General features: G+C 42.7%; 36 protein-coding genes (2 of these 36 cut by a window edge). 22 read left to right on the top strand and 14 right to left on the bottom strand.

What is annotated here, in order from left to right; all coding sequences use genetic code 11:
- Positions 1-4,029, bottom strand: the 5' portion of a protein-coding gene (locus BUC01_RS09400) for a hybrid sensor histidine kinase/response regulator transcription factor (RefSeq protein ID WP_073313502.1). It extends 234 nt beyond the left edge of the window; the window shows 4,029 of its 4,263 coding nt (coding positions 1-4,029); the start codon lies at positions 4,027-4,029; the stop codon falls past the left edge of the window.
- Positions 4,030-4,199: 170 nt separating this feature from the next.
- On the opposite strand from BUC01_RS09400, the gene BUC01_RS09395 reads away from it, so the two are divergent.
- The 3 genes from BUC01_RS09395 to BUC01_RS09385 are packed head-to-tail and all read left to right on the top strand — an operon-like array spanning position 4,200 to position 8,681.
- Positions 4,200-5,687 (top strand): arabinan endo-1,5-alpha-L-arabinosidase, encoded by a 1,488-nt coding sequence (locus tag BUC01_RS09395; RefSeq protein ID WP_025831689.1) that lies wholly within the window; start codon positions 4,200-4,202, stop codon positions 5,685-5,687.
- A 25-nt stretch (positions 5,688-5,712) separates the two neighbouring features.
- Positions 5,713-7,695: an alpha-L-arabinofuranosidase C-terminal domain-containing protein gene (locus tag BUC01_RS09390; RefSeq protein ID WP_073313500.1), complete on the top strand. Its 1,983-nt coding sequence runs from the start codon at positions 5,713-5,715 to the stop codon at positions 7,693-7,695.
- A gap of 5 nt (positions 7,696-7,700) precedes the next feature.
- Positions 7,701-8,681 carry a glycoside hydrolase family 43 protein gene (locus BUC01_RS09385; protein WP_025831691.1) on the top strand — a complete coding sequence of 327 codons (981 nt, stop codon included), beginning with the start codon at positions 7,701-7,703 and terminating at the stop codon, positions 8,679-8,681.
- Positions 8,682-8,808: 127 nt separating this feature from the next.
- On the opposite strand, the gene galK is transcribed toward BUC01_RS09385, so the two are convergent.
- From galK to BUC01_RS09370, 3 genes are read right to left on the bottom strand one after another with little or no spacing between them, the layout of a single operon-like run.
- The gene (gene galK, locus BUC01_RS09380; RefSeq protein WP_073313499.1) at positions 8,809-9,963 is read right to left on the bottom strand and encodes a galactokinase; all 1,155 of its coding nucleotides are present in this window, start codon (positions 9,961-9,963) and stop codon (positions 8,809-8,811) included.
- Between the two features lie 54 nt (positions 9,964-10,017).
- Positions 10,018-11,364, bottom strand: a complete 1,347-nt coding sequence (locus tag BUC01_RS09375) for an MFS transporter (RefSeq protein WP_025831692.1) — start codon at positions 11,362-11,364, stop codon at positions 10,018-10,020.
- Between the two features lie 44 nt (positions 11,365-11,408).
- The gene (locus tag BUC01_RS09370) at positions 11,409-12,506 is read right to left on the bottom strand and encodes an aldose epimerase family protein (RefSeq protein WP_025831694.1); all 1,098 of its coding nucleotides are present in this window, start codon (positions 12,504-12,506) and stop codon (positions 11,409-11,411) included.
- 199 nt (positions 12,507-12,705) lie between these two features.
- Here BUC01_RS09370 and BUC01_RS09365 point away from each other — a divergent pair, with 199 nt between their 5' ends.
- A complete protein-coding gene (locus BUC01_RS09365) occupies positions 12,706-13,683 on the top strand; it encodes a type I phosphomannose isomerase catalytic subunit (RefSeq protein WP_025831696.1) in 978 nt (325 codons plus the stop codon).
- A 65-nt stretch (positions 13,684-13,748) separates the two neighbouring features.
- Here BUC01_RS09365 and BUC01_RS09360 read toward each other — a convergent pair whose 3' ends face one another.
- The 3 genes from BUC01_RS09360 to BUC01_RS09350 are packed head-to-tail and all read right to left on the bottom strand — an operon-like array spanning position 13,749 to position 14,615.
- Complete coding sequence (locus BUC01_RS09360) at positions 13,749-14,009, bottom strand: hypothetical protein (RefSeq protein ID WP_369862563.1); 261 nt, start codon at positions 14,007-14,009, stop codon at positions 13,749-13,751.
- Between the two features lie 7 nt (positions 14,010-14,016).
- Positions 14,017-14,376 carry a phage holin family protein gene (locus tag BUC01_RS09355; protein WP_025831700.1) on the bottom strand — a complete coding sequence of 120 codons (360 nt, stop codon included), beginning with the start codon at positions 14,374-14,376 and terminating at the stop codon, positions 14,017-14,019.
- Positions 14,377-14,408: 32 nt separating this feature from the next.
- On the bottom strand, positions 14,409-14,615 hold the full coding sequence (locus BUC01_RS09350; protein ID WP_073313498.1) for a YtxH domain-containing protein: 207 nt from the start codon (positions 14,613-14,615) through the stop codon (positions 14,409-14,411).
- A 770-nt stretch (positions 14,616-15,385) separates the two neighbouring features.
- Here BUC01_RS09350 and BUC01_RS09345 point away from each other — a divergent pair.
- The gene (locus BUC01_RS09345) at positions 15,386-15,796 is read left to right on the top strand and encodes a lipocalin-like domain-containing protein (protein ID WP_025831702.1); all 411 of its coding nucleotides are present in this window, start codon (positions 15,386-15,388) and stop codon (positions 15,794-15,796) included.
- Between the two features lie 52 nt (positions 15,797-15,848).
- Positions 15,849-16,355, top strand: a complete 507-nt coding sequence (locus tag BUC01_RS09340) for an SPOR domain-containing protein (RefSeq protein WP_073313536.1) — start codon at positions 15,849-15,851, stop codon at positions 16,353-16,355.
- 186 nt (positions 16,356-16,541) lie between these two features.
- Here the strand turns inward: BUC01_RS09340 and BUC01_RS09335 are convergent, their stop codons facing one another.
- The gene (locus BUC01_RS09335; protein ID WP_025831704.1) at positions 16,542-18,692 is read right to left on the bottom strand and encodes a polysaccharide lyase 8 family protein; all 2,151 of its coding nucleotides are present in this window, start codon (positions 18,690-18,692) and stop codon (positions 16,542-16,544) included.
- A gap of 45 nt (positions 18,693-18,737) precedes the next feature.
- Entirely contained in the window at positions 18,738-19,847 is a 1,110-nt protein-coding gene (locus BUC01_RS09330) for a glycoside hydrolase family 88/105 protein (protein WP_025831706.1), read from the bottom strand.
- Positions 19,848-20,157: 310 nt separating this feature from the next.
- On the opposite strand from BUC01_RS09330, the gene BUC01_RS09325 reads away from it, so the two are divergent.
- From BUC01_RS09325 to BUC01_RS09245, 16 genes are all read left to right on the top strand, one after another.
- On the top strand, positions 20,158-24,117 hold the full coding sequence (locus BUC01_RS09325) for a hybrid sensor histidine kinase/response regulator transcription factor (RefSeq protein WP_083595456.1): 3,960 nt from the start codon (positions 20,158-20,160) through the stop codon (positions 24,115-24,117).
- 438 nt (positions 24,118-24,555) lie between these two features.
- Positions 24,556-27,699 carry a SusC/RagA family TonB-linked outer membrane protein gene (locus BUC01_RS09320; protein ID WP_073313494.1) on the top strand — a complete coding sequence of 1,048 codons (3,144 nt, stop codon included), beginning with the start codon at positions 24,556-24,558 and terminating at the stop codon, positions 27,697-27,699.
- 21 nt (positions 27,700-27,720) lie between these two features.
- The gene (locus tag BUC01_RS09315) at positions 27,721-29,586 is read left to right on the top strand and encodes a RagB/SusD family nutrient uptake outer membrane protein (protein WP_025834630.1); all 1,866 of its coding nucleotides are present in this window, start codon (positions 27,721-27,723) and stop codon (positions 29,584-29,586) included.
- 30 nt (positions 29,587-29,616) lie between these two features.
- Positions 29,617-32,391: a SusC/RagA family TonB-linked outer membrane protein gene (locus BUC01_RS09310; protein ID WP_073313492.1), complete on the top strand. Its 2,775-nt coding sequence runs from the start codon at positions 29,617-29,619 to the stop codon at positions 32,389-32,391.
- A 14-nt stretch (positions 32,392-32,405) separates the two neighbouring features.
- Entirely contained in the window at positions 32,406-34,085 is a 1,680-nt protein-coding gene (locus BUC01_RS09305) for a RagB/SusD family nutrient uptake outer membrane protein (protein ID WP_025834632.1), read from the top strand.
- A gap of 131 nt (positions 34,086-34,216) precedes the next feature.
- Positions 34,217-35,443 (top strand): glycoside hydrolase family 88 protein, encoded by a 1,227-nt coding sequence (locus BUC01_RS09300; RefSeq protein WP_025834634.1) that lies wholly within the window; start codon positions 34,217-34,219, stop codon positions 35,441-35,443.
- 4 nt (positions 35,444-35,447) lie between these two features.
- Positions 35,448-38,156 carry a glycoside hydrolase family 2 TIM barrel-domain containing protein gene (locus BUC01_RS09295; RefSeq protein ID WP_073313490.1) on the top strand — a complete coding sequence of 903 codons (2,709 nt, stop codon included), beginning with the start codon at positions 35,448-35,450 and terminating at the stop codon, positions 38,154-38,156.
- Between the two features lie 183 nt (positions 38,157-38,339).
- Positions 38,340-41,708, top strand: a complete 3,369-nt coding sequence (locus BUC01_RS09285) for a glycoside hydrolase family 2 TIM barrel-domain containing protein (RefSeq protein WP_025834637.1) — start codon at positions 38,340-38,342, stop codon at positions 41,706-41,708.
- A 61-nt stretch (positions 41,709-41,769) separates the two neighbouring features.
- Positions 41,770-43,329, top strand: coding sequence for a Gfo/Idh/MocA family protein (locus BUC01_RS09280; RefSeq protein ID WP_025834639.1), 1,560 nt, complete (start codon positions 41,770-41,772; stop codon positions 43,327-43,329).
- Between the two features lie 306 nt (positions 43,330-43,635).
- Positions 43,636-44,457, top strand: coding sequence for a 3'(2'),5'-bisphosphate nucleotidase CysQ (gene cysQ, locus BUC01_RS09275; RefSeq protein WP_025834641.1), 822 nt, complete (start codon positions 43,636-43,638; stop codon positions 44,455-44,457).
- 18 nt (positions 44,458-44,475) lie between these two features.
- Positions 44,476-46,029 (top strand): SLC13 family permease, encoded by a 1,554-nt coding sequence (locus BUC01_RS09270; protein ID WP_073313488.1) that lies wholly within the window; start codon positions 44,476-44,478, stop codon positions 46,027-46,029.
- Positions 46,030-46,037: 8 nt separating this feature from the next.
- On the top strand, positions 46,038-46,643 hold the full coding sequence (cysC, locus tag BUC01_RS09265; RefSeq protein WP_073313486.1) for an adenylyl-sulfate kinase: 606 nt from the start codon (positions 46,038-46,040) through the stop codon (positions 46,641-46,643).
- A 10-nt stretch (positions 46,644-46,653) separates the two neighbouring features.
- Entirely contained in the window at positions 46,654-47,562 is a 909-nt protein-coding gene (gene cysD, locus BUC01_RS09260) for a sulfate adenylyltransferase subunit CysD (RefSeq protein ID WP_025834643.1), read from the top strand.
- Positions 47,563-47,682: 120 nt separating this feature from the next.
- Entirely contained in the window at positions 47,683-49,146 is a 1,464-nt protein-coding gene (gene cysN, locus BUC01_RS09255; RefSeq protein WP_025834645.1) for a sulfate adenylyltransferase subunit CysN, read from the top strand.
- Positions 49,147-49,230: 84 nt separating this feature from the next.
- The gene (locus BUC01_RS09250) at positions 49,231-50,337 is read left to right on the top strand and encodes a cholesterol-responsive sulfotransferase (RefSeq protein ID WP_025834647.1); all 1,107 of its coding nucleotides are present in this window, start codon (positions 49,231-49,233) and stop codon (positions 50,335-50,337) included.
- A gap of 34 nt (positions 50,338-50,371) precedes the next feature.
- Complete coding sequence (locus BUC01_RS09245; RefSeq protein ID WP_025834648.1) at positions 50,372-51,349, top strand: PCMD domain-containing protein; 978 nt, start codon at positions 50,372-50,374, stop codon at positions 51,347-51,349.
- Positions 51,350-51,496: 147 nt separating this feature from the next.
- On the opposite strand, the gene BUC01_RS09240 is transcribed toward BUC01_RS09245, so the two are convergent.
- The 5 genes from BUC01_RS09240 to BUC01_RS09220 form a co-directional block, all read right to left on the bottom strand.
- Positions 51,497-52,717, bottom strand: a complete 1,221-nt coding sequence (locus BUC01_RS09240; RefSeq protein WP_073313483.1) for an OmpA family protein — start codon at positions 52,715-52,717, stop codon at positions 51,497-51,499.
- Between the two features lie 60 nt (positions 52,718-52,777).
- Positions 52,778-53,527: a YjbH domain-containing protein gene (locus BUC01_RS09235; RefSeq protein ID WP_025835503.1), complete on the bottom strand. Its 750-nt coding sequence runs from the start codon at positions 53,525-53,527 to the stop codon at positions 52,778-52,780.
- A gap of 64 nt (positions 53,528-53,591) precedes the next feature.
- A complete protein-coding gene (locus tag BUC01_RS09230; protein ID WP_073313480.1) occupies positions 53,592-55,178 on the bottom strand; it encodes a carboxypeptidase-like regulatory domain-containing protein in 1,587 nt (528 codons plus the stop codon).
- A gap of 10 nt (positions 55,179-55,188) precedes the next feature.
- The gene (locus tag BUC01_RS09225) at positions 55,189-56,145 is read right to left on the bottom strand and encodes a hypothetical protein (RefSeq protein ID WP_117988570.1); all 957 of its coding nucleotides are present in this window, start codon (positions 56,143-56,145) and stop codon (positions 55,189-55,191) included.
- Between the two features lie 405 nt (positions 56,146-56,550).
- Positions 56,551-57,671 carry the 3' portion of an OmpA family protein gene (locus BUC01_RS09220; protein ID WP_025835507.1) on the bottom strand. 4 nt of this gene lie beyond the right edge of the window, so 1,121 of the gene's 1,125 nt are visible here — the last part of the coding sequence; its start codon lies off the right edge, out of view — the gene reads right to left on this strand; it ends in the stop codon at positions 56,551-56,553.

Below are 57,671 nucleotides of genomic sequence, written 5' to 3'. Positions count from 1 at the left end.
TTTGCTGACTCCAACGGCCTCACTGAAATCACTTACTTCAAAGTAAGGGTTTTTATAGTGTTCTTTTATGGCTTCCATCACTTGGTTGATGAATTTTTTGTCACCGGATTCCTCCTCTATATTCAGTGCTTCCACATCCATGTTCGTCTTGAACTTCCGTTGGTAGCGTCTGCGATTATCCAGGATGTTTTCGATACGGGTCAGTAACAGAGTTTCATCGAAAGGTTTTAGTAAATATTCGTCTACGCCCGTGCGGTAACTTTCCAGTCGGGTTTCCGGTGAGGTCTTTGCGGTCAGCATCAGGAAGGGGATATGTGAGATGGCAAATGCTTCTTTGACCCGGCGCGATAGCTCTATACCATCCATTACGGGCATCATCAGGTCGCTGATGATAAAATCTACCGACTGGTTGTTCAATACATCAAGGGCTTCTGCCCCGTTGGTAGCTTCGAGTACATTATAATAATCACGGAGAATGGAACGGATGTATCCTCTCATGTCTGCATTATCTTCCACTACAAGAATGGTCAGGGCCAGTCGTTCTTTGGGTAATTCATTCTTTTCCGTTGTTGCTGCCGGTGGTATATTGTTCTCAACGATCAGTTGGTCGCTTATGTTTTCTTCTTTTGGAAGTGGGAGTAGGATGCGGAAGGAGCAGCCGATAGTATGGTTATTACGAACGCAGATTTCTCCATCGTGCATCTTCACGATGCGTTTGCAAAGATATAACCCGATTCCTGTACCCGTTTGGCCGTATACAGGATATTTCGCTTGCTTCTTGGATTGATAGAAACGGTTGAATATTTGTGCGGTGTCTGGCTCTTGAATACCTGTTCCCGTGTCACTGACGCAGAGATAAAGTTTTTCTTCTTTATCGTCTTTAGCCGGAAGGGTGGCTATATATATGGATATGCTTCCGCCATCCGGTGTAAATTTAATGGCATTGCTTAGCAGATTGGTAATAACCTTGTGCATCGCTTCTTCATCAAAGAAGATTTCGGAACTTTTCATGTGGAAATAGTGTTTTATTGAAATATTCCGTTCTCCGGCAAATACTTCAAAAGGAGTAAGCAATGAATGTATAAAACTCACAAAGTCACCTTTTGTCGCAACGATATTAAGCTTACCGGATTCTATTTTCCGGAAATCCATCAGTTGGTTGACAAGAGATAGCAGATATTTGGAGTTACGTTCCACGAAGTTTAACTGTTCTATTACCTGCGGATTATAACTTAGTTTTAGTGCACGCTCGATAGGGCCGATAATTAAAGTTATCGGTGTCCGGAATTCATGCGTTATGTTAGTGAAGAAAGCTATCTTGTCTAATGTCAATTCTTGTACTTTGCGTGCCATACGGCTCAATTGTGCTTTTTGCCGGGTGATTTTCTCATTTTGCAGTGTCAGCATCCTATTCTGTCGGGAGAGTTCTTCCGTCTGGTTCTCTAATAATTGTTTTTGTTGTTCCAGTTGGTAGGTGCGTTCTTCCACGGTGCGGTGCAATAACTCCCGCTGGCGTTTGAAGTTTCGTATGCGCCATTGGTAAGTTTGCCAAGTGGCAAGTAGTGCCAAAACTACAAGAAGCAATATGAACCAAGTTGTTTTATAAAAATAGGGTAGGATGGTGACCTTTAGCTCTGCCATGTTCTCTGTCCCGTCTCCTCCATCCGGTGTATATTTCACTTGTAGGGTATAGCTACCCGGACGCAAGTTGGTGTAGCTTGCAAACCGTCTGTTTCCGGGTGCCTGTACCCATTTGTCTTCAAAACCAAGTAGGCGGTAGCTATAAGTGGCTGTATTATCCGGTTCAAAATTCAAGGCGGAGAATTCCAACGAGAAGGACTTCTCTTTCTCATGGAGTTTTATTTCCTGAGTTACGGCAATGTCTTTGGGGAGATATTTATTGCCGGGCAGGATATTTTCATTTCCGATTCTCAACCGCGTGAAGCGTATGTTGGCAGGTTGAACACTCACAACAGGCAGATTGCTATCGATGGCTGTCAGTCCTGCTACGCTGCCGAAATAGAGTGTACCGTCCGAAGAACGGTATGAGGCATTCCAATAGAATTGTGCATCCGGAAAGCCATCTTGTTTGGTGTAATTGGTGAAGCGGTTCTCGTTTGGGTGGAAGCAGGAAAGTCCGTTATTAGTTCCTATCCAGATACTTCCATTGATATCTTCTTCCAGACTTCGTACATTGTTGTTGATTAAACCTTGGTCCGTATTATAAGATATGAATTTTTCTTTGCCTTGCTTATCAATTATCCGTTTATATATGCCATATCCATTACTGCCCAGCCATAATGTACCATCTTTAGCTTCGCAAAAACAACTGATTTTCTCTATCAGTCCCGATTGGGGATTATCGAGCTTATAGTTTAAGTGACGATGCTGGAATTCTCCTTCCTTTGACTGGGGAGATCGGGTATTAAGATCTATGATGTAGACTCCTTCCGTAGAACCTACCCACAGCTTATTTTCTTTGTCGATAATGGCGCCGAGACAACCGCGGATGTTTTCTGCCATACGGTTAGCAAAAGGGGAAATGAACTTTTGGGTTGCCATATCATAGAAAAAGAGTCCTCGATTGGCGCCTATCCACATTCCATTATTGGTAGGGTCATAAACGAGTACTGCTATGAAGAATAATGGAAATCCTGTTTCCGGGTGTGTATATATCACTTGGAGGGGACGATTCGGTGCTTTAGGATTCATTATGTTGATTCCGCCACCCCAGGTACCTACCCATAGTCGGCCTTGGTTGTCATTGACCAGACTGCTGACTGAGTTATGGCTTATCTCACCACGTTCCCATCTGTAATGGATAAACTGTTCGGTTCCTTGTTTTTTCAGATTCAGTCCTCCCTCTACTGTGCCTACCCACAAACTGCCTTCTTTATCTTCATAAATGACATTTACCGGGTTGTCGGACAAGCTTGCGGGATTTTCTTTATCATGTTGGTAATTGTGTATCACCAAGCGTTTCGGAGTCAGTTTATTGATTCCACCACTTTCAGTGCCGAACCAGATGTGCTGCCCGTCTACTCTTATACAATTAATAAAGTTGCTGTTCAACAGGCTGTTACTGGTTGAACTATGAGTAAGGCGTTCGAAGTTATCGGTGATAGGATTGTAGATGTTGGCTCCGCGTAAAGTTCCTGCAATCAACTGTTTATCATCGGTGATGGCAAGATTGGTCAGATAGTTTTGCGATAAAGAATGAGGGTCATTCTGAATATTCTCATACAGTTTTCTTGTATTGTTGTTCTTGTTGTAACGGAACAATCCTACGTGTGTAGCTATCCAGACTTCATTTTCTTTGGCTATCATGTCCTTGAAATATATGCCAGGCCAAAAAGTTAGTTGCTCTGATATAGAACTTTTTTCTAACTGTCCCTGTGGTGTCGGGGTTATTTTATAGATAGTACCATTGATACCGGTCCATATCTTGCCATCTTCGTCGATATCTTTTAATATAAGGTCCGGTTCATCCTGTTTAGGTAAATCTAATGTGGATAATGTATCTATGCCACCTTCGGCATCGAAAGTTATCCGGTGAAGTGCATTGTCGCATTGCAGCCAGATGCAACCTTGCGAATCAAGAATGACGATATAGGTGGGGTGATTTATAAACCGGGGCAAAAGTCCTTTAGGGTCATTGGGTACTACAGATTGTAGAGTGGATAAGTCGATAATATCTGTGCCTCCTTCGGATACGATCCAAAGACGGTGGAATCTGTCTTCATATACATTGTGGATAAAGTTACTCTTGAGTTTGCAGTGAGGAGTGTTGGGATTGAAATGAATGAATTCATAGCCATCATAGCGTGACAGTCCGCCTCCGGCAGTGGATATCCACAGAAAGCCACGGGTGTCTTTATAAATGTCATCGATGAAATTGTGAGGTAATCCGTCATCCATGGTGATATAAGAAACATTGTACCGATCTGCAAAATGTTCTTGTGCCTGTAAGGATACGGACATAATAAAACAACTATATATGATAAGGTATATAAAGGAGTGACTTTTCATATTGTTTCGTATTATTAAAACAAAGTTAGAAGATTATCCGGTAGTTTTAAAATTTAGCATATGCTTTTTTACCATAATTGATTGATTGTCCACCTTAAATATCCGTTTGTCCACCTTCCGACATCCGGCGGGGCGTATTTTTGCAACAGAAATTATTATTTGCTGATATTATGAGAAACTTACTACACGTAACTGTACTACTAATGAGCAGCCTGTTTGTCGGTTGCACCTCTTCTGTCTTTATCCCTACTGCTTCACCTAATCCGTGGGCAGATGATTACTCTTCACTATCTTCCATGGAGAATTACCGTTCATGGGGTGCTTACAATGTACACGATCCGTCTTGCCGTAAGATAGGCGATTATTACTATATGTATTCCACGGATGCTATCTTCCGGGAAAATCGTAAAGAAGCCAAAGAAAAGGGTGTGCCTTTGGGCTTTATTCAGATGCGTCGTTCCAAAGACCTGGTGAATTGGGAATTTCTGGGTTGGGCATTGCCCGAGATTCCGCAGGAAGCGGTAGAGTGGGTGCGCTCTCATGCAGGAGGGCATGGGGCGACAAATGTCTGGGCACCTTATATCATTCCCTATAATAATAAGTATAGATTGTATTACTGCGTGTCGGCTTTCGGACGAAAGACATCCTATATCGGATTGGCAGAATCAGATTCGCCCGAAGGCCCTTGGACGTTGGCCGGGTGTGCTGTTAAGACAGATGATACGACAGCCATGAATGCTATCGATCCCAGTATCACTGTAGACCCTTCAACCGGTAAGTGGTGGATGCATTACGGTTCATTCTTCGGTGGTCTGTATTGTGTGGAACTGAATCCGGAAACCGGTCTTCCTATGCTGGATGGTGACAGGGGGCATCTGGTAGCCCGTCGCGCCAATTATAAAAAGGATAATCTGGAAGCTCCGGAAATTATCTATAATCCGGATTTGAAAGAATACTATCTGTTTGTGTCCTATGATCCGTTGATGACAACCTATAATGTACGTGTGGGACGTTCAGACAAAGCGGAAGGTCCGTTTATTGATTACTTCGGCAAAGAGCTGAAAGATACGACGAATAACTTTCCTATCCTGACAGCTCCTTACCGTTTCAAGAACCATCCGGGTTGGGCAGGCACAGCGCATTGTGCTGTGTTCACTTCAGATGACGGACAATATTTCATGGCTCATCAGGGACGCTTGTCACCGCAAAACCAGATGATGGATCTCCATGTGCGACAAGTCTTTTTTACTAAAGATGGATGGCCTGTCGTATCGCCTGAACGTTATGCTGATAGTAAACCCCGGGAGTTCTCTGCGGCAGATTTAGTGGGCGAGTGGGAAATTATCCGTGTACAGGAACCTCTGTATGAACGCAAACTGGAAGCAGGACAGATATTGTGGGGTGAAGGTGAACTGCAAGATGAAGAATGGAACATGTCCCACCTCTTATATCTGGAGAAAGATGGAAAGTTAGGAGAGGATAAAGGAACCTGGGATTTTGCCAAAGAAGACCAATCCTTACAACTGACACTCAATGGAGAAGTGGTGAAGAACCTGATTGTGTTTGCCGGGCACGACTGGGAGAATGAAACAGAAACTGTCCTCTTTACAGGACTGGATAGCCGTGGGCGCTCCGTATGGGGAAAAAGAACTAAATAACCAATTATAATTTTATTTTAAAACCATGAAAAGATACACTGGATTATTAGCGGCGCTGACCCTTACCGCAGGTATGGCGCTTCAGGCACAAACCAATGAGTTTGTGATACAAACCAAGAAATTAGGCGCAGAGATTCAGCCTACTATGTATGGGCTGTTCTTTGAGGATATCAATTATGCCGCTGACGGCGGACTTTATGCCGAGTTAGTGAAGAACCGTTCGTTTGAGTTCCCGCAACATCTGATGGGATGGAAAACCTTTGGTAATGTAACGCTTCAAGATGACGGTCCTTTTGAAAGGAATCCGCACTATGTCCGCCTGGCTGACCCGGGGCATCCGCATAAGCATACGGGATTGGATAATGAAGGTTTCTTCGGTATCGGTGTAAAAGCAGGAGAGGAGTATCGCTTCTCTGTATGGGCACGTTTGCCCCAAGGCGGAACATCCGAAAAAATCCGTATTGAACTTGTAGATACTAAATCTATGGGTGAACACCATGCTTTTGCTACTGAGACATTGACGGTTGATTCGAAAGAATGGAAAAAGTATCAGGTTATCCTAAAACCAGGTATAACTGATTCGAAGTCGACTCTTCGTATTTTCCTGGCATCAAAGGGTACGGTTGATTTGGAGCATGTCTCTCTTTTCCCGGTCGATACCTGGAAAGGACATGAGAATGGTTTGCGTAAAGACCTTGCGCAAGCTTTGGCTGATATCAAGCCGGGTGTGTTCCGCTTTCCCGGTGGATGTATTGTAGAAGGGACAGATTTAGCTACACGCTATGACTGGAAGAAGTCTGTAGGTCCGGTAGAGAACCGTCCGTTGAATGAGAACCGTTGGGAATATACTTTCCCGCATCGTTTCTATCCCGATTATTTCCAAAGCTACGGATTGGGATTCTTTGAGTTCTTCCAGCTTTCGGAGGAAATAGGAGCAGAGCCGCTTCCTGTGCTGAGTTGCGGTCTGTCTTGCCAGTTCCAGAATTCAGATGCAGAGGCGCATGTGGCTGTTTGCGATTTGGATAGCTATGTGCAGGATGCTCTTGATCTGATTGAATTTGCCAATGGGGATGTGACCACGAAATGGGGAAAACTGCGTGCCGATATGGGACACCCTGCATCGTTCAACCTGAAATTCATTGGTATAGGCAATGAGCAATGGGGACCGGAATACCCGGAGCATCTCGAACCATTTATCAAGGCTATTCGTAAAGCCTATCCGGATATCAAGATTATCGGAAGCTCCGGCCCGGACTCTGAAGGAAAACAATTCGAATATCTATGGCCGGAAATGAAACGCCTGAAGGTTGACTTGGTGGATGAACATTTCTATCGTCCCGAAAACTGGTTCCTGAATGAGGGGGCACGTTATGATAACTATGACCGTAAAGGTCCGAAAGTGTTTGCAGGAGAATATGCTTGTCATGGTAAGGGGAAGAAATGGAACCATTTTAATGCCGCTCTGCTTGAAGCTGCATTTATGACCGGATTAGAGCGCAATGCAGATATTGTACACATGGCCACTTATGCTCCTTTGTTTGCTCATGTGGAAGGATGGCAATGGCGCCCGGATATGATTTGGTTTGATAATCTCAACTCTGTCCGTACTGTAAGTTACTATGTGCAGCAACTCTATGGGCATCACAAGGGCACTAATGTGCTTTCTTTGACGATGAATAAGAAGGCTGTAACAGGTGCCGAAGATCAGAATGGACTGTTTGCAAGTGCGGTCTATGATAAGGATAAGAATGAAATTATAGTAAAGGTGGCCAATACTTCCGATAAGGCCCAACCTCTGTCTTTGAAGTTTGAAGGATTGAAGAAACAGGATATACTGTCCGGTGGACGTTGCATTAAACTTCGTTCGGCTGATCCTGACAAAGATAATACGATTGAGCAGCCGTCTGCCATTCAACCGCAGGAAACTCCGGTTGCCATTGATGGGCAAGTGTTGAATGTAGAGTTGGAACCGAAGACATTTGCTGTTTATATCTTCAAAAAAGGATGAAACTAATGGATAGATTTAGAGTTAATAAGGTTAGATTTTGGGTGATTTCTTTTGTACTGGTAGCCTCACAAGGGCTATCAGCACAAAGAGATACCACTTTTGTAGCTGATGGTAATCCGATTATCAAATACAAATATACGGCTGATCCCGGTGCGATGGTGCATGATGGTAAGGTGTACATCTATGCCGGACATGATGAGTGCCCGCCACCGGCTGAGCATTATCTCCTGAATGACTGGTGCGTCTTTTCTTCATCCGACATGAAGACATGGACGGAACATCCCGTACCCTTGAAAGCAAAAGATTTCTCTTGGGCGAAGGGGGAAGCATGGGCAAGCCAGGTAATCGAACGTGACGGTAAGTTCTATTGGTATGTTACCGTGGAGCATAAGGATGTTCCCGGAAAGTCTATTGGTGTGGCTGTTGCCGATTCACCGCTCGGTCCTTTTGTCGATGCCCGTGGCTCTGCTTTAATTACCAATGATATGACTACAGAGCGAACTAAAATCTACTGGGATGATATTGACCCGACAGTCTTTATAGACGATGACGGACAAGCTTATTTGTATTGGGGTAATACCCAGTGCTATTATGCCAAGTTAAAGAAGAATATGATTGAACTGGATGGTCCGATTGTTTATGTAGATCTGCCTCGTTTTACGGAAGCCCCCTGGATACATAAGCGTGGCGACTGGTACTACCTTTCTTACGCATCTGAGTTTCCCGAGAAGATTTGCTATGCAATGAGCCGTAGTATCATCGGGCCTTGGGAATATAAAGGAATACTGAATGAAATAGCCGGTAATTCAAATACCAATCATCAGGCGATCATCGAATTTAAAGGCGATTGGTACTTCATCTATCACAATGGCGGAATTAACCCCGCAGGAGGAAGCTATAGGCGTTCTGTGTGCATTGATTGTTTGTATTACAATGAAGACGGAACCATGAAGCGGATTCAGATGACAACAGAAGGAGTGCAATAGGTTTAGATATTAGAATATACTGAAGGTTAGATTAGGTTAGTTAATTAGTTTATTTGAAAAAGGCTGAAAAGATAAGAGCGTCTCCCCGTGATGGGAAGACGCCCTTTTAAATTGAGTTGGATTGTTTTTAAACTAATCTGCGTGCACCGTCGCTGATAACTACATCGTAAACTTTCGGGCTTCTGCCGAACTTTTCTTTGAATTTATCTTTGGCATTCTGGATGAATGTATCATACAACTCTTCTTTCACCAGGTTGATTGTGCAACCACCGAAGCCACCGCCCATCACACGTGAACCTGTTACTCCGCAGTCAAATGCAAGATCATTCAGGAAGTCGAGTTCTTCGCAGCTAACTTCGTAAAGTTTGCTCATACCATGATGTGTCTCATACATTTTCTGGCCTACAGTTTCGTAATCACCTCTTTCCAAAGCATCACAAACATCGAGTACGCGTTGGATTTCTTCGATTACATACTCTGCACGCATGAAGTCTTCTTCGCTGATTTCAGCTTTTGACTCTTGCAACATCTCCATTGTACAGTCGCGCAGGAATTCTACGTGCGGATGTTTTTTCTGGATAGCGGCAACAGCAGCTTCGCAACTTTGACGACACTTGTTGTATGCTGAAGAAGCCAATTCATGCTTAACTACGGAGTCTACCAATACCAGACGATAGCCTTGCGGATCGAATGGGAAGTATTGATACTCCAGTGAACGGCAGTCCAGACGGATAAGGCTACCTTGCTTGCCAAATACGGAAGCGAATTGGTCCATAATACCACAGTTTACACCGCAGTAGTTATGTTCAGTAGCTTGTCCCACTTTAGCCAGTTCAAACTTGTCTATCTTGTTGTCACCGAACAGATCGTTCAATGCATAAGCATACGTACTCTCCAAAGCGGCAGATGAAGACATACCTGCACCCAAAGGCACATCACCGGAAAAAGCTGTATTGAAGCCCTTTACATCAACGCCACGCTTAATCATCTCACGGCATACACCGAAGATATATCTTGCCCAGCTTGCACGGGGAGCGTCTTCTTCCTTCAAACCGAACTCTACATAGTCCTTCAAATCGATGGAATAAGCCTTCACTATGTCAGTGCCATTCGGCTTAATTTCAGCAACCATGCCTTTGTCGATTGCTCCGGGGAATACAAAACCACCGTTATAGTCTGTATGCTCACCAATGAGGTTGATGCGTCCCGGAGAAGCGTAAACTGCTCCTGTTGTTCCGTCAAAATGCTTGATGAAACGGCTTCTTACGTGTTCTATATCCATGATATTTTCAAATTTATAAGTGAATAAATTAATTACCTATACTCTTGTTAGTTATTATTTATCATCTACAGGGATGTCTTTGTTTACGTTTTTGCAGCCTACCAAGCCGTAGAACAGCAGATAAGCAAGAGCTACGATAATCAGCCAGTAGCTGGCCATATAGCCTGCAGAGTCAGAGATGCTTTGCTGAATCAACGGCAGTACACCACCACCCACAACCATCATCATAAAAATGCCGGATGCCTGTGCTGTATATTTTCCTAATCCTTCTACTGCCAGGTTGAAGATACCACCCCACATTACAGAAGTACAAAGACCGCACAATACAAGGAATAATGCGCTGACTGGTACTTGTGCCATCATGAAACCTTCACCTACAGTGTAACCCGGCATTGAAACTGTTACAGTTTTCGGAGTGAAGATAGCAATCAATACGAAAACGATAGCAGTAGCAGATACAACGATCAACTGTGTGCGGCTGGAAACCTTACCACTGATGGCACTACTTGCAGTACGTCCCACAAGCATCAACAGCCAATAGATGGCAGCAATAGCACCACCGATAGCAGCACCGTTCGTCAGAATTCCGGCACCCTTATCACTTGGGTCGGCAAGATAGAAGTTCAAAGTTCCCGGTATACCAATTTCGATACCTACATAGATGAAGATACCAACTACACCCAATACAGTGTGACGGAAACTCCAAGGACTGTGGGAGAATTTTTCTTTTTTCATTCCACCTTTCTGAAGATGGGGCTCAGGAATGGCAACAAATGAAATTACGATAAATGCAGCTACGAATACTCCCATTGCTACGAAGAGGAGAGGAGCAACATCTGACATGGCTGTCTTTACAGTTACTGTACCTATCAAAGCGCCTACGAACAACGGAGTCAACGTACCGGACAAAGAGTTAAGAGCTCCACCGGTTTGAATCAATTGGTTACCTTTGTTGCCACCACCACCAAGGAGGTTCAACATCGGGTTCACCACTGTGTTAAGCATACATACACAGAAACCGCAGATGAATGCACCCAACAGATAGATGATGAAATTTAATTTGATAACATACTCACCGAAAGCAAAAACTTCGGCATCTGCTCCAAACAAGCTGGAGAGGTATTGTGTGAACAAACCGAGGAAACCTACTGCCATTGCAATCAATGCCGTTTTCTTGTAACCGATCTTAACGAGCATGTTACCGGCAGGGATTCCCATAAACAGATATGCCAGGAAGTTCATCATATTTCCCATCATACCCAAAGTGTTCGAACCTGCATATTCATTTCTCCAGATTGTACCGAACGGTGCAGCAAGATTGGTAACGAAGGAAATCATCGCAAAAATAAAGAACATGGTAATAATAGCGACAAGATTACCGTTCTGTTTTTGTTGTGTCATGGTTTTTAATAAATTATTAGTTTATAAAATTAGGTTAGTTATATTCATTCTTGTACACCGAACTTGTAAATGGTTACTTGTTGGTATTCGTCGCCCGGAAGCAATACTGCCGACGGGAAGTGTGGTTTATTAGGAGTATCGGGGAAACATTGGGCTTCGAAGCAAACGGCACTTCGTGCGGGGAAAGTTGCTCCGTGTGCACCGGCAAAGCCGCCCAGCCAGTTTCCTGTGTAAAGCTGCACACCGTTCTCTGTGGTATATACTTCCATGGTACGTCCGCTTTCCGGTTCCGTATAAGTAGCGGCAAGGCTTAATTCGCCACTTTCCGTTTTATTCAATACATAGCAATGGTCATAACCGGCACCATTCACTAATTGCTGGAACTTGTCATCAATGCGTTCACCGATTGCATGCGGCGTGCGGAAGTCCATAGGAGTACCTTCTACCTTCAGGATTTCTCCAGTCGGGATGGACACTTCGTCAATGGGAGTATAATGATCAGCGTTGATAGTAATGATATGGTTCAGAACCGTAGGGGTGGGATTGGCAATTCCTGCCAGATTGAAGAAACCGTGGTTGGTGAGATTAACGACTGTTGCCTTGTCAGTGGTAGCCCGGTATTCGATAACCAGTGCGTTGGTTTCATCTTCCAGGCGATAAGTCATTTCTACTTCCAGATTTCCGGGGAAGCCCTCTTCACCATCGGCGGATGTATAGTTGAAGACAACGGTTGTCGGGTCCGGTTGAACAGCATCCCATACTCTGGCGTGGAAACCTGTGGGTCCGCCGTGCAGGGAATTTGGCCCGTTGTTGATTGTCAGATTGTGCTCTTCGCCGTAGAGAGTGAACTTTCCTTTGGCGATGCGGTTGCCATAGCGTCCGATAGTTGTGTTGAGGAAAGGCTCGGGGCTATTGACTACATGGTCTATACTATCGTGACCCAGAATCACGTTGGCGTATTTCCCTTTTTTGTCGGGTACCATAATGGAAAGGATGGCGCATCCGTAGTTAGTTACTGCAACTTCCATTCCCTGAGCGTTTTTCAGAATAAATAAATCAGTTTTCTTGTTATTTATATCTTTTTGAAAGTCTTCCTTGTTTAAACCAGACAAGTTACTTTCTGTTGACACGGTGTTTATCATATCCATGGTATAATTTAAATTTCTTGCAAATAAAAAGAAATTCTTCCGTACTCCCAAGTGTTTATCTTGAAATGTGAAGAACATTTTAGGAAAGTTTAGCGTTTAACATTTACGAGGCGAATTGATATTTTTTGTAAGTTTGTCGCGTTAATCTAAAAAAATGTAACATTTTTATTTAAAGCTCTAACAAAAACTACGAATGTATCCTTTGAAATTCGAGCCTATTCTGAAGCAAACGCTTTGGGGAGGCGACAAAATTATTGCTTTTAAGCAATTGAATGAAACGCTATCCGGAGTAGGCGAAAGCTGGGAAATCTCGGCTGTAGAAAACAACGAGTCTGTTGTTGCCAATGGCCCTGACAAAGGGCTTACGCTCCCAGAGATGGTGGGAAAATACCGTCAGGAACTGGTCGGCGAAGTGAATTATTCTCGTTTCGGCACCAAATTTCCCTTGTTAATAAAGTTCATTGATGCCAGGTTGGATTTGTCTATCCAGGTGCATCCGGGAGACGAACTGGCGAGAAAACGCCACAACTCTTTCGGCAAGAATGAAATGTGGTATGTGGTTTCTGCGGATAAAGGGGCAAAGCTGATTTCCGGCTTTTCCGAGCAAATTACTCCGAAGGAATATAAGGAAAGAGTTTATAACGGGACATTTGCTGAAGTGCTGCAAACGTGCGATGTGAAACCGGGGGATGTGTTCTATGTTCCTGCAGGACGTGTACATGGTATCGGAGCCGGTGCTTTTGTTGCCGAAATTCAGCAGACTTCGGACATCACTTATCGTATTTTCGACTACAACCGGAAAGATAAGGAAGGAAAATCCCGTGAATTGCACACGACCCAGGCTACCGAGGCTATTAACTTTACCGATGTGCAGGATGATTTCCGTACTGAGTACGACCACCTGGAGAATGAACCGGTGGAATTGGTTGCCAGCCCTTACTTCACGACTTCTCTTTATGACATGACGGAAGAAATCACATGTGACTATTCTGAACTGGACTCATTTGTGATTTTCATTTGTGTGGAAGGTGCATGCCGCCTTACGGATGACAGCCAGAATGAAATCACGCTCCGTGCCGGAGAGACAGTGTTGCTGCCTGCATCCACGCAGGAAGTTACGATTGTGCCCGAAGAAGGCGGTAGCGTGAAGCTACTCGAAACGTACGTATAAAATGCTACGATTTGATAAAAAGATGGCTGCGTTTCATTGAAGCGCAGCCATTTTTTTTGATTTTGTTATTTCTTGGAACTGAACATCCTTCTGACTCTTTTCATCATTCTTAATCCCAGCATTACTCCGTCAAAGACGGCCATACCTGTATTGAAAGCACGCATGATGGCGTTACCTTTGTCGGCTGCAGGAGCAAGCGGGGCGAACAGGTCTCTGGCCGTATCCGTCATTATCTGTTTCTGCAAATGCAATTTCTTACGCACTTCTTGTTTTCGTTGCGCAATGCTTTCAAGGGTGATGGAGGTTGTATCGGGCGTATTATTCATGATGAAATCATTTGTTATTATCAAAGAACAGTCCCGCAATGAAGCTTACCATCGGATTAATGATGAGTTGTTTGCGGAAAATAATTGTTAATAAAATCAGCAGAATGTGGAAACAGGCTATGATACTGAAACTTACCGTCAGTCCGCCCACGAGCGGATCTAAAATGTAAGCCAAAGCAAACGACAAATAAAACAGTGCCACCATGCCAAGGGTAATTACCACCAAGAGTAAAATCAAGGCGGAAAGCAGGATTGATAATTTTTCGGTTATCTCCAGTTGGGTGTATTCTTTCTGTAGTTTCAGATACTTCTTGACCTCGAAGAATAATTGTTGGAGAGTGTCAATGCTTTTATCGTCTGCAAACATCATAGTGGCTCTGTTTTTTTTGTAGAATTGATTTATTCGGCTTCGCCTTTAATTTCAGCTGCAATCTCGTCTACCAGGTTCTCCATTTCGGTACGGTTCAGGCGAATACCTTTCTTGCGGAGGATTTCTGCGATTTTGTGACGAGTGTCTTCTCCTTTTTCGGGAGCAAATAAAATACCGAGGGCTGCGCCTACTGCTGCACCGCCCAAAAAAGCTGCAAGTACATTTAATCCTTTCATAATGTTCTCCTTTCTATTTTAAAGAGGTTAATACTACAAAACTAACATTTTTCTTTGAATAGTTGTTCGCTTAACTTCTTTTTTTTTGATATATTTATTTTTTTACTTGGTCAGGTGCTGAGGACTGGTGTTTTCTCCGCTGTTTTCATTCATTTTTATTTGTTTTTCTCAAAATAATAAGCTATATTTGGGAAAACCTCATAAAATATTGCACTATGAAGACTAAATTTGATTATTATTACATGTCTCCCCTTTATGAGTTCAATTATGTTGTTTTGTTCTTTGTTAAGTTGTATAATCGTATTAAACAACGCAAAACAAGTAAAGTTACATTAAATGAATAATGTGAGTCGGATATTCTTTGTCAGGATGCTGTTTGGACTTCTTTCATTACCCATTCAGATTTTCTTCATTGCCTACTTTCTTTTCGTTTAACTATAGTTATTCGCAAGGAACACTATAGTTATCCTTGCGTTTGACTATAGTTATCCGCAAAGTATACTATAGTGCAACGAAGAGAAAGTAGGCAATGAAGTATATCCCGATAGGCAGGCTGTGAAATAAGAAACGCCTGTGAAAGTCATTTCTACAATAGAGAGGTGTCATAGGGGGAAAATAACACCTCTGTCTACATCATGACGAATTAAATTCGACTATTCTCCTCCTCACAGTTTTATCATTTTATTCGTTTAATTAAATTTAACTACAAGAGTAACGTTCAGCTTGATTGTTCCGTGTACATTTGTCCTATTATTCGGAATATGAGCTACATGAGAATACAGAAAAAAAAGATATTTCTGATTATCGGGTTGATAGCACTTATACTGGTTGCTTGTAGTAATACGGACGGCGATTTGGACAATAAGTGGCAATTGAGGCAATATCAATATGCTGACGGTTCCGTGGAGCGTCAGGATAGTATCTTCTATAATTTTCAGAAAGGCAGCTTTTCAGCCATCTGTTTGTTGAAAAATGGTGGCTATCAAACGTTTTTTGGGAATTATTCTTTGAAAGGAGATAAAATTTCTATTATTTTGCTGCCTGAAAGCATAGAGGAAGAAAACTATGCATTGTATATGGGGTGGGAGAATGGAGAACGGACGTTTACAATGGAAGAACTGACTTCTTCATCCCTCCGTTTGGAATACGCAGGAATTCACTATATATTCCGTAAATATTGAGTAGAGTATTTAAAGAATAGACATAGAAATTATTAACAAAAACAATATGATTATGAAAAAATTAGCCATTTTAGGAATGGGATTGTGCGTTGTATTGGCATTCTCTTCTTGTAAATCAAGTGAAAGCGCTTATAAAAAAGCATATGAGAAGGCAAAGCAACAAGAGTTGGCTGAACCTCAGACTACCGAACCGGTAGAAGTATCTCCGGTAGTCAGTGCTCCGGTTGAAGCCAAGGTAGTAGAAAGTGTGCCTGTTGCAACTGCTGGTGTACGTCAGGAGAAAGTTGAGGTTGTATCGGGTGTTGGTGGTTTGAAAGACTATAGCGTGGTTTGCGGTAGCTTTAGCGTGAAAGCCAATGCTGAAAGCCTGAAGGATTTTCTGGATAAGGAAGGTTATAGCGCAGTTATCGCCTTTAATCCGGATGCAGCTATGTATCGTGTGATTGTTAGCACTTTCGCTGACAGAGCTTCTGCAGCTGACGCGCGTGATGCTTTCAAATCTAAGTATTCTAATCGTAAGGACTTCCAGAGTGCTTGGTTGCTGTATCGTCTTAAATAAATAGAATTCTTTTTGGTAATTATAGAAAGGGAGTTTTCTCTTTCAAAATAAGGCAGTAGCTGGGAAGTTACTGCCTTTTTTCTGTTTATAAGGTAAAAAATAGAGAAGCCTCAACCGGTTGAGGGGGGCAACTTGGGTTGAGGCTTCTTTTGGGGGATTGTGTCAGTTGATTTTTTAAGGTCTTATTTATTTAAGTTGAATCTTAAATGCCTGGGTACGTCCGGCATAGACATCGCTATTGCTGAAGTCGCAATTAACGGTTCCCGAACGTTTTTTGCTATAAATATTTACGACTATGCCGGACTGGGATTGTGCAGGGTCGGCAATATGAACTTCAGCTTTATCTTTATCTATGTTCTTGATTATCAAAGTGCAACCTTTGTTTGTTCTTACTGTCATGTCTTTGCTGGTGAATTCTCCTGCATTATAAAATACCATCTGCCAGATACCAGCCTTTTTATTTCTTACTACTTGTACATTTTCTGTATTGGCTAAAATTTCGACATTGTTTTTGCGTCGGTAGTTCTTCATCTCCTCGGCGGATTGAATGCCGGGCACAACAATGTAGGCATAAGTTGCCAGTTCCGGTGTAATGCCATGATTCAAACATAGAGTGAATACTTTTTTCTGTATGGCACCTTTGGAAGTGGAATGATTAATATCGTACCAACTTCCTGTTTGCAGTTGGTTGGTTGCAACTACTTGTTGTCCGTCCGGCAGTAAATATCCTACTTTGTTGTGTAGGATCCACTCGGGAGAGCTGTAATTGAAAGTTCCCTCGTTGATATCGGAGATTTTTCCTTTCTGGCAGACTAAGGCACTCTCAGCAGAAGACAGGCATTGATTGATAGTTGTGAATATGGGGTGCGGTGATGTGGAGTGTATGCCTGCCCCAAGACATACTACTTCATCATCGAAAAAGAACCATGCTTTGCGTGCGCTTGTATTGATTCCGGCATACGAGTCTGTGTAGGAATAGACTGATGCTCCGCATAGGCTGTCGGATACGCCTCCGGCAAAGGTTGATGTTCCGGGAGTCTGCCAATCACTGGCTGCCATAGGGATTTCATCAACTTGCGGAGCGGTTGTTCCGGGAATGCGAGTCCAGTTCCAGACGGGGAAGATTTCATCATATTCGTTTCCATCGACTACTATATTGGTACATCCGTCGGACATGAAGTAGGTCTTTAGGTTTTCTCCATTTCCATATTCGCAACGGGCTGTGCGGGTAGATACCATACGCACGTCAAAAGTATAAGTGGGACGTACGTGCAAGGTATAATCTCCCCGGAAATAGTGAGTATGTTTTGCTGCCAGCGCATAATTGGCAGGCTGTTTGCCGTTCAGGCGGGCAATGATTTCTTTAAATTCATTGGCATGCTCCGGGTCCAGTTCAACCATGCGTTTGGCAAATAGTGCTGTGTGTGCCTTTTTGGTGACTCCGGGACGGCTTACGCCTCTTCCTAACACGTCAAACAACATGTATTGACCGCGTATGGTAGAATAATAGGTTTCGCGCATGAATTTGCTTAGTAGGGCTAACTTGTCTTGCGGAATTGCATATTGGGTACCTTTGGTGTACATGGCTATTTGAGTTACCCCTTTCAGAATTTCATCTCCGTATCCACCGATATAGAGTTGTTGTCCGTGCTGGAAGTAACTGTTGTCATGCTGAAACCCTTCTTTTGTGGTATATACAATTGGATTATAAACATTTTCGAGGGCAAATTTCAAGTCTGCTTCATTTTCAGAAAGACATGCACGATATATCCAGTGCAGGGCAATGTCCGTGCGGTTAGCTCCTGTCCATTTGGCGGGATCTCCTCCGTCTGTTTTAATTCTTTCCAGTATTTTATTTTCCAATTCCTTGTTCAACTGTTTTGCTCCTGTCCGCATTTGTATCAGTAATACTCCCAGGCGTTGGGGCTCGGCAATTTGATTGTACCACCAGTTATGACACCAGGGATTGCGCTCATGCCAGTATTCCAGTCCTTGCTGTATTTTGATAAAGAGATTCTCGTCCTTATAATGTTTATTACTCGGATTGGTGTATGCGAATACGAAATTGTACAGGCGGTCGATGTGTTCCAAAGGAGGCCAATTGGTTCGCTGTATGCTGCCATAATCCACATCTGTAAATGATCCGTCAGCCTCATTGTATTTCTTCAGGGCTTCGTCAATGGAAGGGTTCTTGGCGAAGTCAGTCCTGATTTTTTGCATCAATACTTCAAAGTCGTTGTTGTTGCCCGGAGGATTGAGGTTGGCCACTGCATTTGCCTTTGCCGATATCATACTGCTCATGATGAACAATATAATAAGATGAACTGTGATTTTCATATTGTTTTCAACGTTATTAGTTTATATATGATAATTATCTTTTTTCTACTCAGCCATTTTATATATCTGATTTCCGGCCAAAAGGAATGCTCCCACACCATACACCTCCGTCATTTCACGGGTTACTTTCTTCGGGTCAGCACCGATGGGCTGTACATAACCCAGCTTTCCATCTTTTTCTACGGCTTTTACCAGTGCTTTCCATCCTTTTTCGATGACGGGCATGAAAGCTGTTTTATCCAATAACCCTTCATTAACACCATAAGCTAATGCATATACGATGAATCCTGTGGCACTTGTTTCGGGAGAAGGATAAGAGTCCGGATCCAGAAGGCTTGCATGCCAATATCCGTCTTTGCCTTGCAACTGGACTATGCGCTCGGATAGGGTGATGAATAAATCCTGATAGAACTGGCGGTACATGTTGTTGCGTGGCAGGGTTTGCAGAATTTCGCAAAGACCTCCCAAAACCCAGCCGTTTCCGCGTCCCCAGAATACTTTTGCGCCATTGGCTTCTTTTTGTTTGAAATAGCGGTGATCTCTGTAGAACAGTTTTTCTTCTTTATCAAACAAATAGTCGTAAGTTGCCTTATATTCCCGGTTCATGAATTCGATGTATTTCCAGTCGTTTGTCAGCATATACATTTTGGCATATACGGGGGGAGCCATAAATAAGGCATCGCACCATGACCAACGTTCTAAACTGCTCATGTTCCTGTAGTCCAGTTCCAATGTGCTGGCTGACGGGTGATTGATGACGAATTCCGTGCGTGCCAGTGTGGGAAGCAGCATGTTGCGGTCGTGATACTTCTGGTACATATCCAGAAATACCTGCCCTACAGCTATATGATCCGCATGATACATGTATTTCCCTACTTGCCAGGCATTGCGACGGCCAATTTTCATCAACCATTCATAGTAAGAACTGTCTCCGTCTTCTTTCTCCGTTAATTCAGCCCAATCTATCATTCCCATATAGAGTGCGGCATATGTCCAGTTGAGGTCATCATGCTCATGTCCCTTTGCCGGATTGGCTATCTGCCAGTCGGCAACACGTTTCATTATGGATTTTACATCTGTTTTGCTGAAATTGCTCTGCCCATACGTATATATGGCAGCGATGGATAAAATGGAATAAATGATTAAACGTTTCATATCTTTTTTCATGTATTAAAATCAAGAGCAAAGATACCCGTTTTTCTCAATAACTCAGAATCATATTATCCATAGCGGATCCGAATGGACAATTAGTGCCACAAAAATGGACGGATTTGACATGACAGGATGTAAAAAAGGAGTGAAGAGTACATTGTTATTTGAACTCTTTTGGATAATTTTGCAAACACTATGCACGTGGATTAATCTTAAGCACTATATTACTATGAGCCGACTTAGATATATATCGTTATTTGCGTTGATATTATTGTGTGCGGAATCACATGGACAGTATTTTAAGAAATTGACAATGAAAGACGGACTTTCCAGCCCTTCCGTACTTTCTATTTATCAGGATACTTTAGGACGGATGTGGTTCGGAACGAATGAAGGTGTGAATGTCTATGACGGCAATCAGATTTCCAGATATAAGTCTTATGACATTATTAATAATCAGCACTGGGAAAAAGGGCTTATTAATGGGGTCGTCAACGAGATTGTGGGCGATTCGCAGGGGAATGTTCTGATGATAAATAGCGGGTCTCTGATAAAGTATGATATCCGTAAGGAAGCGTTTCGGAAGGTCATTCCGACAGGCGTCGGTGCTTTGGCAGTTTTAGACAAAGAGGTGTGGTGTACCATTCGTGACTCTTTGTTCAGATATGACTCGGAGGAGGATTCATTGCATTTTTATCGCAAGTTGGGTACTGCCACTGTCATGTGCATGGAAAAAATGGGTGAGAAGATATGGATAGGAACGGCAAACGGCTTATATGTATTGGTGGGGGATGAATTAAAATGTGTGTTGCCTGATATTGAAATCTTTAAATTATTTGTGAGTAGCCGTAAGGAGCTGTGGATTGCTTCGCGAATGAAAGGATTATATAAGGTGGGTCGGGATGGAAAGTTAATAAAGGAAGAGCATTCGCCCACACGTGTCGTAAGTTTGCAAATACGAGGTTTTGTGGAGGATGAACGGCAGAATATTTGGTTTGGCACCTTTGAAGGGCTGCAAGTCTATAATCCTTATCTGGATACATATCGCGTTTATCGGCCCGACTATCATCCGGGTTCTTTGGAGCATCAGTCTGTTTTCTCGCTTTATAAAGACAGGCAAGGCACTATCTGGGTGGGTACTTATTATGGCGGCGTTAATTATTTCAATCAGTCGAAAGACGTATTTTTGTATTACCCTCATGATAACGTCAATAATCATTGTCTGAACTTCCCTATTGTGGGGCAGATGGTTGAAGATAAGGACCATAATCTGTGGATTGGCACGGATGGGGGCGGGGTGAACTTACTGAACAGAGCGACCGGAACTTTTACTTATTACACCTCTGCCGGGAAGAATTCCGTTCTGCACAATAATATAAAAACACTGAGTTATGACAGGCAACACGACCGGGTATATATTGGCACATATACTGGGGGAATAAGCTGTTATGACAGAAAAAGCGCCCGTTTCTATCATTATCTGGACCATTACAGGCAGACAGGAGAAGGACCGAATCATATCATCTATCATTCTTTATTTAAAAATGGTTGGTTGTATGTAACTGCCCGTAACGGCTTTTGGCGAATTCATCCGGAACGGAATGAGTTTCAGTTACTTAGTAAAGAACGCCTTTTCCTGACGTTTGAGATGGATTCGAGAGGATACATCTGGTTGGCGGCCGATTTCAAACTTTACAGGATGAAAACAGGGAATTGGGATCAGCTGGAATGCATCAAGTTGGAGGGAGGCACTACTGCCGGTACCCGGATAACCCAGATAATGGAAGCGGCTGACGGGACGGTTTATATTGCTACCTTGGGAGATGGTGTATATTCCTATAGTCATGAAACGGGGAACTGGAAACATTATACAAAAAAGAATAGCCATCTTCTGAGCGATTTTTGCTATAATCTGGCAGAAACACATATGAATAATATTTTGATAACCTGCGATGAGGGTTTTTCTATTTATTCTCCCTTTAATTATTCTATATATTCTATTGAATTGGGGCTTAAGGGCGGCATTTCGGCAGTGGCCGAGGGTGGTGGTATTCTGATGGCCGATGATGATCGGATTTATATGGGAGGAGTGGATGGAATGATTGCATTCAGAGAGAAGGATTTGTATCAGGAGAATGAAGGCGGTGCGTCCGGATTCTATTTCTCCAATCTTTACATCAATAACGTGAAGGTTTCTCCTGATGATGGTTCGGGTGTGTTGTCCCAATCCCTGTCATTTACAAAACATTTGGACCTTTCTGCCGGGCAAAATAATATCATGATTGATTTTTCCAGTTCCAATTACGTGGAACTGGAAGGAAAAGATGAATACCTTTATAAATTGGAAGGTTTTGATAAAGATTGGATTTTGACAGACCAGTTGCGCGTGAATTATACAAATTTGGCTCCGGGCAATTATGTGTTGAAAGTGCGTGAATCGGGAACTAAGGTGAGAAATGAAGAAGGCCAGGAAATAAGGCTTGATATAACGATACATCGTCCTTGGTTTGCTACGTTTTGGGCATTTTTGTTGTACTTTCTTGTGGTTGCGGGCATTGTTTACAGTTTCTGGCGGGTGAAGATGGCACGCAGGGCGTTGGCTTTGTCGTTGGCTGAAGAAAAGAATGAGAAAGAGCGGATAGAAGAGGTAAACAAAGTGAAACTGCGTTTCTTCACAAATATTTCACATGAATTCCGTACTCCGTTGACTTTGATAATTGGCCAGGTAGAGATGCTGTTGCAAATGGAGAAACTGGCTCCTGCCGTAAACAAGCGCTTGCATGGAATACATAAGAATGCGATTAATCTACGTCTTCTCATAACGGAATTGCTGGACTTCCGTAAACAGGAGCAAGGCTTCATGAAACTGAAAGTGGAGCGTGTGGAAGCAGTCTCTTTTGTGCAAGACATCTATCGGTTGTTTGCCGATTTTGCCCGTAAAAGGAATATAGAGTACGCATTTGAAAATACGGGAGAAGAGATTGATTTATGGTTCGATCCGGTGCAGATGCAGAAGGTAGTCTTTAATTTGCTGTCGAACGCATTTAAGTATACCCCGGAAGGAAAAAGTATAAAGGTTTCTGTTAGACGGCAGCAGCGGATGGTTGAGATAGCGGTGGCGGACACCGGTTGTGGGATTTCTCCGGACGACAAGCAAAAGATATTCGAACGTTTCTATCAGGTGGGGGATGAATACTCCGGTAAAGGGCTCATGGGCAGTGGCATAGGGTTAGCCCTGCTTAAAGGGATAGTGGATGCGCATAAGGGAGTAATAAAAGTAGATAGCGTGCTGGGGGAAGGAAGTACTTTCAGGATATGTCTGCCTGTTGGGAACGGACACTTCACACGGGAAGAATTGGAGTATGAAAAGACGGTAAGGGCTTTCTCTGATCATCAGGATATGCTTATGGATGAAATAACGTTGCTGAACGATACGATGGAAAGGAGTGAGGCAGACCTGGATATGATAGAAGACAAAAATGAAGGAATGCCGCGTGTGCTGCTTGTTGAAGATGATGAAGAAGTGTTGGAAATGCTGGTGAGCATCTTTTCGCCCACATACACGGTGTATAAGGCTACTAACGGGCAAGTGGGCTTTGAAATGGCGCAACAGTGGCATCCGGATATTGTGGTCAGCGACGTGATGATGCCGGTGATGTCCGGTAAGGAAATGTGCTATAAAATTAAGAACTGTCTGGAACTGGCATATATGCCGGTAGTATTGCTTACGGCACAAACTTCGGAAGATTGCACGATAGAAGGGTATATGTTTGGTGCGGATGATTATATCACAAAACCGTTTAATGTGAAATTGCTATTAACCCGTTGCGGTAATTTGTTGAAGAGTAGAAAAAAATTGCTCGGTAAAGTGGCACAGGTTGAAGTAACGGCAATTCCGGAAACTGGAATTTTGAATGTAGTGGATCAGGAATTGCTGGATAAAGCAACAAGAATTATAAAACGTAATTTTGATAATCCGGACTTTGATATGAGTATGTTGGCTTCCGAACTGAATATGGGGCGTAGTAAAATGTTTGCCCGTCTGAAAGAAGTGGTAGGGCTCACTCCCAATGAGTTTACTTTAAAACTGAAATTGGAAGAAGCGTTGCGGATGTTACAGGAAGCCCCTCAATATAATATATCGGAGATATCTTATCAATTGGGGTTTGCTTCTCCCCGTTACTTCAGTCGATGCTTCAAGGACTTTTACGGGGTATCTCCGTTGGCTTATCGAAAGGAACCTTCGAATGGAAAGGAAGCGGGACGAAATTAGTAAAGGCCGTAGTAATCAATGCCTTGCATTTACATTGCTTTTCCTTCAGTATGTAAAAGCATTTACCGCAGGATGTAACGGTCTTTACCCCCTATTGTAACGGTCTTTACCTCGGTATGTAACGACCTTTACCTCGGCATGTAACGGGCGTTTCCCTGTGGGGTAACGGAAGTTACGTTGTAGGGTGACGTAAGTTATGTCGTAAGGAGACGGATAATACTACTTAGATTGAGAGGGATAATCATGTTCATTGTGTAAGTGCATAGGGGTAAAAAACGTCCGAAGTGTGGCACAGATTGTCCGAAATACAATTAGTGCACATGTATCATATATGCAGGGAAAGTATAAGTCTGAGAATTAGGCTTAGTTTGCACTGTGCTTATCGAGGTCTTTACATCGTAAGTGCAGAGTTTATAAATATCAATCAAAATCTATTTTATGAGAAACAAAGTATGGTTACTCGCGTTGGCTTTATTGGTCGTGCACTCAGGCAGGGCTTTGGGGGATGAAAGTCATTCCCGGTCAACAGCTATTACACAGCAAGCTAAGACAAAAGTAGTGAAAGGTATTGTGCTGGACGATATGGGTCCGGTTATCGGTGCTACTGTATTTGTGAAGGGAACCCAGAATGGTATGGCAACTAATCTGGATGGAGAATTTACATTGACGGTTCCGATTGGGGCTACCATTGTAGTTTCATTTATAGGCTACGAGGATAGAGAGATTGTCTATAAAGGTGAGTCGGAACTGAAGATAACGTTGACTGAAAATGTTACCACGCTGGAAGAAGTGCAGGTCATCGCTTATGGTACTACTAAGAAAGTAACAGTCACGGGAGCGATTGCTTCGGTGAAATCAGATGAAATCATGAAATCGCCTGTGGGCAGTATCGCTAATGCATTGAGTGGAAAAGTCCCCGGATTATCCAGTGTGCAGTCCAGTGGGCAGCCAGGTGCCGACGATGCTACGATTTATGTGCGTGGTGTGGGTTCGCTGACCGAAGGTTTATCTGCTCCTTTGATGCTTGTAGATGGAGTGGAACGCTCGTTCTATCAGTTGGATCCGAACGAAATTGAAGACATTACGGTATTGAAAGATGCATCAGCGACTGCCGTATTTGGTGTGCGCGGTGCCAATGGTGTTGTGCTGGTCACTACCAAACGCGGACAGGAAGGCAAAGCTAAGATTAGCTTTTCTACCAGTATGGCACTTCAGTTGCCTACCCGTATACCGGAGTTCGCTAATAGTTATGATTACGCAACGACTTACAATAATGCTCAGTTGCGTGATGGAGTGGCAGAAGAAAACCTGGCGTTTACTCCCGAAATGGTGGAAGCATTCCGCACGCACAGCAATCCTTTGATTTATTCGGACACAGACTGGACTGATATGCTGATAAGAAAGACTGCAGTACAGACTCAGCATAACTTTAATATTTCAGGTGGTTCAAAGCGCGTTCGCTATTTTGCCTCGCTGGGTGTGTTTACTCAGGACGGACTTTTTAAAACGTTTGACACGCACGGGCACAAGACCGGTTTTAAATACAACCGCTACAACTACCGTGTGAACATGGATGTGGATGTAACTAAAACCACTTCCATGAAAATCAATCTGGGAGGCCGCCTGACTGACAGGCGTGAGCCTAATTACAATAACGGTACGGCTACAAATGTCAAAAGTTTGTTCAGGGATATATATTGGACAGCTCCCTTTGCAGGACCCGGTATTGTAGATGGAAAGTGGGTTACTGTTAATGCGCAGACATTCGGAAAATTCGGCACTGTGTATGATGCCTTGAACTCTTACTATGGAAAAGGTTTCAATACATATGATAATAATGTGGTGAACTTTGACTTTGTGCTTGATCAGAAACTTGACTTCCTTACAAAGGGCTTGAAAGCTCACGTGAAAGGTGCTTATAATAGTGGTGTGAGCATAACTAAGCGTCGTGAGGGACGTGCTGACCGTTATGAGGCCTTTCTGGGAGAAGGAGGTGAAGTCTTGTTGAAGAAAAACCAGGAGATGCAAACCTTAGGGTATAGCGATGAAAAATACGGTCAGTCCCGTGACTGGTATCTGGAAGCAGCCGTGAATTATCAGAGAAAATTCGGTTCTCATAACGTGTCTGCTCTGTTTATGTATAACCAAAACATGAAATATTACTATTCTGATAAGTCATTCCCCGGTATCCCCCGTAGTTATGTAGGCCTTGTAGGGCGTGCCACTTATGATTATAAAACCCGCTATCTGGCAGATTTCAGTATTGGATATAACGGTTCCGAGAATTTTGCTGAAGGAAGCCGTTTTGGTTTCTTTCCCGCAGGTTCTATAGGATGGATCATTTCGGAAGAGCCGTTCATGAAATCCTTAAAACCATATATCAGCTATCTGAAATTACGCGGTTCGTATGGTATTGTCGGTAATGATATTGTTTCCGACGGTTCCAGGTTCCTGTATCTTCCTGATGCTTATACAATCAGCACTGAAAAATACGGTTTCGGCTCAATAGTTAACAATATATTGGTCGGAGCTAAAGAGTCGAGGATTGGTAATCCGAACGTAACTTGGGAAACAGCAGCCAAACAGAATTATGGCGTTGATCTGCATTTTTTTGACAGTCGCCTGAAAACGTCTTTCGATTACTTTATTGAACACCGCAAAGACATTCTGATATCCCGTAATATCAATCCCGGTTATCTGGCCGTAAGTCTGCCTATCGTAAATATGGGTAAAGTTGATAATAAAGGTTTCGAGGTGACGGCTCGTTGGGAAGACCAGATACAGAATGTAAGATATCATGTCGGGACCAATTGGGGATATGCCAAGAACAAGATTGTGTTTAATGATGAAATTCCTCAGCCTTACGAATGGATGCGCCGGACAGGTCGTCCTGTCGGACAGCAGTTCGGGTATATATATGACGGTTTCTTTACGGAAGAGGAAGCGGCAAATTATGCTTCGCTGAAAGGACAAGAGGGTGGCATACCGGACCATGGCGAAGGCTTTACCCCTTTGGCTGGCGATGTGAAGTATAAGGATTTGAACGGAGACCATAAAATTGATAATAATGATGTTTCTGCCATTGGCAATCCTATTTATCCATTGCTTACGGGCAATCTGTCAATGGGTTTCTCCTGGAAAGGTTTGGATTTCAGCATGACGTGGGCAGGTGCGTTCAAGACTTCCCGTTTGGTTGCTGACTTTTACCGTTATCCGTTTGGAAGTACTAATAATCGCTCTCTGCTGAAGTATATGATAGATGATGCCTGGACGCCGGAGAAGGGAAACTCAGCAAAGGCACCGGCTATTTCGTTGACAAATAGCAAGCCGAACAATTATAAAGATTCTGATTTATGGTTGCGTGACGCTTCTTATGTGCGTCTGAAAAACCTGGAAGTAGGTTATTCTTTCCCTCAAAGCCTTTTGAGTAAGATTCATCTGAGTTCTTTGCGCATCTCTCTTTCCGGTTATAACCTGTTGACGTTTGATGCATTAGGTTTCAGTGACCCCGAAAGTAATCCTAGCGGAGACACCTATCCGTTGGTGAAAGTTATAAACTTTGGATTAAAGGTTGGATTTTAACGCTTAAATAAAAGAAATGATATGAAAAATATAAAGAAACATTTTCATGCTATTGTGTTGCTGCTGGGATTGCTGATTTCTACCAATGCATGCGAGGACTTGGCTTTCGGAGATAAATTCCTGCAAAAGCCCCCCAGCACGGATGTTACAATCGACACGGTCTTTTCAACTGCTGAGTATGCCCGCAGGGTTTTGTGGTATAGTTATCGATATTTGCCGATGGGACTGGAAACGTCGAATAGTTATTGGAATACGATGTGGTTGGGAAATATTGAAGGACTGACGGATTTGAATCAGGATTATCTGGGATATTCTGGGGTTAATAAAGTCTATTATGCCGGTAACTATAATGCCGGTACGGAAAACTCACCGAGAGGGACGTATATGGCTACTAAAGCTCGTTTTAATGACAATGAAACCCACATGTGGTCGGCTATCCGTAATGCCTGGTTAATTGTAGCCAATATCGACAGAGTGCCTGATATGGATCAGGCAGAGAAAGAACGCCTGAAAGCGGAAGCTAAAACTATGGTAGCGGTATATTATGCGCATATGTTGCGTCACTATGGCGGTTTGCCCATTGTGGACAAAGTAATTGCACCGGATGAAGCGGAAATGCCTGCCCGGGCCACTTTACAACAAACAGTCGATTTTATCGTGAGGTTGTTGAACGAAGCTATTGATTGTCCGGAGTTCCCTTGGCATATATCAGAAGCGGAGATGTCTAACTGGGACGGCCGTCTGACGAAGGCCGGTGCAATGGGGCTGAAGGCGAGAGTGCTGCTCTTTGTTGCCAGTCCGCTGTTTAATAATGATCAGCCTTACTTCCAGGGAGCGGCTTCCGACGCGCTGATGACATGGTTCGGAAATTATGATCGTGAACGTTGGAAACATGCGATGGATGCTTGCGAAGCTTTCTTTAAAGCTGTTGACAGTAATGGTTTCTATAAGCTGGTCGAAAAAGAAGATGTCAATCCCAGCGACTATCGTTATGCTTTCCGTGCCGCTTATTTTGACCGTGGCACTACCGAAACTTTAATATCTGTTCGTAGAGAAAATTACTATAAAGCCAACCAACAACCCTACACTAATCAATCTATTCGCTGGGGAGCAATCTGTCCCACAAAGGAATATTTTGATATGTTCCCGACTGCTGACGGAGAGAATTTTGATTGGAATAATCCGGAACATGCAAAGAATCCGTTCATCAATAGAGATCCCCGTTTATCCGAGACTTTCATATTGGACGGAGATCTTTTCCAAAGTAGAACGGCTGGCGTTACAAGGGAGAAGCCGGATGATAAGGAAAATTATCCGGCGGGAAGAGATTGGAATGTAGGACAGGTGACAGCCAAGTCTTTGATGACAGGAATATCTTGTAGAAAATGGGGGCTGGACCGTGCGGGCGAGTATAACGGTCATGTCATCCAGTGGCCTCATCTGCGTATTGCGGAAATTTATTTGAGTTATGCGGAAGCCCTGAATGAGTATAATAATGGCCCGAATGATCTGGCTTACCATTATGTTGATGAAGTACGTGCACGTGTCGGCATGAAGGGACTAAAGAGAGGATTGAGCCAGGAAGAATTCAGAAAAGAGCTCCTTCGTGAGCGTGCTTGCGAATTTGGCTATGAAGAAGTACGCTTTTTCGACTTAATCCGCTGGAAGATGAAGGATAATTTCTCTTCTCCCCTGCATGGATTGAATATCTATAAGAATAAGAATGACGGCAGCTATATTTGTGAAGAGTTTCCGCTTCTGGGAGGAGAACAAAGCCGTGCCTGGTGGAATCCCGGTGGATTCTCGGAAAAATGGTATCTGAGTGCTTTCCCGCAGAATGAAATTAATAAAGGATATGGATTGATACAAAATCCCGGTTGGGAATAATACATCTGAAAAACATAGATAAACAAAAGTATGAATAAAAAGATAAATATCATATTGGCAAGTGTACTGTGCTCATTCAACTTGATGGCACAAGTAGACACACTGACGATTCATAAGGATAAAGTGGTTATAGATTATGGCCGCAATATTACTCATGATGCAAGAGAGGTTACCGGTGCCGTTTCTACGGCTACCAGCGATAAGCTTTCGCATAAGAATAGCATTAATGCCACGAATCAGTTGTTCGGTATGCTACCGGGGTTGCAGGTGTTGCAGAATACCGGTGCGGTTTGGGAAGACGGAGCTACTATGTATGTGCGTGGAATGGGGACTTTGAATTCTAAGAGTCCGCTTGTATTGGTCGATGGTTTCGAACGTTCTCTTAAGGAACTGAGTTCGGAAGAAATAGAGTCGGTCAGCATACTGAAAGATGCCGTAGCTACCAGTTTATACGGTATTCGTGGTGCCAACGGCGTAATTTTAGTTAAGACGAAACGGGGCAGTCTGACCTCTCCTCAGATCAATTTCTCTTATGAGTTTAATATGGCTACTCCGAAGCGTTTACCCGATTTTGTGGATGGATATACTTATGCGTCAGCGTTGAATGAGGCAATGAAGAATGACGGTTCAATGCCGCGTTATTCATCGGCAGAACTGGATGCTTTTAAAAATCAGACCAATCCGTTGTTTTATCCTAATGTAGATTGGGTGGACGAGACACTGCGGGGAGCCAGTTATGGCGATAATATAACCTTTTCGGCACGTGGTGGCGGTAAGTTTGTAAGCTACTATACAATGTTGAACTTTCTGGATAACCGTGGCATTTTGCAGCCCACCGGAGATAATGATGGGTATTCCACTCAACTTAAGTATTCTAAGCTGAATGTTCGTACAAATTTAGATATTACAGCTTCACCTACTACGACTGTACAATTGAATTTATTGGGTAACTTCTCCGAACATAACCGTCCGGGAACAGGGGTTGGTGATATCTTTACGGCCATATACCAAGTTCCTGCCGGTGCGTTTCCCATCAAGACGGAAAGGGGAATTTGGGGAGGTACTACGACCTATGGAAATAATCCGGTCGCTAATATTTCAGGTAAGGGATACGCCCGTTCTCAGACTCGTGCCTTGTTTGCCGATATACATTTGAAACAGGATTTGGCGGCTCTGTTGCCGGGACTGACAGGTGGTATTAAAGTCGCATTGGATAACACTGCTGCCTATTGGGACAGCAACACGAAGAACTTCGGTTACGAATCGGCTGTTCTGGATTTGGAGACAGGGGAGAAAGAGTTTAAAACTCATGCCAATGAAGGTACACTCTCCTATTCAAAAAGTGTAGGCTCCGTTACCACTCACTTCAACTTTGAGGCCTATGCCAACCTTGCCAGGAAGTGGGGCAAGCATGATTTGAATGCTACTTTCATGTATTCCATGGATAAGATAAAGTCAAAGGGACGTAATACGGGACGCGCTTTTATGGATGTAATAGGCCAGGCACATTATGCATATAATAATCGCTATTTGGTAGATTTGTCATTGTCCGGTTCTGCATCCAGCATACTCGATCCCGATGACCGTTGGGGAATATTCCCGGCTATTGGTGCAGGCTGGATTCTGTCGGAAGAAAGTTTTCTGAAGAACAACTGGCTGAACTTCCTGAAATTGAGGGCTTCGTATGGTATTTCAGGACGTGCTGATTATGACGTAAACCTGTTTCAGGATATTTACGGTAGCGGAGGCTCATACTTTTTTAAGAATACTCCAACTTCTATTAGTGGCATGAAACTGACTCAATTGGGAGTTGAGGGACTGACATACGAAAAGTCTCATAAACTGAATGTCGGAGTTGATTTCAAAGCCTGGAATAAATTGTCATTGGCTATTGATGCTTTTTATGATCATCGTACGGACATTCTTGTTAGTGGCAATAATGCGGTTTCTGGTATATTAGGTATGTCAGTGCCGAAAGCCAATGACGGGGTTGTTGACAATAAAGGTGTTGAAATTGCTTTGAACTGGGATGATAAGATTTCGAATTTCACTTACCACGTAGGCGGGCAGTTCTCATTTGTACGCAACAAGATTATAGAACAAAATGAAGAATATCGTCCTTATGATTATCTGAAGCGTACAGGAGGTTCTTTAAATCAGCTTTTTGGTTATGAAGTGGTGGGGATTTATCAATCACAGGAAGAGATTGATAATCGTGAAGTCAAACAATACCTGGGTGATGTGCGCCCTGGAGATCTGATGTTTAAGGATCAGAACGGTGATAACCGGATAGATGATTATGACCAGGTAGCGTTAGGGTATAACTCTACATGTCCCGAAATTTATTATTCGTTTGATTTGGGAGCAGAATATAAAGGGCTGGGTGTGTATGCTCTGTTTCAAGGCACAGGTAATTACAGCAAAATGTTGGATACAAGAAGTATTTATCGTCCTATAGTAGGTAACAATACGATTTCTACTTATTATTATGAGAACCGCTGGAGCGAGACAAATCCGAACGGTACCCTTCCGCGCCTTACTTATTCAGGATCGGATAATAACTATAACAATAATTCATTGTGGGTAGCTGATGCCTCTTTCTTGAAGCTGAGAACATTGGAAATGTACTATAAACTTCCGGAAAAACTGTTGAAGAGGACCGGTTTTCTGGGTGGAGCGAAAATCTTTGCCCGTGCGCATGACTTGTTCTGCATTGATGGAATTGATATCCGTGATCCGGAGGCTATCGGTGCATCGCATCCTACTATGACTCAATATGCATTTGGATTTAATTTATCTTTCTAAAAAAGTAGAACAATATGAAATCTATAAATAAATATATAATAATATTTCTGTCACTGTTTTTATTTGCTGCCTGTGATTTCATGGACTGCAATGAGTCGGATTATTATTCAAAAGAGCAGATTCAGGGAAGTTATGCACGTGTTAAGCAATTTGTAACGAATGTCTATAGTTATTTGCCTCAGGATTTCTGTAGTATTGACGGAGCGATGCAGGATGCAGCTACGGATGATGCCGTACATGTTTACCGAACATCAAAGGTACAGAGATTTGTAAATGGAACCTGGTCTGCCAATGCTACGATTGATGACAAATTTTCCAACTATTATTCAGGAATTCACGATGCCAATTTCTATTTGGAAAATATGGTCGGACTGACTTTCGAAGACTGGAAGTATGGAGACGAATATGAAGACTGGATGAAGGAGTATCCGAATTATGAATATGAAGTTCGTTTCTTGCGTGCATTCTTCTATTTTGAATTGGTGAAGCGTTATAGGAATATCCCGTTAATAACAAAAGTTGTTACTAAAGAAGAGGCGAATAAGGCAGAACCTGTATCAGCCGATGTAATCTTGGATTTTATTATTTCCGAATGTACGGAAATGGCCAGACTGCTTCCGGTGAGTTATGCCAACTTCGGAAAAGAACAGGAGACAGGACGTGTGACGAAGGGAGTTGCCTTGGCGTTGAAAGCTCGTGCCGCATTATATGCTGCAAGTCCTTTGTTTAATCCGGATAACGATAAAAGTAAATGGATTGCCGCTGCAGAAGCCTCTTATGAAATTATAGGCAACCAGTCTGCTCTGGGATATACTTTGGATAAGAATTTTGCAAATCTGTTCGGAGCGCAGAATAATAGAAGCCAGGAGGTCATTTGGGCTCGTCCTAACGGAGAAAATAATGGTTTTGAAGCTTCTAACTTTCCCATGGGAGTGACAGGCGGGAAGACATCTACTTGTCCGACAGACAATCTGGCAAGCGCGTTTGAAATGAATAACGGTGAACCTTTTGATTGGAATAATGAAGCCATGCGTGAGAATCCTTATGCTCAGAGAGATCCTCGTTTTTATCTGACCATTGTTCATAACAGTATGAAATGGCCGGCAGATAAGGAAGTGGAAATATGGGAAGGAGGAAGCAATGGGTTACCATTGACGAATGCTACGACGACAGGGTATTACTTGCGTAAGTATGTCAACAGTAGTGTAAGCTTTGAGGCAGGTGCGCCAACTACAAAAGCCCATCACAACTGGATATTGTTCAGATATGCAGAAGTATTGCTGAACTATGCTGAGGCTATGGTCAATGCCTATGGTGATATTACATTTACGAATGAAAAATGTGGTATATCTGCATTACAGGCTGTAAATCAGGTGCGTGGCAGAGATGGAGTAAAGATGCCTGCATTGTCTGAAACTTTATCGTCGGCAGATTTTCTGAAACGTCTGAAGAATGAACGTAGAGTTGAACTTGCTTTTGAAGGGCATCGTTTTTGGGATCTTCGTCGATGGAAAGAACTGGATGCTTCGAAGGATATTTATGGAGTGAAGATAACGAAGGAAGAAGCAGACGTAAAATATACAAGGCAATTATTGGATACACGTTCTGTTGATGATAAGTTATACTTCTATCCGATTGCTAATACGGAACTTTTCAAGAATGATAAATTGGAACAGAATCCGGGCTGGAAATAGCAAGTGTAGTAAATATAGACAAAGAAAGGCCGTTGTTGCATTGAAAAGTCAGAGCGGCCTTTCTGCTAATTATCCGGTATGGATTATATACATTAAATAAATAATAATTATTTAGGTAAAAGGGATTAAGGATGAAAATGAATAAACTTTGGATATTGTGTTTGCTTGTTCTTTGCTCGTGTGGCACAAAGAATGAGGAAAATATTGTGTCTCGTGGCTTTGAACGGGCAGAACAGCAACTTTCCGCTCAGTTGAAAGCGATACCGGAACCTACTGAGTATCCGCGTACCATCAAAGACGGAAAATTGAAAACTACGAAAAAGAATGATTGGACTGAAGGATTCTATCCGGGATGCCTGTGGTATGTGTATGAATATAATCGTAATGAAGACTGGAAAGAGGCTGCGATAAAATGGACCGAAGCTCTTGAACCGTTGAAGAAGCTGACCAATCACCATGATATCGGTTTTCTGATGTACTGTAGTTTTGGCAATGCGTATCGTTTGACCGGTAATGAAAACTATAAAGATATCCTGGTAGAGTCTGCCCGTTCACTGTGTACCCGTTTTAATGAGAAGACGGGTTGTATAGAGTCATGGAATTATCGAAAAGCGTGGAACGGAATAGATGAATGGTTCTATCCTGTAATCATTGATAATATGATGAATCTGGAACTTCTGTATTTTGCAACGAAGGTAACAGGAGATTCTGTGTATGCACATATTGCTAATACGCATGCTGAAACTACTGCGAAGAACCAGTTCCGTGCAGACTACAGTAATTATCACGTAGTGAATTATGACGAAGATACCGGAAAGGTACTTCATAAAGCTACTTGTCAGGGCTTTTCGGACAATTCTGCCTGGGCACGTGGACAGGCATGGGCTATTTACGGCTATACGATGGCTTATCGTGAGACAAAAAGAAAAGATTTTCTGGATATGGCCGTACATACAGCCGACTTTTGGCTGAATCATTCTAATTTGCCGGAAGACGGGGTGCCATATTGGGATTTCAATGCCGGACAGGAAGGGTATGTGCCTGATTGGAACTATGACCCGCAGATGTTTAAGGAAGTACCGCGTGATGCTTCAGCGGCAGCTGTTGCTGCTTCGGCTTTTCTGGAGTTGGCAGATTATGTGGCTGGTGGGGAAAAATATGATCAGGCGGCTGAACGTATATTGAAGAGTCTCTCTTCTCCGGCTTATCTGGCGGAAACAGGTACAAACTGTAATTTTATTCTTATGCATAGCGTAGGAAGCATTCCTCATGAGAGCGAGATAGATGTTCCTTTAGTATATGCAGATTATTATTATCTGGAAGCATTATTGAGATATAATAGTAAGCAAAAAAAGTAATTCCATGAAATATACCAAAACTATATTTTCCGGGCTGATTTGTGTGATATTCTTTTTACTGCAACTTTTCGCTTTAGGCGTGCAGGCTGGTGAGTCGCGTTTTTCTACGGCAGGTTTTTATGAACTTGCCGGTAGTGGCCGCGAAGTATATAACATGAATGTGGGATGGCGGTTTTATAAAGGGAGTTGTCCGGAGGCATGGCAAAGAGACTTTGATGATTCTTCATGGGAAGTTGTGAGTATACCGCATGGACTCGAACTACTCCCTGAAGAAGCTAGTGGCAGTATTAATTATCAAGGAGAGGCATGGTACAGGAAAACCTTTTCCGTACCTGAAGACTTGAAAACTAAAAAAGTTTATCTGCATTTTGAAGGTATTATGGGTAAGTCACGGATCTGGCTTAACGGAAAACTACTTAGAGAACATTTCAACGGTTATCTACCCGTCATTGTAGATATAACGGAAGGATTGAATTTTGAGGGAGAGAATACGTTGAGCATTTGTGCGGATAATAGTGATGATTCTTCTTTTTTACCCGGTAAACCTCAGCAAGCTTTGGACTTTACTTATTTTGGAGGTATTTACAGGGACTGTTTCTTGGTAGCTCATGGTCATGTGCATATTACGGATGCTAATTATGAAGATGAGATTGCGGGTGGCGGTGTTTTTATTCATTATCCTTTTGTTTCGGAAGATAAGGCTCAAATAGGAGTGAAAATTCATCTGCGTAACGAGTCGACAGGATTGTTTAAGGGAAAACTTTTGTTGACGTTACGGGATGCCTGCGGTAAAGAAATTAGTAAAGGAGTGAAAAGTCTTTCGTTGCGAAAAGGTAAGGCAGACCATTACGACATGAATCTGTATGTAGATTGTCCGGCGCTTTGGACACCTGACTCTCCCATTTTGCATCAATTAGAAATTAAGTTGGCTGGTGAAGACGGCGTTTTCATTGATGGAATGTCGCAGAAAATAGGAATTCGTAAGATAGAATATAGAGGGGAAGATGGATTATATTTGAACAATAAACCCTATCGGGATAAACTGATAGGGGTTAATCGTCATCAGGATTTTGCCATTATCGGTAATGCGCTGCCCAATTCATTGCATTGGCGCGATGCAAAAAAACTGCGTGATGCCGGAGTACGTATCGTGCGCTGTATCCATTACCCGCATGACCCCGCTTTTCTGGATGCCTGCGACGAGTTTGGCATTTTAACGATATTAGCTGTTGCCGGATGGCAATTCTGGAATGATGAACCTGTCTTTTCCGAAAGGGCTTACTCTGATATTCGTGGTCTGGTTCGTCGTGATCGTAATCATCCTTCTACTTTTATGTGGGAACCGGTATTAAATGAAACGCATTTTCCAAAGGAATATGCCTATAATGCGAAAAAAATAGTTGATGAAGAATACCCGTATGAGCAAGCTCTTTCTGCTTGTGACCCCGGTTCACCGGGAAGTGATTGCTTTCCTGTGATTTATACTCATCCCACATCTGTATCTGGCGGCAAGAAATCGGTTTATAATGCCGGTACGTTGAAAGAAGAGACGATGTACTTCACTCGGGAGTTCGGCGATAATGTAGATGATTGGAATTCCCATAATTCAAATAGTAGAGTACATCGTTCGTGGGGGGAAAGCCCCATGTTGCAGCAAGCAGTGCATTATGCTTCTCCTGCCTATGCTTATACGTGTTTGGAGACACTTTATGCCTCTCAACCTGCACATGTGGGTGGAACTTTGTGGCATGCGTTTGATCATCAGCGTGGATATCACCCTCAACCGTTTTATGGTGGAATAATGGATGCTTTTCGGCAACCTAAGATATCTTATTATATGTTTATGGCACAGAGGCCTTCTGAAAAATTGGATAAACTTCCGGCAGAGAACGGTCCCATGGTTTATATAGCGAATGAGATGACGCCTTTTTCACCCCAAGACGTTACGGTCTATTCTAATTGTGAAGAAGTGCGTTTGACTGTTTTTGAGAATGGGAAAAAGTACATTTATCAACGTTCCGCCGATGAGCGCAAAATGCCTGCTCCCATTATCACTTTTAAGGATGCGTTTCATTTTATGGATTTGAAAGCTTTGGCTCGCGCCGGAAAACAAAAAGAGGTGTATATATTGGCGGAGGGCTTGATTAATGGTGAAATTGTGGTAACGAATAAAAAGTATCCTTCCTGGCGGCCGGCAAGTCTGCGTCTTCGTGTAGATGATGACGGGTTGCCCTTACGTGCCGATGGTTCGGATGTTGTTACAGTGATAGCGGAAATTGTGGACGAGAAAGGTACGGTGAAACGGTTGAACAATACTTCTGTGCGTTTCACGGTTACAGGTGAGGCTGTATTGTTAGGGGATTGCGATATTGCATGTAATCCTGTACCTGCCCACTGGGGGAGTGCTCCGGCTCTGATTCGTGCAACAACAAATGCAGGAAAGATAAATATCCGTGCAGAGGTATTGGGCGAAGGAGTGCACGCGATTGCTCCTTGTGAGTTTGAATATGAGTCTGTGAAGCCTGTGGCACGTTTTATCTGTAATCCGGTTGAGATTCAGAGTAAGGTGAAAACGGAAGTTACAACTCATGGGATAAATAGTGAGGAACTTGATTCCATGAAGAAGGAAATATTACGATTAAAGAAAAAGATTTCAAAATATGAATTACGTGAAGTAGAAATACAACAAGAAAGTTTTGGAGAAAAAAAATAATATCTATATTTGGGACACATCTGAAACATATCGGAAATGTATTTACCTTGTATGTTCTCCGGACAGAGACTTTTCGGGACGGAAACTGCAGGGTATGTGCGAAATAAATAGGTCACAGACACATTTTCGGCAGAAGAAGCAGGGCGTTGATCCAGATGAGATGAAATTTAATAATCTGGTAGTATGAAAAAAAGTATAGTAAGTTTAGTCGGAGTATGCCTGTTAGGCACTTCATTTACAACAATGGCTGATGACGTCAAAAGTTCTAAAATTCCTTATTGGCAAGATATTCAGACCGTCTCCGTGAATAGGGAAGCCCCTCGTACAGCTTTCATGACGTATGACACTCGTCAGGCGGCATTGAATGGGAAGTATGAAAACAGCAAATATTATAAGTTGCTCAATGGAACCTGGAAATTCTATTATTCTGATTCGCATCGTAATTTACCCGCAGATGTTGTTCAAACGGTAGCTGAGATGAAGGGATGGAATGATATTCAGGTTCCTGGAAACTGGGAAGCGCAAGGATATGGCATACCCATTTATACCAATCACGGATATGAGTTTAAGGCACTTAATCCACAACCTCCGCAGTTGCCCGATGATATACCGGTAGGCATTTATCGCCGGGAAATAACGGTTCCGGAAGATTGGATGTCACGTGATATTTACCTGCATATAGCAGGTGCAAAATCCGGAGTCTATGTATACCTGAACGGACAGGAAGTAGGTTATAATGAAGATTCTAAAAATCCGGCAGAATTTCTGATAAACAAGTATCTACGGGACGGCAAGAATACACTGGTGCTGAAAATATTCCGCTGGAGTACCGGTTCATATCTGGAGTGCCAGGATTTTTGGCGTCTGAGCGGTATTGAACGTGACGTCTTTCTTTATTCTCAGCCCAAAACGGCAGTGAAAGATTTCCGGGTGGTTTCTACTCTGGACGATAGTTATACAAATGGTATTTTAAAATTGGCTGTTGATATTCGTAATAATGTTCCATCGGGTAAAAACTTGCAGGTGCTTTATGAATTGATAGATAAGTCTTCCGGAAAGACTGTTGTGACGTCCACAGAGAACTGCGATGTGAAAGGTGCAGGCGTCCGGACAGTCACATTTGATGCAAACCTGCCGGAAGTAAAAACCTGGACTTCCGAATCTCCTAATCTATATAAACTGTTGATTACACTGAAAGAAGGAGATAAGGTGACTGAGGTGATTCCTTTCAATGTTGGTTTCCGGCGAATTGAAATCAAGGAAATCGCTCGGAAAGCTAAGAATGGAAAGCCGTATGTAGTACTTATGATTAACGGTCAACCTTTAAAGTTGAAGGGAGTCAATATCCATGAGCATGATGAACAAACAGGTCACTATGTAACGGAAGAACTGATGCGCAAGGATTTTGAACTGATGAAGCGTAATAATATAAATACGGTTCGTCTCTGTCATTATCCTCAGGATCGCCGTTTTTATGAATTATGTGATGAATTCGGACTGTATGTATATGATGAGGCTAATATAGAATCACATGGAATGTATTACGATTTGCGCAGAGGCGGAACATTAGGTAACAATCCGGAATGGCTGAAGCCGCATATGTATCGTACAATGAATATGTATGAACGCAATAAAAACTATCCTTCCGTAACATTCTGGTCTTTGGGAAATGAGGGAGGTAATGGTTACAATTTCTATCAGACATACCTATGGTTGAAAAATCAGGATAAGAATCTGATGGATAGACCCGTGAATTATGAGCGTGCACAATGGGAATGGAATACGGATATGTATGTGCCGCAATATCCCAGTGCGGAATGGTTGAGATATATTGGAGAAACAGGCTCAGACCGTCCGGTAGTTCCTTCGGAATACTCTCATGCCATGGGGAATTCGAATGGTAATCTGTGGGATCAGTGGAAAGAGATTTATAAATATCCTAATCTCCAAGGCGGATATATCTGGGATTGGGTGGATCAAGGACTGTTGAGAACGGATGAAAATGGACGCCAGTACTGGGCATACGGAGGTGATTACGGTGTGAATATGCCGAGTGACGGTAACTTCTGTTGCAATGGTTTGGTTGGTCCTGACCGCAAACCGCATCCCGCCATAGCGGAAGTGAAATATGCGCACCAGAATGTAGCTTTCAAGGCTGTTGATGCAGCTGCCGGTAAGTATCAGGTTGTAAATCGTTTCTATTTTACTAATCTGAAAAAGTATGCCGTTCAGTATGAATTACGCGCTAACGGCATTGTCGTGAGAAAAGGAAAACTGACATTAGATGTAGCTCCACAGGCGGAAAAAGAGTTTTCTATTCCTGTGAAAAATATGAAAGGAAAAGCCGGAGTGGAATACTTTGTACATTTCAGCGTATTTACCACTCAACCTGAGCCGCTGATACCGGCAGGATATGAAATAGCTTATGAACAGTTTAGATTACCGGTAGATGCCGACAAAGTGGTATATAAAACATCAGGTCCGGCTTTAAATCCGAAAGAAGAAGGAAGTAACTTGGTTGTTTCTTCCCCTAAGGTCTATTTTGAGTTCAATCGTGCTTCTGGAATGGTTACTTCCTATAAAGTGAATGGTATTGAATATTTTGATAAGGGCTTTGGAGTGCAACCTAACTTCTGGCGGGCACCTAATGATAATGATTACGGTAACACTAATCCGAAACGTTTGCAGATATGGAAGATGTCAAGCCGTAACTTTAAAGTAAGTGATGCATCTGTAAGAATGAAAGGAAAAAATGCGGTGGTGAGTGCGGTATATACCTTGCCGGCCGGTAATCAATATCTGGTAGATTATAAAATATATCCGGATGGAGTGGTCAATGTAGCGGTGAAGTTTACCTCAACCAATCAGAATGCGGTGGAAACTGATATCCTGGAAGATACCCATCTTGCTACTTATACTCCCGGTAAGAAACAGGAAAAGAAAAATCAACTTGAAGTACCTCGTATCGGTGTACGTTTCCGCATACCGCAAGAAATGAATGTCGTAGAATATTTTGGTCGCGGACCGGAAGAAAATTACATAGACCGTAATGCGGGAGCTATGGTAGGACGTTATAGGACAACTGCTGACGATATGTATGTAAACTATGTGCGTCCACAAGAAAATGGACATCGTACTGATACCCGTTGGGTAGCTTTAACGGATAAGGAGGGGCGTGGTCTACTGATACAGGCAGATCAGACCATAGGTTTCAATGCATTGAGGAATACGGTGGAAGATTTTGACTCGGAAGAATCATCACACCCTTATCAATGGCGTAACCGTTCTCCGGAGGAAATAGAAGATCATAATGTGGATGAAGCCAGAAATGTCATGCGAAAAATGACTCATGTCAATGACGTTATTTTCCGGGATTTTGTAGAAGTATGTGTTGATATGAAGCAACAGGGGGTAGCCGGTTATGACAGTTGGGGAGCAAAGGTACAACCCGGTTATACGATACCCGCTAATCAGGATTATGAGTGGGGATTTACATTGGTGCCAGTGCGAACGGAGAATGATCTTGACCGGTCACTTCGCTATGATTATTGAAATTTATATATTATGAAATAACATATTCCTTATAGAAGGGGGAACTAAAAATTATTTATGTATGAAGAATTTTAAATTTTTGTTGCTGAGTGCATGTGTTGCGCTGGCTGCATGTACGACTCAAAAGTCGTCGGAACAACAGATTTCAGACAAGGGGACGAAATGGAACTGGGACAAAGGGACGATTGTAGTGGAAACTCCTGAGCGTCCGGCCGGACAAACAAGCGTCATCGAACTGGCTTTGCCCAAAATGGAAACGGTACGTGTGGGGTTTGTGGGGTTAGGAATGCGTGGCCCTGGAGCCGTAGAACGTTTCACATACATTCCCGGTGTAGAGATTGTTGCATTATGCGATTATGAAAAGGAACGGGCTGAGAATTGCCAGAAGTATCTGCAAAAGGCTTCCATGCCTAAAGCTGCCGTATATTCAGGCGAAAAGGGGTATGAAGAGTTGTGCAAGCGTGATGATATAGATTTGGTTTATATAGCTACCGATTGGCTTCACCATTTCCCCGTGGCAATGTGCGCGATGGAGAATAATAAGAATGTGGCTATTGAAGTGCCTTCGGCTATGGACCTGAAAGAATGTTGGGCACTCATAGACATGAGTGAGAAAACTCGTAAACATTGCATGATTCTTGAAAACTGCTGCTACGATTGGTTTGAAATGAACACTCTCAATATGGCGCAGCAAGGCGTATTTGGTGAAGTTGTTCGTGCCCAGGGCGCATATATCCATAATCTGGAACCTTTCTGGGATCATTACTGGAAGAATGGTGAGAATGATAAACTGGGTTGGCGTCTGGAATATAACATGAAACATCGTGGAGACGTATATGCTACTCACGGCCTTGGTCCTGTGGCACAAGCGTTGGATATACACCGTGGTGACCGCATGAAGACATTGGTTGCTATGGACACTAAATCGGTAGTAGGCAAAGCGTTGGTGGAAGAAAGAACGGGACAGGCTTGTAAAAATTTCCGTAACGGTGACCATACGACTACGCTGATTCGTACTGAGAACGGGAAAGTTATTGAAATACAGCATAATGTAATGACTCCACAGCCTTATAATCGTCTGTATCAGCTGACTGGTACCAAAGGGTTTGCCAATAAATATCCTATACAAGGATATGCATTGGATGCAAAACAAATGAGTGCTTCGGGAGTTGCACCGGAAGTGGATAATCTGAATTCCCATAGTTTCATGCCTAAAAAAGATATGGAAGCTCTGGTAGAAAAATATCAGCATCCTATATTGAAGAAATATGGCGAAATGGCAAAAGAGGTAGGCGGACATGGCGGTATGGACTTCATTATGGATAGCCGTCTGGTGTATTGTCTGCAAAACGGTCTTCCTTTGGATATGGATGTGTACGATTTGGCTGAATGGTGCTGTTTGGCAGAATTGGGAGAATTGTCGATGGATAACAACTGTGCCGCTGTTGCTTTCCCGGATTTTACTCGCGGAGAATGGAATAAGGTGAAGGGGTATAAGCATGCTTATGCCTCTCCTGAAGAAGAGAGTGTTGCTATGGAGAAAGCTAAGGCTTTCACGGCAAAACTAAAAGAAAAAGGCGCTGCTGAATGGGCAGCTGCAACAAAAGAAGAGATAAAGTAAAAGTATAAGTATAAGCAGTAATCGGGTAAATGCCGGAAATCCGAGATAGGAATTATACGGAAAAGATGCTGTTTTTAGACTGAGAGAGTGTGTCAAAAGTGTTGCGCTATGTGTAGGGAAGAATAATTATTCGCCCGGAATGCACAAAGTGACTTTTGCCACACTCTCTTTCTGTTTCATGGATTGTGAAAAGTACTTATAAATGTATTAGGTAGTTTAAAAGAAGTTATAAAACAAAGGCCGGAAACTTTTGAGGATGAAAAAGTTTTTAATTTTGCGCACTATATATAAGTATAGATACCATATATGGAACAACGATATATTTTAAACGCGATAGATGCAGCTCTGCAAGCCGGTGCGGATATACTTTCCATCTATAACGATCCGGCATCTGACTTTGAAATTGAGAGAAAAGCGGATAACTCCCCCTTAACAATCGCCGACCGTAAGGCGCATGAAACTATTACCGGGTTTCTATGCAATACTCCTTTCCCCATTTTAAGTGAAGAAGGCAAACATTTGCCCTATGCAGAGCGTTCTGGCTGGGACGCCTTGTGGATTGTGGATCCGCTGGACGGGACTAAAGAGTTTATCAAGCGGAATGGTGAGTTTACGGTGAATATTGCGTGGGTGCATAATTCCGTGCCGGTAATGGGGGTAATTTATCTGCCTGTGAAACAGGAACTCTATTTTGCAGATGAGCAATTAGGCGCATACAAATTGTCCGGTGTGACTTCGCGCGGAGATGCCTCGCTGGAAGAATTGATGGCATCTGCTACCCGCTTGCCGACTATGACCGGCAGGGACCGTTTTGTGATCGTTGCTTCCCGTTCGCATCTGTCGCCGGAGACGGAGGCCTATATTGAGGATATGAAGCGCCTGCATTCGGAGGTAGAACTTGTATCCAGTGGAAGTTCCATTAAAATATGTCTTGTGGCGGAAGGGAAAGCGGATGTATATCCCCGCTTTGCGCCTACTATGGAGTGGGATACGGCGGCAGGGCATGCCATTGCGCGAGCAGCCGGAATGGAAATCTATCAGGCAGGGAAGGAAGAACCGCTTTGCTACAATAAAGAGAATCTGTTGAATCCCTGGTTCGTAGTTGAACCCAAGCGAATGAAAAATTAACAAGATACAGTGTAATATATGACATTTGAGATATTATTCGTGCTTTTAGGACTTCTGGGCATGGTTGTAGCATTGGTTCTGGACAAAATGCGCCCCGGAATGGTACTCTTTTCCGTTGTAGTCCTGTTCTTGTGTGCAGGTATTCTGTCGCCTAAAGAGATGTTGGAAGGGTTCAGCAATAAGGGGATGATTACTGTAGCTATGCTGTTTCTTGTCAGTGAAGGTATCCGTCAGTCAGGAGCTTTGGGGCAGGTTATCAAAAAATTGCTTCCTCAGGGCAAAACGACAGTATTTAAGGCGCAATTACGTATGCTTCCTGCGATTTCTTTTATTTCGGCTTTTCTCAACAATACTCCTGTTGTCGTCATATTTGCCCCTATTATCAAGCGTTGGGCGGAATCGGTGAAATTGCCTGCTACCAAGTTTCTTATTCCTCTTTCTTATGTGACAATCTTGGGTGGTGTCTGTACCCTGATAGGAACTTCTACAAACTTGGTGGTGCATGGCATGATACTGGAAGCCGGTTATGAAGGATTCACTATGTTCGAGTTGGGAAAAGTAGGGATATTCATTGCCATTGCAGGTATCATTTATCTGTTTTTGTTTTCTTCCAAGCTATTACCGGATGTGCGTAAAGATGCAGTGAGGCTGGATGATGACCAGGATGAGGGCAGTAGTCTGCATCGGGTTGAAGCAGTGTTAGGCCCCCGTTTTCCCGGTATCAATAAAAAGCTGGGTGATTTCAATTTTCAGCGTCACTATGGAGCGGCCGTAAAGGAAATCAAGCGAAGCGGTCAAAGCATTACGGAGAATCTGGATAACGAAGTGTTGCGTGAAGGCGATACGTTGGTAGTGATGGCGGATGACTCTTTCGTTCAGACTTGGGGTGAATCTTCCGTGTTCGTTTTGCTGGCTAATGGCAAAGACAACGAACCGGTGCCGGGAAAAGGGAAACGCTGGTTTGCCCTTATTCTGCTGATACTGATGATTACCGGTGCTACGGTAGGAGAGTTGCCGGCTGTGAAGGAGACTTTTCCTAATATAAAGCTGGACATGTTTTTCTTTGTTTCCGTAACTACCATTATTATGGCCTGGACTAAAATATTCCCTGCCCGTAAATATACCAAATACATATCCTGGGATATTCTGATAACGATTGCCTGCGCTTTTGCCATTAGTAAAGCGATGGTTAACTCCGGTGTAGCGGATGTGGTGGCAAGCTACATTATCGGTATGACCGAGCATTATGGCCCGCAGGTGCTTCTGGCTGCCGTCTTTATCATAACAAACCTATTTACTGAGTTGATAACCAATAATGCCGCTGCTGCATTGGCTTTCCCGTTGGCTCTCTCTATTTCTGCGCAGATGGGAGTTAGTCCCATGCCATTCTTTGTAGTGATTTGTATGGCTGCTTCTGCCAGTTTTTCCACGCCTATCGGTTATCAGACGAATCTAATTGTGCAAGGTATCGGAAATTATAAGTTCACTGACTTTGTCCGCATCGGTTTGCCATTGAATATTATATCATTCCTGATATCCATATTCCTGATTCCATTAATCTGGCCCTTTTAATTTTGATTATGACAGATAATAATATATATCCGATTTTTGATAGAATGTTGTCGAGAGAGGACAAGGAAGAACTTCTCGGTCAACATAGTGTGATGATATGGTTTACCGGATTAAGCGGTTCCGGCAAAAGTACAATAGCCATTGCTTTAGAGCGTGAACTGCACAAACGCGGTTTGTTGTGCCGCATTCTGGACGGAGATAATATCCGTAGCGGCATCAACAATAATCTGGGCTTTACCGAAGCCGACCGTGTAGAAAATATCCGCCGTATAGCCGAAGTTTCCAAACTTTTTCTTGATACAGGCATTATTACTATTGCTGCATTCATCAGTCCTAACAATGATATCCGCGAAATGGCGGCTAATATTATCGGACAGGATGATTTTCTCGAAATATATGTCAGCACTCCTCTGAGTGAATGTGAGCGTAGAGACGTGAAGGGTTTGTATGCCAAGGCGCGTAGGGGAGAGATTAAAAACTTTACGGGTATTTCCGCGCCGTTTGAGGCACCCGTTCATCCGGCACTGACGCTGGATACCTCAGTACTCAGCCTGGAAGAGTCAGTCAATAAGTTGCTTGACCTTGTTTTATCGAAGATACAGATTAAAAAGTGATTATATAGAAATGGAAGAATATAAATTAAGCCATCTGAAGGAACTCGAAGCCGAGTCCATTCATATCATCCGTGAAGTGGCTGCGGAATTTGAGAACCCGGTGATGCTCTATAGTATAGGCAAAGACTCCTCGGTGATGGTTCGTCTTGCCGAAAAGGCTTTTTATCCCGGTAAAGTGCCTTTCCCCTTGATGCATATCGACTCGAAGTGGAAGTTTAAAGAGATGATCCAGTTCCGTGATGAATATGCCAAGAAGCACGGTTGGAATCTGATTGTAGAAAGTAATATGGAAGCTTTCCATGCGGGAGTGGGACCTTTCACTCATGGCAGTAAGGTACATACAGACCTGATGAAGACAAAAGCCCTTCTGAGTGCTTTGGATAAGTATAAGTTTGATGCAGCTTTTGGTGGTGCACGTCGTGATGAAGAAAAATCGCGTGCCAAAGAGCGCATCTTTTCTTTCCGTGATAAGTTTCACCAGTGGGACCCGAAGAACCAGCGCCCGGAGTTGTGGGATATCTATAATGCCCGTGTGCATAAAGGAGAGAGTATCCGCGTGTTTCCGTTGAGCAACTGGACGGAACTGGATATCTGGCAATATATTCGTTTGGAGAATATTCCCATCGTTCCGTTGTATTATGCTAAAGAACGTCCTTGCGTGGAAATGGACGGTAATCTGATTATGGCGGATGATGACCGTCTGCCCGAAAAGTATCGTGACCAGATAAAAATGAAGATGGTACGTTTCCGCACATTAGGCTGCTGGCCGCTGACCGGAGCTGTGGAGAGCAATGCTGACACCATTGAAAAGATTGTAGAAGAAATGATGACTACTACCAAAAGCGAGCGTACTACCCGTGTAATCGATTTTGACCAGGATGCCAGCATGGAGCAGAAAAAGCGTGAGGGGTACTTTTAGGAATTAAGAATTAAAGAATTAAAAATTAAAACCTGAGGATTGGAATCCTAAACCTGACCTTTAGAAGTTTAAAGCTCAGGTTTAGGAGACTAAAGGTGACAATTAAAAAGTAAAAAAGTGATGGAGAATAACTCTAAATTAGATATTAAGGCTTTTCTGGATAAAGATGAACAGAAGGACTTACTTCGTTTCTTGACGGCTGGTTCGGTAGATGATGGAAAATCCACGCTGATTGGACGTTTGCTGTTTGACAGCAAGAAATTATATGAGGACCAGTTGGATGCACTGGAACGTGACAGCAAACGTATGGGAAATGCCGGTGACCATATTGATTACGCATTGCTGCTGGATGGTTTGAAAGCCGAACGTGAGCAAGGCATCACGATTGACGTGGCATATCGTTATTTCTCTACCAATAACCGTAAGTTCATCATTGCCGACACTCCGGGACACGAGCAGTACACGCGCAATATGATTACCGGAGGTTCGACAGCCAATCTGGCGATCATTCTTGTAGACGCGCGTACAGGTGTCATCACACAGACACGCCGTCATTCTTTCCTGGTTTCTTTATTGGGCATTAAGCATGTGGTGCTTGCCGTTAACAAGATGGATCTGGTAGATTTTTCAGAAGAGCGTTTTAATGAAATAGTTAATGACTATAAGGCGTTTATCGCCCCGTTGAGTATTCCGGATGTAACTTGTATTCCCTTGTCAGCGTTGGATGGCGATAATGTGGTGGAAATATCTGAGCGTACTCCCTGGTATAATGGTATCTCTCTGCTCGATTTCCTGGAGACGGTGCACATTGATAACGACCATAACCTGACAGACTTCCGTTTCCCGGTACAATATGTATTGCGTCCTAATCTCGATTTTCGTGGTTTCTGCGGTAAAGTGGCATCGGGTATCGTTCGTAAGGGAGATGAAGTCATGGCATTGCCTTCAGGCAAGAAATCACATATCAAGAGTATTGTTACTTACGATGGAGAAGTGGAATATGCTTTCCCTCCCCAGTCCGTGACTTTGACTTTGGAAGATGAAATAGATGTGTCCAGAGGAGAAATGTTGGTACATCCCGGTAATTTGCCTGTTGTAGACCGTAACTTCGAAGCAATGCTGGTGTGGATGGATGAGGAGCCGATGGATCTCAATAAGTCTTTCTTCATCAAGCAAACTACTAACTTGAGTCGTTCGCGCATTGATAGTATCAAATATAAGGTGGATGTCAATACCATGGAGCAATTATCAATTGACAATGGACAATTGACAATGGACACTTTGCCGATGCAGCTGAATCAGATAGCCAGGGTAGTACTCACTACTGCCAAAGAGATGTTCTTTGATCCTTATCAAGAGAATAAGGCTACAGGTGCATTTATCCTGATTGACCCGATAACCAATAACACCAGCGCCGTTGGTATGATTATCGATAGGGTAGAGGATAAAGATATGCATCTTTCTGCGGACCTTCCTGTACTTGATTTATCAAAACTGGGTATTGCTCCCGAGCATTATGAGGCCATAGAGAAGGCAGTGAAGGACTTGGAACGTCAGGGAATTACTGTCGTAATAAAAAAATAAGAATTAAATATTAAATAAATGATACTTGAGAATTAAGGGTTTTAATTTTTGAACTTTCAATTCTCAACTCTCAACTTAACAACTATGGGTTTACTCGAATTTAATAAGCTCCCTATAAATACATTAGTGGGTGCTGACTGGAAGACTTTTAATGCCATAACACAAGGGCGGGAAATCGATGCGGCCTATAAAGGTAAGTATCGTCTGACAAAAGCGGTGTGCCGTTTGCTTTCTACTTTGGCTCCTTTGCAGAACGGGCGTTTTGAAAAACAATTGGCATCTCAATCTTTAGAGCACGACCCGGTATTCATTCTCGGTCACTGGCGCAGCGGAACCACTTTTGTACATAATGTGTTTTCATGCGACAAGCATTTTGGCTATAATACTACTTATCAGACGGTTTTTCCACATTTGATGATGTGGGGACAGCCTTTCTTCAAGAAAAACATGAGTTGGCTGATGCCAGATAAGCGCCCTACGGACAATATGGAGCTTGCTGTAGATTTGCCACAGGAAGAAGAGTTTGCGCTTGCCAATATGATGCCTTATACTTATTATAATTTTTGGTTTCTTCCTAAATATCAGCAGGAATATGCAGATAAATATCTGTTGTTTGATGATATCACGGAGGAAGAACTGAAAGTGTTCGAAGAAGTATTTCTCAAGTTGATTAAGATTTCATTGTGGAATACTCATGGAACGCAGTTCCTGAGTAAGAATCCTCCGCATACAGGACGCGTAAAGGAACTGGTAAAGATGTTCCCTAATGCAAAATTCATCTATCTGATGCGTAATCCTTATACGGTATTTGAAAGTACCCGCAGTTTCTTTACGAATACAATTCAACCGCTGAAGTTGCAGGATATCAGTAATGAAGAACTGGAGAGTAATATTCTTTCTATTTATGCCAAGCTATATCATAAATATGAGGTGGACAAGTCATTCATTCCTGCCGGTAATCTGATAGAAGTAAAATTTGAGGATTTTGAGGCGGATGCTATGGGAATGACTGAGCAGATTTACCGGGATTTGTCTATCCCTGGATTTACGGAAGCTCATGCTGCCATAGAAAAGTATGTAGGTGGGAAGAAAGGGTATAAGAAGAATAAATATAAATATGATGACCGCACTGTGCAATTGGTTCAGGATAACTGGAGCTTTGCATTGGAACAGTGGAAATATGATATTTAGTAATTGTCAATTGTCAATTATCAATTTAAAAAAAATGCAGAAGAAAATTTGTATGTATGGTTTGCTATCCGCTTTTTTATGTTGCGGAATGGCATCTGCACAGCAGCAACAACAACAGCATACTGTGGAGATGATTCCATTCGGCGATATGAACCAGTGGGTAGACCGGCAGATTAAGGAGTCGGGCATTATCGGTGGCGCAATGAAGAATGTGTATGCCATCGGACCGACCGCAACTATTCGTGAGAATAAAGCCTATAAGAACATGGGCGGTTCACCGTGGGCAACTTCCAATGTGATGGCGCGCGTGGCTGGCATTACTAAAACGAACACTTCCGTGTTTCCGGAGAAGCGTGGAGATGGTTATTGTGCACGCATGGATACCCGTATGGAGAGTGTGAAAGTATTGGGAATTGTTGATATCACGGTACTTGCTGCAGGCTCCATGTTCTTGGGATCAGTGCATGAGCCAATCAAGGGAACTAAGAATCCGCAGAAAATGTTGGATTCAGGCATTCCTTTTACCAAGAAGCCCATTGCTGTCCAGTTTGATTACAAGGTGAAGATGTCCGATAGGGAAAAGCGTATACGCGCTACCGGTTTCAGTCGCATAACCGATGTGGACGGTAAAGACTTTCCGGAGGTAAATCTTTTCTTGCAGAAACGTTGGGAGGATAAGGATGGCAATATATTTGCCAAGCGTGTGGGAACTATGGTAGTGCGCTATTACAATACTACTCCCGATTGGCGTGATAATGCCACTTATTCAATCATGTACGGTGACATCACCGGTGATCCTGCCTATAAGCCACACATGATGCGCCTTCAGGTAGAGGAACGTTATGCTATAAATAGTAAAGGTGAGAGTGTTCCTGTGAAAGAAGTAGCGTGGGGGACGGAAGAAGACGTACCTACTCATTTATTGTTGCAATTCACTTCCAGTCATGGAGGAGCGTATATCGGCTCTCCGGGTAATTCGCTTTGGATTGATAATGTGAAATTGGTATATTGAAGACTTTCGTCCCCTTGCCAACTCATTTGATTCCGCAGGAAAGGGAATTATCCCCCGGCAACGTATTTTATAAAACAAAGAGGGCAGCTAACATTAATTAGCTGCCCTCTCTCAATTAAGAGCTTTAAACTCTTTGATCCTTATATCTTATTCCAGAATTACTACGCGGTTCAAATAGTTCTTACCGAACATGTTAGCTGTACCACCGAAGCCTACGAGTTCGAGTTGGTCTTTGCTTACGCCTTCTTTAATCAATGCGTCGTAAACAGCCTGAGCACGTTTTTCAGACAACTTCTGGTTCCAGGAAGCGCTACCTGTAGCCTTGTCAGCGTAACCGGCAACTTTGTACTTCTTATCCGGGTTAGCCTTCAGAATCTTAGCAGCCAACTGGATGTTAACCAAACCGTAATCATCGATACGAGCGCTACCAATCTTGAAGAAGATGGCACGAGGACCGGCAACTTCGATTTCTTTCACTACTTCCTTAGTTACAGGCTTAGCGTTAGCCAAAGCATTCTTAGCGTTAGCCAAGTCAGCCTGAGCCTGTGCAAGTTCGCTTCTGTACTTGTTCACTTCGTTGTTGATGGCATCCTGATCAACTCTTGAGCCACAAGGAACGAATTTCTTGCCACCGAAAGTATAAGTAGCACCTACTGTCAAACCTACAATACCTTCAGTCTTAGCATCGCTTACAGAACCGAAAACAGAAGGAGACACTGTACCACGAGCTTCCAAATCAATAGCCCATTTCTCATCAATGTTGTATTTAGCACCCAAGCCTAAGCTTGCACCAACCAACAAACGAACTTTATCATCTTTAGGATAGCTGTTGGCAGGATCCAATACTTGCTTGTAAGTCAAAGAACCATCAGCGTTAGCAGTTTCGGTGGTTTTTGTAGCAAGATTCCAAGTACTATAAGAGTTGGAAATATTCAATGTAGGACCTACAAAGAACATGAACTCGAACTTACGACCTTCCTTGTATCCACAGAAGAGGTTGGTCAGGTTCAGCATTGCGTCTGCATTCAATGCAACAAACTTCTTCTTGTAGTTATACCAGTTTTCATCCTTACTAACATTCTCGAAAGGATATTGAGTGTGAAGTTTACCAGACCATCCGGCAACCTGCCCACGGATACCCCATACCGGGCTGAAGAATTTTCCCAGTGATATGTTCACCAGGGGTGTTATGGATTCACCAAACCCATAATCAAAGTTGCTGGGGTTGGTTACAATTTGTCCACCCACGCCTACACTGATAAAGATATTGTCCTTCCAGCTCTCACTGGAGTACTTCTCTTTAGTCTGTGCATTGGCAAGGGTTGCCCCTGACAACAATAAAGACAATATTACTAATTTACTTTTCATTGTTTTTTCGTTTTTAATAGATTTAACTCTTTATTACTTATTCATTATTCACCATTTTTCTTATTTCAAGTTAAACTTGAACATTAATCCACCTGTGAAATATTGCATTCGTTGTAATTCCACCTGTAAATGCAAATGGTTGAACAACAAATAGGTGGCGCCCAACGCAAAATCCTTCGAATCATACTCTGCTATCACCCTCAAATCAGGAGCGAAACTTGGATTGTAAGTAATACCTGCCGCTATTCCGTTCAGTTTATACTCCTTTCTCTCATTATATAAATAGGAGAGGTGTATTCCGATTTCTTCACTTCCTATTGGCAGATGCTTGCTTGCTGCTATATAGAAACGGCTAAAATATCCGTTTCCGCTTGATGAACCAATCACACCGCCTCCGGAAGAAGTGAACGGGTCTGATGTTCCCAAAACTACAGCCGGCATATACTTCCAAAATTGTCCTTCTTTCAAAGCTCGCAGTCGGACAGAAAAATACCTGTCCTGATTCGTAAAACCTGAATAACCGTAAGGCTTCAAACCCAGTGCTTCCGCTTTAAAGAGAGTGCAGGTATAGGCAACCTCCAGAAAAGGGAAAATGGTCACGTTCAGGTAATAGTTGTACGTATGATAGTACCACGTAGGAGGAGTTATCTCCTTGTTCATAAAGTTGGCACCCAGCATTACTGTCTTGTCTTTCTGCATTTCTGCCGAAGGGGCATGCAACAATCCTGTAGTACCGTAAGTTAATTGAGCCGAAAGTACAAACGCACAGCATAAAAACAAGCACGTGACTATTATTCGCTTCATTCGCATCTGCCTTTCTCCATACAATTCATACTTTCGAATCAATCGCGATCTATTGTTTTAACAATCAGAATTATTCAGCTTCGATGATACCACCACCAGCATTACCTGTACCATGACCGTGGTCATGACCATGGTCGTGAGAAACCTTAACGATTTCCATATCGTCATAGTTTACGGTAGCTTTGCCAGCTGCGTTATATACTGCGTTTACTCCAGACAAGTCAACTTTTACTTCTGTAGTTTCTTCAGTCACATCTTCACCTACTGTGATAGTAGTAGTAGAAGTAACTTGAGTTACTGACAAAGTAAACTTAGTAAATTCTTGTTTAGAGGTGATGCTCTTAACGCCAGTGTAAGGAGCCAATTCAAATTCATATCCTTTCTCTACGAGAGTTGGGGTGAATCCGTTAGCTTGGATAGTATCAGTAGCAGCTTTCATAGCGTTCTTAACGGCAATACCCATTGCAGTTTCATTGTTAAGATCACCTGTGCTGGAAGAAATAAATTCTGTTCCAACTAATACAGGAATATCATAAGTGTATTTCTTCACTTTTTCAGTACCGTTCACAATCATTGGGTCGAATGAATCTTTTGTAGATTCGAAAGTCGGTTTTGCAGCATTAGTTCTGGTAACTAATACATTGAATGAGAAGTCAATCTTCACTTCAATATTCGGTTCTTCACCACCCGGTTCTGTTGAAGCCTCAGGCTTAGCAATTTTCTGAGTCATGGTCAACTCAATACCATTCTCATCTACGATTTTGAAAGTTGCATTAAAGAACTGAGCAGCAGCTCTGGTAGCAGTTACAAATTCTGTTTCAGGAACATTGAACTTATAAGCATAAGTATTGGAGTTTCCTTCACCATAGAACTGAGTGTTCTTGTCATTGAACAGACGTACAACCTTAGCCAACATCCATCTGTCACCGAACTTCAAGTCACCGGCAAGAACCACTGTTCCTGTAGCTGTCTTAACCAAAACGATTTCAGTTGCATAATCTTCAGTAGTAAATGCATCTGCGAAGTCGATAGCAACCTCTTTCTTTGCAGTCGGCAAAGTGATGTACTGTATAGTAGATACAAATCCGTCTTTACTTGCCTTAATCTTGTATGCACCGGCAGTCAGTGGAGTAGTTTTATAATCTACTTCAGTTGCACCTGCACCATATACAGTTACATCTGCATCGTTGATTATATTCATGTCTTCATCCAAAACTGTTACCTTGAGGTCGTATCTCAATTCAACCTCTTTGGTTGTAGCTGTTTTGCCTAATACGAAGTTAACAGGGTAAACTGCTGCTTGTCCCGGCTTCAGTTCGGCAATGTTTACGGTAGTCTCTTGCTTATCGAAACCTGTGCAAGAAGCTGTAACCTTTACAGCACCAGCTGACAAGCCTGAAATAGTGAAAGAACCGCCGCTCTGAGCGATAGTACCCTTATCTGATTCGACTGTAGCAGTAGTCAGGATAGAACCTTCAGCGCTGTAAATTGTACCTGTAATTGTGTACTGGGCGGCTGGCAATGTTACACTCTGGTCAGGATCGATGATATCCAACCCTTCATCCTTGTAACATCCAGTGAGTAATGACCCTGTTAAGGCCACTACGGCTAATGCTAATTTAGCATTGTAGCCGTTAAAGAAACTTTTCTTTTTCATCTCAATAAAATTAAAAATTTAGTAATTCTGATTTAATAAAATATGGATTAAAACTATTATTACTCATTATATTCTCGCTTGCATTCGTCCGGAATCCCTTATAATAATAGCGTTCGTTGCCTGCATTATAAGCGATGCCCATATTCTTGGACGGTGTCACGCGAGGTATATATCCCTTTCTTTTATATTTATAAGGTGGAAGCGCGACTTGAAATCTAAAACCACCGTTAGATTTTGCTCCTTGTGCTTTCATGGCATAAAAGCCAATTGAGCAATATCGGAAGTGACGAATCAAATCAAACCGTAGGCCTTTTTCACCCAATAGATATTGTTCTCCTTTCAAACTTGCCTGAACATTATATTGGGGCCAATAAAAATTAACTCCCAAACTCCATGTTAAGCGGGTTTTAGTTCCATAGTAAACTTCAAATCCATCCCATTCATAAGTAGCTGTTACACCTATACGTCCTTCGAATGAGAAACGTTCATCAGCTTTCAGCACGTGATACAGTTTTAGGTCACCTCCATAACGACTAGCATTGAAAGCTCCCACTGTTCCAGTAAGCCACATATTATAAGGTAAACGAACAGTTTGCTGTAATGTCAGAAATCCGGGGTGTACCTTATCTGCCAAATCACCATACCCATCGTTATATACCGGAAATACCATCTGCGCAGTCAATTTCATCCCTTTCCAAAGAGAAACTTCAATGGCAGGGGATAAATTGAAAAGCACCTGATATATCTGTGTTATCACTAAGTTTTTTAATGATAGCTCCGGATATACAACCACATCTACCTTAAACAAAGAACTATTTTTTCTCTTTTCTTTCCGAATCTGCTTCCATGAGTTGCCCAAATTGTAACTAACACCCCAATCAGAACGGCTTGCTTCAGGAACGCTGTCACCAATGATCGGCTTATAATAAAGAGAAATTTGAGGCACATTATTATCCAGAACGATTATCCGACATGGCTTTTTATCCGGAAACTATAAGGATAGCTAATAAATAAATGAAATAGTTGTAATGCGCAGAATATCAGCAAATAAACGGATTGTTTAAAAAGGTGGGATATTGAGATGTTTACTGGCTTTTCTGTGTAAGCAAAGCCATATTGTTACCTGTTTGTTTTCCTGTTCATAAGTTGTATTTAATAATTATTTAATTATTTATTTATGCCAGGTTATAGATGATTGGTACAAATTGTGCAAATAATTTCAGGTATGTATTTGTGTTCTTATATAATTACAAATTCATTTTAGTTTTTATATAATCTGGCTTTGACTTCTTTATAACAAAAAAGGTGTCTAACAGCAGTCAGACACCTTTTCTCTTTTATAGAGTTTATACTCTACGAATTCTTACTTCATTTATTCCAGAATTACTACGCGGTTCAAGTAGTCCTTACTGAACATATTAGCTGTGCCACCGAAGCCCACGAGTTCAATCTGGTCTTCGCTTACACCTTCCTTAACCAATGCGTCGTAAACGGCCTGAGCACGTTTTTCAGACAACTTCTGGTTTACGGAAGCACTACCGGTAGCCTTGTCGGCGTATCCGGCAATCTTGTACTTCTTATCCGGGTTAGCCTTCAGAATCTTGGCAGCCAACTGGATGTTAACCATACCATAATCATCGATACGGGCGCTACCAAGTTTAAAGAATACAGCACGAGGACCGGCAACTTGGATTTCCTTCACTACTTCTTTAGTTACAGGTTTAGAGCTGTTAGACATAGCGTTTTTAGCATTTGCCAGGTCAGCCTGAGCCTGTGCCAATTCGCTTCTGTACTTGTTCACCTCGTTGTTGATGGCGTTCTGGTCAACCTTTGCGCCACAAGAAACGAAATTCTTGCCACCGAAAGTATAAGTGACACCGGCAGTCAAAGATACGGCACCATCGGTGTAGGCACTGCTCTGACTTCCAAATATAGAAGGAGAAACTTCGCCTCTTGCTTCAATGTTGATATCCAAATACTTGTTCACGTTGAACTGTCCCATCAAACCAACGGAACCGTTAATCAGAGCATTCAACTTATCCTGTTTGCCGTATGTTTTTGCAAATGTCAGGCCGGGACCGGCAAATACAGACAATGTAAACAAGCGGTCAGGATTATATCCGCAAATGGAGTTGGACAGATTGTACATAGCATCTGCACGCAAAGTGAAATACTTCTTATTCTTGACTTCTGCGTAAGTACCTTCTACCTGTCCGCGTTCTGAATACAATGTCGACCACAGTCCGGCAACTTGTCCACGAACTCCCCAGATAGGATTGAATAATTTACCCACTGACACGTGAATCAGTGGTGTGATGGCATTTCCGATGCCATAATCAAAGTTGTCAGGGTTAACACACGCCTGAGCTCCTACGCCAGCGCTAATAAAGATATTATCTTTGAATTTCTCGCTGTAGTATTTCTCTTTGGTCTGTGCGCCTGCCGAAACGGCAGTACCTGCTAACAGTAAAGATAATATTACTAATTTACTTT

This window comes from Bacteroides stercorirosoris (genome assembly GCF_900142015.1).
Classification (GTDB): domain Bacteria; phylum Bacteroidota; class Bacteroidia; order Bacteroidales; family Bacteroidaceae; genus Bacteroides; species Bacteroides stercorirosoris.
This window is presented reverse-complemented; position numbering and strand designations above follow the sequence as displayed.

Excerpts from the sequence above, each read along its gene's own strand:
- BUC01_RS09395 (WP_025831689.1), top strand. The coding sequence starts at position 4,200 with ATGAGAAACTTACTACACGTAACTGTACTACTAATGAGCAGCCTGTTT.
- BUC01_RS09390 (WP_073313500.1), top strand. The coding sequence starts at position 5,713 with ATGAAAAGATACACTGGATTATTAGCGGCGCTGACCCTTACCGCAGGT.
- BUC01_RS09385 (WP_025831691.1), top strand. The coding sequence starts at position 7,701 with ATGGATAGATTTAGAGTTAATAAGGTTAGATTTTGGGTGATTTCTTTT.
- galK (WP_073313499.1), bottom strand. The coding sequence starts at position 9,963 with ATGGATATAGAACACGTAAGAAGCCGTTTCATCAAGCATTTTGACGGA.
- BUC01_RS09375 (WP_025831692.1), bottom strand. The coding sequence starts at position 11,364 with ATGACACAACAAAAACAGAACGGTAATCTTGTCGCTATTATTACCATG.
- BUC01_RS09370 (WP_025831694.1), bottom strand. The coding sequence starts at position 12,506 with ATGATAAACACCGTGTCAACAGAAAGTAACTTGTCTGGTTTAAACAAG.
- BUC01_RS09365 (WP_025831696.1), top strand. The coding sequence starts at position 12,706 with ATGTATCCTTTGAAATTCGAGCCTATTCTGAAGCAAACGCTTTGGGGA.
- BUC01_RS09360 (WP_369862563.1), bottom strand. The coding sequence starts at position 14,009 with ATGAATAATACGCCCGATACAACCTCCATCACCCTTGAAAGCATTGCG.
- BUC01_RS09355 (WP_025831700.1), bottom strand. The coding sequence starts at position 14,376 with ATGTTTGCAGACGATAAAAGCATTGACACTCTCCAACAATTATTCTTC.
- BUC01_RS09350 (WP_073313498.1), bottom strand. The coding sequence starts at position 14,615 with ATGAAAGGATTAAATGTACTTGCAGCTTTTTTGGGCGGTGCAGCAGTA.
- BUC01_RS09345 (WP_025831702.1), top strand. The coding sequence starts at position 15,386 with ATGAGAATACAGAAAAAAAAGATATTTCTGATTATCGGGTTGATAGCA.
- BUC01_RS09340 (WP_073313536.1), top strand. The coding sequence starts at position 15,849 with ATGAAAAAATTAGCCATTTTAGGAATGGGATTGTGCGTTGTATTGGCA.
- BUC01_RS09335 (WP_025831704.1), bottom strand. The coding sequence starts at position 18,692 with ATGAAAATCACAGTTCATCTTATTATATTGTTCATCATGAGCAGTATG.
- BUC01_RS09330 (WP_025831706.1), bottom strand. The coding sequence starts at position 19,847 with ATGAAACGTTTAATCATTTATTCCATTTTATCCATCGCTGCCATATAT.
- BUC01_RS09325 (WP_083595456.1), top strand. The coding sequence starts at position 20,158 with ATGAAAGACGGACTTTCCAGCCCTTCCGTACTTTCTATTTATCAGGAT.
- BUC01_RS09320 (WP_073313494.1), top strand. The coding sequence starts at position 24,556 with ATGAGAAACAAAGTATGGTTACTCGCGTTGGCTTTATTGGTCGTGCAC.
- BUC01_RS09315 (WP_025834630.1), top strand. The coding sequence starts at position 27,721 with ATGAAAAATATAAAGAAACATTTTCATGCTATTGTGTTGCTGCTGGGA.
- BUC01_RS09310 (WP_073313492.1), top strand. The coding sequence starts at position 29,617 with ATGAATAAAAAGATAAATATCATATTGGCAAGTGTACTGTGCTCATTC.
- BUC01_RS09305 (WP_025834632.1), top strand. The coding sequence starts at position 32,406 with ATGAAATCTATAAATAAATATATAATAATATTTCTGTCACTGTTTTTA.
- BUC01_RS09300 (WP_025834634.1), top strand. The coding sequence starts at position 34,217 with ATGAAAATGAATAAACTTTGGATATTGTGTTTGCTTGTTCTTTGCTCG.
- BUC01_RS09295 (WP_073313490.1), top strand. The coding sequence starts at position 35,448 with ATGAAATATACCAAAACTATATTTTCCGGGCTGATTTGTGTGATATTC.
- BUC01_RS09285 (WP_025834637.1), top strand. The coding sequence starts at position 38,340 with ATGAAAAAAAGTATAGTAAGTTTAGTCGGAGTATGCCTGTTAGGCACT.
- BUC01_RS09280 (WP_025834639.1), top strand. The coding sequence starts at position 41,770 with ATGAAGAATTTTAAATTTTTGTTGCTGAGTGCATGTGTTGCGCTGGCT.
- cysQ (WP_025834641.1), top strand. The coding sequence starts at position 43,636 with ATGGAACAACGATATATTTTAAACGCGATAGATGCAGCTCTGCAAGCC.
- BUC01_RS09270 (WP_073313488.1), top strand. The coding sequence starts at position 44,476 with ATGACATTTGAGATATTATTCGTGCTTTTAGGACTTCTGGGCATGGTT.
- cysC (WP_073313486.1), top strand. The coding sequence starts at position 46,038 with ATGACAGATAATAATATATATCCGATTTTTGATAGAATGTTGTCGAGA.
- cysD (WP_025834643.1), top strand. The coding sequence starts at position 46,654 with ATGGAAGAATATAAATTAAGCCATCTGAAGGAACTCGAAGCCGAGTCC.
- cysN (WP_025834645.1), top strand. The coding sequence starts at position 47,683 with ATGGAGAATAACTCTAAATTAGATATTAAGGCTTTTCTGGATAAAGAT.
- BUC01_RS09250 (WP_025834647.1), top strand. The coding sequence starts at position 49,231 with ATGGGTTTACTCGAATTTAATAAGCTCCCTATAAATACATTAGTGGGT.
- BUC01_RS09245 (WP_025834648.1), top strand. The coding sequence starts at position 50,372 with ATGCAGAAGAAAATTTGTATGTATGGTTTGCTATCCGCTTTTTTATGT.
- BUC01_RS09240 (WP_073313483.1), bottom strand. The coding sequence starts at position 52,717 with ATGAAAAGTAAATTAGTAATATTGTCTTTATTGTTGTCAGGGGCAACC.
- BUC01_RS09235 (WP_025835503.1), bottom strand. The coding sequence starts at position 53,527 with ATGCGAATGAAGCGAATAATAGTCACGTGCTTGTTTTTATGCTGTGCG.
- BUC01_RS09230 (WP_073313480.1), bottom strand. The coding sequence starts at position 55,178 with ATGAAAAAGAAAAGTTTCTTTAACGGCTACAATGCTAAATTAGCATTA.